51 protein-coding genes (2 of these 51 only partly in view) are annotated in these 56,797 nt (G+C 65.1%); 42 read left to right on the forward strand and 9 right to left on the reverse strand.

Annotated features, from left to right (window positions below; all coding sequences use genetic code 11):
- From nuoN to BRSPCE3_RS08245, 8 genes are all read left to right on the forward strand, one after another.
- On the forward strand, window positions 1–683 hold the 3' portion of the coding sequence (nuoN, locus tag BRSPCE3_RS08210) for an NADH-quinone oxidoreductase subunit NuoN (RefSeq protein ID WP_244065290.1). 754 nt of this gene lie to the left of the window's left edge; 683 of the gene's 1,437 nt are visible here — the last part of the coding sequence; its start codon lies beyond the left edge, outside the window; the stop codon is at window positions 681–683.
- A 59-nt stretch (window positions 684–742) separates the two neighbouring features.
- Window positions 743–1,549: a biotin--[acetyl-CoA-carboxylase] ligase gene (locus BRSPCE3_RS08215; RefSeq protein ID WP_244065291.1), complete on the forward strand. Its 807-nt coding sequence runs from the start codon at window positions 743–745 to the stop codon at window positions 1,547–1,549.
- Window positions 1,549–3,219: a ribonuclease J gene (locus BRSPCE3_RS08220; protein WP_244065292.1), complete on the forward strand. Its 1,671-nt coding sequence runs from the start codon at window positions 1,549–1,551 to the stop codon at window positions 3,217–3,219. The genes BRSPCE3_RS08215 and BRSPCE3_RS08220 overlap by 1 nt, the downstream gene beginning before the upstream one ends.
- A gap of 41 nt (window positions 3,220–3,260) precedes the next feature.
- On the forward strand, window positions 3,261–3,665 hold the full coding sequence (mce, locus tag BRSPCE3_RS08225; protein WP_092114633.1) for a methylmalonyl-CoA epimerase: 405 nt from the start codon (window positions 3,261–3,263) through the stop codon (window positions 3,663–3,665).
- Between the two features lie 6 nt (window positions 3,666–3,671).
- On the forward strand, window positions 3,672–3,947 hold the full coding sequence (locus BRSPCE3_RS08230; protein WP_244065293.1) for a DUF1467 family protein: 276 nt from the start codon (window positions 3,672–3,674) through the stop codon (window positions 3,945–3,947).
- Between the two features lie 135 nt (window positions 3,948–4,082).
- Window positions 4,083–5,387 carry an S-methyl-5-thioribose kinase gene (mtnK, locus tag BRSPCE3_RS08235; protein WP_244065294.1) on the forward strand — a complete coding sequence of 435 codons (1,305 nt, stop codon included), beginning with the start codon at window positions 4,083–4,085 and terminating at the stop codon, window positions 5,385–5,387.
- Between the two features lie 418 nt (window positions 5,388–5,805).
- Window positions 5,806–6,195, forward strand: a complete 390-nt coding sequence (locus BRSPCE3_RS08240; RefSeq protein ID WP_244065849.1) for a hypothetical protein — start codon at window positions 5,806–5,808, stop codon at window positions 6,193–6,195.
- 371 nt (window positions 6,196–6,566) lie between these two features.
- Entirely contained in the window at window positions 6,567–8,828 is a 2,262-nt protein-coding gene (locus BRSPCE3_RS08245; RefSeq protein ID WP_244065295.1) for an autotransporter domain-containing protein, read from the forward strand.
- A gap of 710 nt (window positions 8,829–9,538) precedes the next feature.
- On the opposite strand, the gene BRSPCE3_RS08250 is transcribed toward BRSPCE3_RS08245, so the two are convergent.
- The 4 genes from BRSPCE3_RS08250 to BRSPCE3_RS08265 form a co-directional block, all read right to left on the reverse strand.
- Window positions 9,539–10,573, reverse strand: coding sequence for an ABC transporter permease (locus BRSPCE3_RS08250; protein ID WP_244065296.1), 1,035 nt, complete (start codon window positions 10,571–10,573; stop codon window positions 9,539–9,541).
- A gap of 12 nt (window positions 10,574–10,585) precedes the next feature.
- A complete protein-coding gene (locus BRSPCE3_RS08255) occupies window positions 10,586–12,088 on the reverse strand; it encodes a sugar ABC transporter ATP-binding protein (RefSeq protein WP_244065297.1) in 1,503 nt (500 codons plus the stop codon).
- Between the two features lie 9 nt (window positions 12,089–12,097).
- The gene (locus BRSPCE3_RS08260; protein ID WP_244065298.1) at window positions 12,098–13,135 is read right to left on the reverse strand and encodes a sugar ABC transporter substrate-binding protein; all 1,038 of its coding nucleotides are present in this window, start codon (window positions 13,133–13,135) and stop codon (window positions 12,098–12,100) included.
- 88 nt (window positions 13,136–13,223) lie between these two features.
- Window positions 13,224–13,649: a globin gene (locus tag BRSPCE3_RS08265; protein ID WP_244065299.1), complete on the reverse strand. Its 426-nt coding sequence runs from the start codon at window positions 13,647–13,649 to the stop codon at window positions 13,224–13,226.
- A 446-nt stretch (window positions 13,650–14,095) separates the two neighbouring features.
- On the opposite strand from BRSPCE3_RS08265, the gene BRSPCE3_RS08270 reads away from it, so the two are divergent.
- The 10 genes from BRSPCE3_RS08270 (at window position 14,096) to BRSPCE3_RS08315 (ending at window position 24,932) form a co-directional block, all read left to right on the forward strand.
- Window positions 14,096–14,476 (forward strand): DUF2946 domain-containing protein, encoded by a 381-nt coding sequence (locus tag BRSPCE3_RS08270; protein WP_244065300.1) that lies wholly within the window; start codon window positions 14,096–14,098, stop codon window positions 14,474–14,476.
- A gap of 84 nt (window positions 14,477–14,560) precedes the next feature.
- Window positions 14,561–16,969 (forward strand): TonB-dependent receptor, encoded by a 2,409-nt coding sequence (locus tag BRSPCE3_RS08275; protein WP_244065301.1) that lies wholly within the window; start codon window positions 14,561–14,563, stop codon window positions 16,967–16,969.
- 11 nt (window positions 16,970–16,980) lie between these two features.
- Window positions 16,981–18,204: a sialidase family protein gene (locus BRSPCE3_RS08280; RefSeq protein WP_244065302.1), complete on the forward strand. Its 1,224-nt coding sequence runs from the start codon at window positions 16,981–16,983 to the stop codon at window positions 18,202–18,204.
- Entirely contained in the window at window positions 18,201–18,698 is a 498-nt protein-coding gene (locus BRSPCE3_RS08285) for a TlpA disulfide reductase family protein (protein WP_244065824.1), read from the forward strand. The genes BRSPCE3_RS08280 and BRSPCE3_RS08285 overlap by 4 nt, the downstream gene beginning before the upstream one ends.
- A gap of 33 nt (window positions 18,699–18,731) precedes the next feature.
- Window positions 18,732–19,259 carry a copper chaperone PCu(A)C gene (locus BRSPCE3_RS08290; RefSeq protein ID WP_244065303.1) on the forward strand — a complete coding sequence of 176 codons (528 nt, stop codon included), beginning with the start codon at window positions 18,732–18,734 and terminating at the stop codon, window positions 19,257–19,259.
- 7 nt (window positions 19,260–19,266) lie between these two features.
- Window positions 19,267–19,794, forward strand: a complete 528-nt coding sequence (locus BRSPCE3_RS08295; RefSeq protein ID WP_244065305.1) for a YcnI family protein — start codon at window positions 19,267–19,269, stop codon at window positions 19,792–19,794.
- Window positions 19,795–19,797: 3 nt separating this feature from the next.
- Entirely contained in the window at window positions 19,798–21,387 is a 1,590-nt protein-coding gene (locus tag BRSPCE3_RS08300; RefSeq protein WP_244065306.1) for a copper resistance CopC/CopD family protein, read from the forward strand.
- Between the two features lie 164 nt (window positions 21,388–21,551).
- Window positions 21,552–22,871 (forward strand): proline--tRNA ligase, encoded by a 1,320-nt coding sequence (gene proS, locus BRSPCE3_RS08305; RefSeq protein ID WP_244065307.1) that lies wholly within the window; start codon window positions 21,552–21,554, stop codon window positions 22,869–22,871.
- 72 nt (window positions 22,872–22,943) lie between these two features.
- Window positions 22,944–24,224, forward strand: a complete 1,281-nt coding sequence (locus BRSPCE3_RS08310) for a lipoprotein-releasing ABC transporter permease subunit (protein ID WP_244065308.1) — start codon at window positions 22,944–22,946, stop codon at window positions 24,222–24,224.
- Window positions 24,225–24,233: 9 nt separating this feature from the next.
- Window positions 24,234–24,932 (forward strand): ABC transporter ATP-binding protein, encoded by a 699-nt coding sequence (locus BRSPCE3_RS08315; protein ID WP_244065309.1) that lies wholly within the window; start codon window positions 24,234–24,236, stop codon window positions 24,930–24,932.
- A gap of 108 nt (window positions 24,933–25,040) precedes the next feature.
- Here BRSPCE3_RS08315 and BRSPCE3_RS08320 read toward each other — a convergent pair whose 3' ends face one another.
- Both BRSPCE3_RS08320 and BRSPCE3_RS08325 read right to left on the reverse strand, forming a co-directional pair.
- Complete coding sequence (locus tag BRSPCE3_RS08320) at window positions 25,041–25,334, reverse strand: DUF3551 domain-containing protein (protein ID WP_244065310.1); 294 nt, start codon at window positions 25,332–25,334, stop codon at window positions 25,041–25,043.
- A gap of 120 nt (window positions 25,335–25,454) precedes the next feature.
- Complete coding sequence (locus BRSPCE3_RS08325; RefSeq protein ID WP_244065311.1) at window positions 25,455–25,748, reverse strand: DUF3551 domain-containing protein; 294 nt, start codon at window positions 25,746–25,748, stop codon at window positions 25,455–25,457.
- A 294-nt stretch (window positions 25,749–26,042) separates the two neighbouring features.
- Here BRSPCE3_RS08325 and BRSPCE3_RS08330 point away from each other — a divergent pair, with 294 nt between their 5' ends.
- From BRSPCE3_RS08330 to fabZ, 16 genes are all read left to right on the forward strand, one after another.
- A complete protein-coding gene (locus tag BRSPCE3_RS08330) occupies window positions 26,043–26,780 on the forward strand; it encodes an outer membrane protein (protein WP_244065312.1) in 738 nt (245 codons plus the stop codon).
- A 142-nt stretch (window positions 26,781–26,922) separates the two neighbouring features.
- A complete protein-coding gene (locus BRSPCE3_RS08335; protein WP_244065825.1) occupies window positions 26,923–27,168 on the forward strand; it encodes a GDCCVxC domain-containing (seleno)protein in 246 nt (81 codons plus the stop codon).
- Complete coding sequence (locus tag BRSPCE3_RS08340) at window positions 27,161–27,385, forward strand: hypothetical protein (protein ID WP_244065313.1); 225 nt, start codon at window positions 27,161–27,163, stop codon at window positions 27,383–27,385. The genes BRSPCE3_RS08335 and BRSPCE3_RS08340 overlap by 8 nt, the downstream gene beginning before the upstream one ends.
- Before the next feature lie 470 nt (window positions 27,386–27,855).
- Window positions 27,856–31,383 carry a DNA polymerase III subunit alpha gene (gene dnaE / locus BRSPCE3_RS08345; RefSeq protein ID WP_244065314.1) on the forward strand — a complete coding sequence of 1,176 codons (3,528 nt, stop codon included), beginning with the start codon at window positions 27,856–27,858 and terminating at the stop codon, window positions 31,381–31,383.
- Window positions 31,384–31,492: 109 nt separating this feature from the next.
- Complete coding sequence (locus BRSPCE3_RS08350) at window positions 31,493–32,020, forward strand: DUF2846 domain-containing protein (protein WP_244065315.1); 528 nt, start codon at window positions 31,493–31,495, stop codon at window positions 32,018–32,020.
- A 242-nt stretch (window positions 32,021–32,262) separates the two neighbouring features.
- Window positions 32,263–33,255 carry a 30S ribosomal protein S2 gene (locus BRSPCE3_RS08355; RefSeq protein WP_244065316.1) on the forward strand — a complete coding sequence of 331 codons (993 nt, stop codon included), beginning with the start codon at window positions 32,263–32,265 and terminating at the stop codon, window positions 33,253–33,255.
- A 127-nt stretch (window positions 33,256–33,382) separates the two neighbouring features.
- A complete protein-coding gene (gene tsf, locus BRSPCE3_RS08360) occupies window positions 33,383–34,306 on the forward strand; it encodes a translation elongation factor Ts (RefSeq protein WP_244065317.1) in 924 nt (307 codons plus the stop codon).
- Between the two features lie 71 nt (window positions 34,307–34,377).
- Window positions 34,378–35,094: a UMP kinase gene (pyrH, locus tag BRSPCE3_RS08365; protein ID WP_244065318.1), complete on the forward strand. Its 717-nt coding sequence runs from the start codon at window positions 34,378–34,380 to the stop codon at window positions 35,092–35,094.
- Window positions 35,095–35,168: 74 nt separating this feature from the next.
- Window positions 35,169–35,732 (forward strand): ribosome recycling factor, encoded by a 564-nt coding sequence (gene frr, locus BRSPCE3_RS08370; RefSeq protein WP_166295940.1) that lies wholly within the window; start codon window positions 35,169–35,171, stop codon window positions 35,730–35,732.
- Between the two features lie 20 nt (window positions 35,733–35,752).
- Window positions 35,753–36,511: an isoprenyl transferase gene (locus tag BRSPCE3_RS08375; RefSeq protein ID WP_244065319.1), complete on the forward strand. Its 759-nt coding sequence runs from the start codon at window positions 35,753–35,755 to the stop codon at window positions 36,509–36,511.
- Window positions 36,508–37,380, forward strand: coding sequence for a phosphatidate cytidylyltransferase (locus tag BRSPCE3_RS08380; protein WP_375709873.1), 873 nt, complete (start codon window positions 36,508–36,510; stop codon window positions 37,378–37,380). Before BRSPCE3_RS08375 ends, BRSPCE3_RS08380 begins: the two co-directional genes overlap by 4 nt.
- 4 nt (window positions 37,381–37,384) lie before the next feature.
- A complete protein-coding gene (gene dxr, locus BRSPCE3_RS08385; RefSeq protein WP_244065320.1) occupies window positions 37,385–38,611 on the forward strand; it encodes a 1-deoxy-D-xylulose-5-phosphate reductoisomerase in 1,227 nt (408 codons plus the stop codon).
- A 45-nt stretch (window positions 38,612–38,656) separates the two neighbouring features.
- Entirely contained in the window at window positions 38,657–39,808 is a 1,152-nt protein-coding gene (gene rseP / locus BRSPCE3_RS08390; RefSeq protein ID WP_244065321.1) for an RIP metalloprotease RseP, read from the forward strand.
- A gap of 175 nt (window positions 39,809–39,983) precedes the next feature.
- Window positions 39,984–42,518 carry an outer membrane protein assembly factor BamA gene (bamA, locus tag BRSPCE3_RS08395; protein ID WP_244065322.1) on the forward strand — a complete coding sequence of 845 codons (2,535 nt, stop codon included), beginning with the start codon at window positions 39,984–39,986 and terminating at the stop codon, window positions 42,516–42,518.
- A 32-nt stretch (window positions 42,519–42,550) separates the two neighbouring features.
- Window positions 42,551–43,612: a UDP-3-O-(3-hydroxymyristoyl)glucosamine N-acyltransferase gene (lpxD, locus tag BRSPCE3_RS08400; protein ID WP_244065323.1), complete on the forward strand. Its 1,062-nt coding sequence runs from the start codon at window positions 42,551–42,553 to the stop codon at window positions 43,610–43,612.
- Window positions 43,612–44,070, forward strand: a complete 459-nt coding sequence (gene fabZ, locus BRSPCE3_RS08405) for a 3-hydroxyacyl-ACP dehydratase FabZ (RefSeq protein ID WP_244065324.1) — start codon at window positions 43,612–43,614, stop codon at window positions 44,068–44,070. The genes lpxD and fabZ overlap by 1 nt, the downstream gene beginning before the upstream one ends.
- 22 nt (window positions 44,071–44,092) lie before the next feature.
- Here the strand turns inward: fabZ and BRSPCE3_RS08410 are convergent, their stop codons facing one another.
- Entirely contained in the window at window positions 44,093–44,416 is a 324-nt protein-coding gene (locus tag BRSPCE3_RS08410; protein ID WP_244065325.1) for a KTSC domain-containing protein, read from the reverse strand.
- A gap of 146 nt (window positions 44,417–44,562) precedes the next feature.
- Here BRSPCE3_RS08410 and lpxA point away from each other — a divergent pair, with 146 nt between their 5' ends.
- From lpxA to BRSPCE3_RS08435, 5 genes are all read left to right on the forward strand, one after another.
- Window positions 44,563–45,357 carry an acyl-ACP--UDP-N-acetylglucosamine O-acyltransferase gene (gene lpxA, locus BRSPCE3_RS08415; RefSeq protein ID WP_244065326.1) on the forward strand — a complete coding sequence of 265 codons (795 nt, stop codon included), beginning with the start codon at window positions 44,563–44,565 and terminating at the stop codon, window positions 45,355–45,357.
- A 19-nt stretch (window positions 45,358–45,376) separates the two neighbouring features.
- Window positions 45,377–46,234, forward strand: coding sequence for an LpxI family protein (locus BRSPCE3_RS08420; RefSeq protein WP_244065327.1), 858 nt, complete (start codon window positions 45,377–45,379; stop codon window positions 46,232–46,234).
- Window positions 46,234–47,412, forward strand: a complete 1,179-nt coding sequence (lpxB, locus tag BRSPCE3_RS08425) for a lipid-A-disaccharide synthase (protein ID WP_375709874.1) — start codon at window positions 46,234–46,236, stop codon at window positions 47,410–47,412. Before BRSPCE3_RS08420 ends, lpxB begins: the two co-directional genes overlap by 1 nt.
- A gap of 110 nt (window positions 47,413–47,522) precedes the next feature.
- On the forward strand, window positions 47,523–48,182 hold the full coding sequence (locus BRSPCE3_RS08430; protein ID WP_244065328.1) for an SRPBCC family protein: 660 nt from the start codon (window positions 47,523–47,525) through the stop codon (window positions 48,180–48,182).
- A 5-nt stretch (window positions 48,183–48,187) separates the two neighbouring features.
- On the forward strand, window positions 48,188–48,523 hold the full coding sequence (locus BRSPCE3_RS08435; RefSeq protein WP_244065329.1) for a helix-turn-helix transcriptional regulator: 336 nt from the start codon (window positions 48,188–48,190) through the stop codon (window positions 48,521–48,523).
- Between the two features lie 33 nt (window positions 48,524–48,556).
- Here the strand turns inward: BRSPCE3_RS08435 and gltA are convergent, their stop codons facing one another.
- Window positions 48,557–49,858, reverse strand: a complete 1,302-nt coding sequence (gene gltA / locus BRSPCE3_RS08440) for a citrate synthase (RefSeq protein ID WP_244065331.1) — start codon at window positions 49,856–49,858, stop codon at window positions 48,557–48,559.
- 160 nt (window positions 49,859–50,018) lie between these two features.
- Window positions 50,019–51,440: a glutamate--tRNA ligase gene (gene gltX / locus BRSPCE3_RS08445; protein ID WP_244065332.1), complete on the reverse strand. Its 1,422-nt coding sequence runs from the start codon at window positions 51,438–51,440 to the stop codon at window positions 50,019–50,021.
- Window positions 51,441–51,632: 192 nt separating this feature from the next.
- Between gltX and BRSPCE3_RS08450 the strand changes: the two genes are divergently transcribed.
- The 3 genes from BRSPCE3_RS08450 to BRSPCE3_RS08460 form a co-directional block, all read left to right on the forward strand.
- Entirely contained in the window at window positions 51,633–53,951 is a 2,319-nt protein-coding gene (locus tag BRSPCE3_RS08450) for a glutamine--tRNA ligase/YqeY domain fusion protein (RefSeq protein WP_283843093.1), read from the forward strand.
- A gap of 82 nt (window positions 53,952–54,033) precedes the next feature.
- Complete coding sequence (locus BRSPCE3_RS08455) at window positions 54,034–54,420, forward strand: nuclear transport factor 2 family protein (RefSeq protein ID WP_244065333.1); 387 nt, start codon at window positions 54,034–54,036, stop codon at window positions 54,418–54,420.
- Window positions 54,421–54,547: 127 nt separating this feature from the next.
- Window positions 54,548–56,797: the 5' portion of a ComEC/Rec2 family competence protein gene (locus tag BRSPCE3_RS08460; RefSeq protein ID WP_244065334.1), read on the forward strand. 36 nt of this gene lie beyond the right edge of the window; the window shows 2,250 of its 2,286 coding nt (coding positions 1–2,250); its start codon is at window positions 54,548–54,550; its stop codon lies off the right edge, out of view.

Raw genomic sequence — 56,797 nt, forward strand, 5'->3', positions numbered from 1 at the left:
TCGCGGTGTTCACCCGCGCGACGCTGACCGCATTCCCCGGCATCGTCACCCAGTGGCAGCAGATCCTGGTGTTCGTGGCGATCGCCTCGATGGCGCTGGGCTCGTTCGCCGCGATCGGCCAGACCAACATCAAGCGCTTGATGGCCTATTCCTCGATCGGCCATATGGGCTTTGCCCTGGTCGGGCTCGCTGCCGGCACCGTCGAGGGCGCGCAGGGCGTGCTGATCTACATCGCGATCTATGTCGCGATGACGCTCGGCTCGTTCTCGATCATCCTCGCCATGAAGCGCAACGGCGTCGCGCTGGAGCAGATCAGCGATTTCGCCGGGCTGTCCCGCACCAACCCGCTGATCGCCTTCGTGTTCGCGATGCTGCTGTTCTCGCTGGCCGGCGTACCGCCGCTCGCCGGCTTCTTCGGCAAATGGTACGTGTTCGTCGCCGCGATCAAGGCCAATTTGTTCACGCTCGCCGTGATCGGCGTGCTGACCAGCGTGGTGGGCGCGTTCTACTATCTGTCGATCGTCAAGGTGATGTATTTCGACCAGCCGCTCGGCAAGCTCGACCCGGTCCGCGTCGAGCTGCGCACCGTGCTGGCGGTCGCCGGCATCTTCAACATCTTCTTCTTCGCCTATCCGGGCCCGCTCGTCAGCGTGGCCACGGCGGCGGCGAAGTCGTTGTTCTAGCGCATGGTTCCGAAAACACGACGCTGGCTTTCGGAACCAATCATGCGCATAAGTTCGACATGACCTTCACGCTCGGACCCCGGGCCATCGCGGCGGGCTATCGGCTCGCCGCCTTCGATCAGATCGGCTCGACCAATGCCGAGGCGATGCTGCGCGCCCGCGATCGCGAGCAGGGACCGATGTGGTTCGTGACCACTGAGCAGACCGCAGGGCGCGGCCGGCGCCAGCGGGTCTGGATCGCGCCGCGCGGCAACCTCGCCAGCAGCATTCTCGAGTTGATGGACGTTCCGCCGGCGGTTGCCGCGACGCTGGGCTTTGTCGCCGGGCTGTCCGAGGCCGCCGCCCTGGAGAAGGTCAGCGTCGAGGCGGCCCTTCGCCTCGGTTCCGACCGGCCCAGATACGCGCTGAAGTGGCCAAACGACGTACTTGCCGGCGGGGCGAAGCTGGTGGGTATCAATATGGAGGCCGAGGCCATCGGCAACCGCCTCGCGGTCGTTGTCGGTATCGGTACCAATGTCGTGGCGTCGCCCGAGGGCACGCCGACGCCTGCGGTGTCGCTCGCCGAGCTCGGGGTCCAGATCAGCGCGGAAGAGCTGTTCACGGCGCTATCCGATGCCTGGGTCGAGTTCCGCGGCATCTGGGACAATGGCCGCGGCTTTGCCGAGATCCGGCGGCGCTGGCTCGAGCACGCGGCCGGGCTCGGCGGCGAGGTCGCGATCAATACGGGCACGGCCACCATCGAGGGCATCTTCGAAACCATCGACGAGACCGGTTGTCTGATCGTCGCGACGGCCGAGGGCAGGCGCGTTCCGGTCGCCGCCGGCGAGGTCTATTTCGGCAACGCAGCCTCGAAGAGGGCGAACTGATGGCGCGACCCGACGAACTCACCTTTGCCCCGCTCGGCGGCGTCGGCGAGATCGGCATGAACCTGTCGATCTATGGCCTCGGCAACCGCCATCAGCGCTCGTTCCTCGCGGTCGATCTCGGCGTCTCCTTCGGCGACGAGGAGCATCTGCCGGGCATCGACCTGATCATGCCGGATGTCCGCTTCCTCGAGAAGGAGCGCAACAATCTGATGGGCCTCGTGCTGACCCACGCTCACGAGGACCATTTCGGCGCCATCATCGACCTCTGGCCGAAGCTCGGCTGTAAGATCTACGCGACGCAGTTCTCTGCGGCGCTGTTCGAGGCCAAATGCGCCGCCGAGCGCAATCCGCCGAAGATCCCGGTCACGGTGATCCCGTCGGGCGGGCGGGTCGACATCGGCCCGTTCAATGTCGAATTCATTCCGGTCGCGCATTCGATCCCGGAATCGCACGCGCTGGCGATCAAGACCGACGTCGGCACGGTGCTGCACACCGGCGACTGGAAGATCGATCCGACCCCGATCATCGGCCAGCCGACCGACGAGCGGCGGCTGCGCGAGCTCGGCGACGAAGGCGTGCTGGCGCTGGTCGGCGATTCCACCAACGCGGTGCGCGACGGCCGTTCGCCCTCGGAGACCGAGGTCGCCGCCACCATCAAGAAGCTGGTCAAGGCGGCCAAGGGCCGGGTTGCGGTCACCACCTTCGCCTCCAACGTCGCCCGCGTCCGTGCGGTGGCGGATGCCGCCAATGCCGCCGATCGCGAGGTGGTCGTGGTCGGCCGCGCCATGGAGCGGGTGGTGCAGGTTGCGCGCGAATGCGGCTATCTCGACGGCTCGCACAAGTTCCGCAGCACCGACTATTACGGTCATTTCCCGCCCGACAAGGTGCTCGCGCTGTGCACCGGCAGCCAGGGCGAGCCCCGCGCCGCGCTGGCGCGGATCGCAAACAACGATCATCCGCAGGTCACCCTGAACAAGGGCGACACCGTGATCTTCTCCTCCCGCACCATTCCCGGCAACGAGAAGGCGGTCGGCGGCATCATCAACGGGCTGGTGACCCAGGGTGTCGAGATCATCACCGACCGTGAGCATCTGGTGCACGTCTCCGGCCATCCGCGCCGCGACGAGCTGCGCGACATGATCTCCTGGGTGCGGCCGCAGCTCCTGATCCCCGTGCACGGCGAAGCGCTGCATCTGGCCGAGCATGCCAAGCTGGCGCGCGCCGCCGGCGTCCCCAAGGTCTTGACCTGCCGCAATGGCGATCTGGTCAAGCTCGGGCCCGGCGATCCCGGCATCATCGGTGAAGTGCCGGCGGGCCGGCTTTACAAGGACGGAACCATCCTGGAGGATTCCAAGTCGCGCGCGGTGGTCGAGCGGCGGCGGATGGGCTTTGCCGGCTGCGCCTTCGTCGCCATTGCCATGACCGCGCAGGGCGAGATGGTCGACGATCCCGAGGTTGATCTGGTCGGCATGCCGGAGAACAATGCGGCGGGCGAACTGCTCGACGACATCGTGTTCGATGTGGTGGTATCGACGATCGAGGGCCTGCCGAAGCCGCGGCGGCGCGATCCGGATGCGCTCGGGGAATCGGTGCGCCGCGCGGTGCGGGCCGCGCTGAACGAGCAATGGGGCAAGAAGCCGATCTGCGTCGTGCACGTTCTGACGGTTTGACGCGCGCCTCTAGGGCGTGCGCAACGACAAGGGAGAGAGACATGCTGGGCCGGCTCAATCACGTCGCCATTGCGGTCAAGGACGCCAGGCAGGCCGCGAAGATCTATGGCACCGCCTTCAATGCCGAGATTTCTGATGCGGTGCCGCTGCCGGAGCATGGCGTCATCACCGTGTTCGTGACGCTGCCGAACACCAAGATCGAGTTCATCGAGCCGCTCGGCGAGGCCTCGCCGATCGCGAAATTCGTCGAGCGCAATGCCGACGGCGGCATCCACCATGTCTGCTACGACGTACCCGACATCATCGCGGCTCGCGACCGCATGATCGCGGAGGGCGCCCGGGTGCTCGGCGACGGCCAGCCGAAGATCGGCGCGCATGGCAAGCCGGTGCTGTTCTTTCACCCGAAAGACTTTTCCGGCGCGCTGGTCGAGATCGAACAGGCCTGAGGCCACATGGCGTACCAGATATCAACCTCGCTTGCGATCTACTTCGTGCTTTGGTGGCTGGTGCTGTTCCTGACACTGCCGTTCGGCATCCGCAGCCAGCACGAGGACGGCGTCGGCGCACCCGGCACCGATCCCGGCGCCCCGATCATGGCGCGAATGGGCCGCAAGCTGCTGTGGACCACGCTGATCTCGGCCGTGATCTTCGCGATCGGCATGTGGGCCTATTATGCCGGCTATCTCTCGATCGAGCGGCTGTCCAAGCTGATGGGGATGCCGTTCTAGAGAGCATGATCCGGAAAAGTGCGAAGCGGTTTTCCGATAAGATCATGCTCAAACAATACGGATGAAGCGGCCAGGAATTGGTGCCGATGGAGTGAGGATCAACCTCACCCTGGCGATGCGGAGGAGGCGACAAGGATGAACCTGCAGGCCCAACCGGGCTCCGGGCAGAGCCAATATCGAATCCTGCGGGAAGCGGACCTGCGCGACTATCTCGCGAGCCTTCCAGCCATCGTCACGCAACTCGGCGGCCGGCCGGCCGAATGGTCGATCAGCGAGGTCGGCGACGGCAATCTCAACCTCGTCTTCATCGTCAAGGGGCCGAGCGGCGGTATCGCGGTCAAGCAGGCGCTGCCCTATGTGCGGCTGGTCGGCGAGAGCTGGCCGCTGCCGCTGTCTCGGGCGCACTATGAACATCTGGCGCTGGTGCATCAGGCGCGGCTGGCGCCGAAACTCGTACCGGCGGTGCTGCATCACGACGAGCCGCTCGCGCTCACCGCGATGGAGCTGCTCGAGCCGCACATCATCATGCGCAAGGGCCTGATCGGCGCCACGCGCTATCCGCGCTTTGTCGAGGATGTCTCGACTTTCCTGGCGCAGACGCTGTTCTTCACGTCCGATCTGGCGCGGTCGGCTGCGGACAAGAAGCAGGGCATCGCCGATTTCGCCGGCAACCACGCGCTGTGCAAGATCACCGAAGACCTGATTTTCACCGATCCCTATCGCATCGCCGAGCAGAACCGCTGGACCGCGCCCTGGCTCGACGCGACGGCGGCGGCGTTCCGCGACGACCTCGACCTGCATGTCGCGATCTCCAGGCTGAAGCTGAAATTCATGGCGAGCCCGGAGGCACTGCTGCACGGCGACCTGCACACCGGCTCGATCATGGTCACGGAGAGCGAGACGAAGGTGATCGATCCCGAATTCGCCTTCTATGGCCCGATGGGCTTCGACATCGGTGCCGTCATCGGCAATCTTTTGATGGCCTATCTGGCCTCCGCCGGCCACGAGCGCACGCCGGGTGATCGCGCCTCGTTCGAGGCCTGGCTGCTCGAGACCATTGAGGGCGTCTGGAGCGAGTTTTCCCGCAAGTTCGTCGCGCTGTGGCGCAGCGAGGCTGAGGGCGACGGCTATCCGGTGTCGCTGTTCGCGGGCGAGGCGGGCGCGGCGCGGCTGGAGGCGGAGCGGCAGGCCTACATGGCGCGGCTGTTCCAGGACACCGTCGGCTTCGCCGCGGCCAAGACCATCCGGCGCATCCTTGGTCTCGCGCACAACATCGACTTCGAGTGGATCGCGGACGAGAAGCAGCGCGCGATCTGCGAGGCGCGGGCCCTCAAGCTCGCCCGTAACATGATGCTGGAGGCGGGATCGTTCACGACGATCGGCGCGGTCACCTACGCCGCGCGCGAGCTGCGCCACTGGCAGCCTGGTTTTTCCCGATAGGATCGGTCGGCCAAGTGTACCCGATCGCCGGACTCTCGTCGGACTGCGAATGAATTTTTTCTGACGTCCTGCCGGCTCGACGCTCTGATCGGGTGGTGTGTCCGGGCCACACTCATCGGACGAAGGGCATCCAATAGCAGTTGTTATCTTGCCCAGTCTCGCGCGGAAGCGGTAGTGATTCAGGCAAGTAGTGACGCATGTCCCTTGCGTACTGTTGCGATGGGCGGCGTCTCGCAAGTTCCTCGGTGATGCGCCTGAGCTGCTCGCAGAGCTCGGCGATACCGCAGGCGAAATGAAATGTGCGGTGCGCGAATGCGGCGATCCTCTGGGCGCAGCCTGACGTCGATGTCGGCCGGTGCCGCATCACTTGCCCTGGTCTCTCAGCTCTGTTGGTCGCCGTTCACGCCGGCGTTTGCCGATGGCGGCAGGGGAGGCAATTCCCATCCTGTATTTCCTGTCGGTATTGGCGGCGCGGGTGGAGCGGACGGTTTGGCCGGAACCGATGGCACCAGTCCGGCTGCCGGCAGCGCTGGCGGTGGTGGAGGTGGCGGAGGCGGCGGCGCTGGAAACGCTCCCGGCGGAGCAGGCGGGCTCGGCGCTAGCGGCCTTCAGGGCGCGACGGGCGGCAATGGCGGCGCGGGCGGTGCCGGAGGTACCAACACGCAATCCGTTTCGCAGACCGACAATTCTGCACCGATCACCGGAGGCACAGGCGGGATTGGAAACAGCGGGGCTCCCGGCATCGGTCAAGGTGCGGACGCCGGTGGCGGCGGCGGCGGTGGCTCGGGCGGGAACGCGCTCGTCGTGACTGGAACGGCGGCAAGCTCGAATGGCTCGACCCTGACGGGTGGAACCGGTGGAGGAGGCGGGAGCGGCGGCACCCCCGCCCCGGCGTCGGGCGGCAGCGGCGGCAATGGCGGTGACGGCGGGGCCGGCCTGAAGCTCGCCGGCCCGGGCGTTGTCTTCACCAATACCGGCACAATCCAGGGCGGGCTGGGCGGCATCGGCGGAAACGGAGGCGCCGGATCCCAAGGTGGTTTTGGTGGCAACGGCGGGGCCGGGGGAGTGGGCGTCCTCGCTGCCGCGCAAGCCGTGCTGGTCAACAGTGGGACTATCCAGGGCGGCAACGGCGCGATCCCGGGAGTCGGGGGCGGCGGCAATTCCGCTGGGAGAGCCGGTGTGGCAGGGGCAGGTGGCGCCGGCATTGCCGGTGCAGGTCTCACGGTCATCAACAGCGGCACCATTGCCGGCGGCGTGTCGGGAACAGGGGGCGTCCGCGCCAACGCCATCACCTTCACCGGCGGAAGCAACACGCTGCAGCTTCAGGTCGGATCCAACATTGTCGGCAATGTCGTCGGCACCGGGAGCGATGCGTTTCAGCTCGGCGGCAGCGGCAACGGCACGTTCGGCCTCGGCGCGTTGGGCGGCGGTCAGCAGTATCAGGGTTTTGCAAGTTTCGGCGTGGTCGGCGGCGTCTGGACGGTGACGGGCACCAACGCCGCGCCGATGTCGTTCAGCGTCGCTGGCGGCACCATGGCCGTTACCGGCACGCTCAACGCGTCGAGCCTCGCGGTGAACGCCGGCGGCACGCTCGATCTCGGCGGCACGACGCAAACGTCGGCGACCGTCAAGCTCGGCGGCGGCACCATCCAGAACGGCGCGCTCAACGGCGCCATCACCTCGACCGGCGGCACCATCAACGGCCTCGGCGGGACTGCGAGCCTCGACGCGACCGCCGGCACGACCTTCGTCCTTGGCACCAACACCTTCACCGGCGGCACCACGGTGACCAATGCGACGCTGACGGTGAACGGCTCGCTCAGCGATCCCATCATCGGGGCCGGCGGCCTGCTCAACGGCACCGGCTCGGTCGGCGCCACGACGATCCAGAGCGGCGGCACCTTCGCGCCAGGCTCCGGCACGCCGGGGACGTCGATGACGGTGAACGGCAATCTCGCGTTCCAGTCCGGCGCGCTCTATGTCGTCGCGCTCAATCCTGCGAGCGCATCCTCGGCCAATGTGAGCGGGACCGCGACGCTCGGCGGCGCCGCCGTCAATGCGGTGTTCGCCAACGGCAGCTATATCTCGAAACAATATACCATCCTGAGCGCCGGCAGCGTCAGCGGTACCTTCGGCGCGTTCAGCAACACCAACCTGCCGGCAAATTTCAGCGACACGCTGAGCTACGACGCCAGTCATGCCTATCTCAATCTGACGCTGAACTTTGTGCCGCCACCGCCAGGCCCCAACTTCGGCGGTGGCCTGTCCATCAACCAGCAAGGCGTCGCGAACACACTGGTCAATTACTTCAACGCTACAGGCGGCATTCCGATGGTCTACGGCACGCTGACGTCATCGGGTCTGACGCAGGCCTCGGGCGAACTGGCGACCGGCTCGCAGCAGACCACGTTCGATGCCATGAATTTGTTCATGGGCCTGCTGACCGATCCGTTCATGAATCGGAACGGTGGCGCTGATACGGCACCGGGCGCATCGGGCTATGCGGACGAGGGCGGTGCCAGCGCCTATGCCGCCACCCGCAAGACCAATGCCTTTGCGATGTTCACCAAGGCACCGGCGGTGCCTTTCGTGCCGCGCTGGAGCGTGTGGGCGGCGGGCTATGGCGGTTCGCAATCGACCAGCGGCAACGCCGTGACCGGATCGAACGACACCACCAGCAGCGTGTACGGCACCGCGGTCGGAGCCGACTATCTGTTCTCGCCGAACACCATCGCGGGCTTCGCGCTGGCCGGAGGCGGCACCAACTTCTCCGTCGCGGGCAGCGGCAGCGGCCGGTCGGATTTGTTCCAGGCCGGCGCCTATTTCCGCCACACCGAAGGTGCGGCCTATGTCACCGCTGCGTTGGCCTATGGCTGGCAGGACGTCACCACCAACCGCACCGTCACGGTCGCCGGTCTCGACCAGCTGCGCGCCGAGTTCAATGCCAACACCTATTCGGGCCGCCTCGAAGGCGGCTATCGCATCATTGCGCCATGGACCGGCGGCATCGGCATCACGCCCTATGCCGCGGGCCAGTTCACGACGTTCGATCTGCCCGGTTATGCCGAGCAGGCCGTCGTCGGCTCCAGCGCGTTTGCGCTCACCTATGCCGCAAAGAGCGTCACGGATGTCAGAAGCGAACTCGGTATCCGCACCGACAAGTCCTTCCTCGTCCAGGACGGTCTGCTGACGCTGCGCACGCGCTTCGCCTGGGCGCATGACTACGATCCCGACCGGTCGATCGGAGCGACCTTCCAGGCGCTGCCCGGTACGAGCTTCGTCGTCAACGGTGCGGCGCAGGCAAGCGACTCCGCGCTGACCACAGCATCCGTGGAGATGAAGTGGCGCAACGGCTGGTCGGCGGCTGCGACCTTCGAAGGCGAGTTCTCCGACGTCACCTCGAGCTACGCAGGCAAGGGCGTGGTACGCTATCAGTGGTGAGTTCGGAGTTGCGCGACCGGTCCACCGCAACAACGCGCCAAACTGCCACGATCGAGGCTATTCGCATTTTCCGAAATAACGCTTGACGCGCACCCCAACTCAGATGTTCAATGCGTCCATCTCACCCGATCGAGGGACGCTTCGCGGTCGTCACGAACGTGGGTCGAGATGCGGTGGACGCCGAGTGCGCAACTGACGAGTGCGCATGACGCGGACGGCGAAGTCGTGTGGTCCTGACGCCCTGGTGGCAGGTGTCTTTTCCGATTGCGCAGGTCGCGCGTTGCGAAGACGGTGACAAGCAAGCCCAGTCTCGCCGGGGAGAGCACGAAGTAAGCCGTAGCCCATCGCGCAGGGAAAGCCGGATTGCTCCGGTTACACCTGTGGTCCTACCCCCGTGCTTTCTACCCTATTGCACGGGGCCCATGGGTGCGATCGGCACCCGGCTTTCCCTGCGCCCTCTGTGAGAGGAGCGGCGGAACGACAAGCAAAGCTCGGGCAAAACATGTCGCGAGAATGCCGAAGTATGACCCACTAGCCGTGCAACATTCTCGGTGTCGTCCCGGCGAAGACCGGGACCCATAACCACAAATGCCGATTGTTGTGCGACGTTGGAACAACGAGTCCCTTCTGCAACGCAAGCCGCGGAGTATGGGTCCCTGCTTTCGCAGGGACAACGAATGGAGAGAGCCGTGGACTCACCTCCATCGTTCTCACTCCGCCGTCTGCTCCCGCAGCCGCTGCGCGTAGACGTTGATGATCAGCGCGGCGAGCAGGATCAGGCCGCGGATCAGGATCTTCAGGAAGCTGTCGATATTGACGTGGTCGAGGCCGTTGTTGAGCACGCCGAGCACGAACAGGCCGACGATGGTGTTGCCGATGCCGCCGCGGCCGCCGAACAGGCTGGTACCGCCGACCACCACGGCCGCGATCGAGTCGAGCAGGTAGGTGTCGAACTCGTTCTGCTGCGCGCTGCCGAAATGGGCGACGCCGAGCATGCCGCCGATGCCGGAGCAGACCGCCGAGATCACCATCACGCTGCCGAGGATCAGCTTGACGTTCAGCCCGGCGAATTCCGCGGCCTCGCGGTTGCCGCCGACCATGTAGACGTAGCGGCCGAACCGCGTGTAGGTCAGCACCAGATGGCCGCCGAGCAGCATCACCGCCGCGACGATCACGATCCAGGGGACGCCGCCGATCGAACCCGACCCGAGCGTCGTGATCAGGTCCGGCACCTTGTAGGCGATCTGGCCGCGCACCAGCAGCGCGGAGACGCCGGCCGCGATCTGCATCATGGCGAGCGTCATGATGAAGGAGGGGATGCCGATCATGGTCAGCCCCAGCGCATTGACGAGGCCGAGCAGGGCGCACAGCGCCAGCGCCAGCAGGATCGCGACGATGCCCGGCATCGGGACGTTGGCGATGTTGACGTAGGATTCCTGCAGCGTGAAATACGCCACCGCGATGCCGGTGACGTTGGCGATGCTGGCGATCGACAGGTCGATCTCGGCACACAGGATCACGAAGGTGAGGCCGACCGCGATGATGCCGGTGACCGAAACCTGGGTCAGGATGTTGCCGACATTGTCGATGGTCGCAAACGACGGGCTCGCGATCGCGAAAAAGGCGCTGAGGAAGATCAGCGTCAGGAACGGCGCAATGTTGCGCATCTGCGAACGCAGGAACGGCGCCAGCCCGCGCGGCCGCTGGTGATCCGCAGGCCTCGTCGCACTGTCACTGCTTGCCATCATGTCTCTCCATCAAGCCGCCTCGAGCAGCCTATCCTTGCTGACCGCTTCGCCGGCGAATTCGCGCACCACCGCACCGCGCTTCAGCACCAGGATCCGGTCGGCCAGCGACAGCACCGTTTCCGGCTCGGTCGACAGCACGATGATCGCCAGTCCCTTGGCGCGAAGATCGCGCACGATGTTGATCACGTCGTTCTTGGCCCCGACGTCCATGCCGCGGGTCGGCTCGCACAGCACCAAAAGGCGCGGCGGGTAGGTCAGCCATTTTGCCAGCGCCACCTTCTGCTGGTTGCCGCCGGAGAGCATGCCGAGATCGAGCCCGACCACCGGCGGCCTGATCTGCAACTGCTCGACCTGGCGCTGGGCGATGGCGCGTTCGCGCATCGGCTTGAGCAGCAGCGACGAGATCCGCTCGAGGATGCTGATCGAGATGTTCTTGTAGACCGGTTCCTGGTGGAACAGCATGGCGCGGCGGCTCTCCGGCACCAGCGCGACGCCGGCCCGCCGCGCCGCCGCGGTGCTGCGGAAGGTCTTCGCGGCGCCATCGACCGCAAGCGTGCCGCCATCGGGCCTGAGCTTGCCGAACAGGATGCGCGACAGCTCCAACTGGCCGCAGCCCATGAAGCCGTAGATGCCGAGCACCTCGCCGGAGCGGGCCTCGAACGAGACGTCCTGCAGGGTGCGGCCGAGCGAAAGCTGGTCGACCTTCAGGACGGCCGAGCCGCCACCGGGTTGCGGCAGCATCAGGTCGTCGGTGTAGCTGTGTTCCAGCGCCTCGCCGCCGCGGCCGATCATGGCCTCGATCAGGGCGCCCTTGCTGGTGTCGGCGGACGCCGTCTCGGCGATCTTTCGCCCGTTGCGGAACACGGTCACCACGTCGGAGACCCGCAGGATATCCTCGATGAAATGCGAGATGAAGACGATGCTGGTGCCCTCGTCGCGCAGCTTGTGCAGCGTCGCGAACAGGCGTTCGACCTCGGGCGGGGAGAGCGCGGAGGTCGGCTCGTCGAGGATGATGATGCGCGCGCCCGAGAACAGCACGCGGGCGATCTCGATCAGCTGCTGCAGGCCGATCGGCAGGTCGCCAAGCCGCGTCATCGGATCGACGTCGATGCCGAACCGAGACAGCTGCTCGCCGGCCTCGCGGGCCATCCGCCGCCATTGCACGAAGCCGAGGCGGTTGGTCGGCTGGTTGCCGAGGAAGACGTTCTCGGCGACGGTGAGGTCAGGCGCGACGCTGAGCTCCTGATGCACCATGCCGATGCCGGCGGCGTGGGCGTCGCGGGTGGAGCGGAAGCGGGTCTCCTTGCCGTCGAGCATGAAACGGCCGGAGAACTCCGGGTGCACGCCGGCGATGATCTTCATCAGCGTGCTTTTTCCGGCGCCGTTCTCGCCGACGAGACCATGGATCTCGCCGGCGTGCAGCGCAAAGTCGACCCCACGAAGGGCTTCGACACCGCCGAAGGCCTTCGTGATCTGGTTCAACTCGAGGATCGGGGAGCGTCCCTGCGACATGCGGACCGCTCAGATCAGGAAGTGATCCTCCATCCATTGCATGCCGGCGGCGTTGGCCTTGGTCACGACGGGACCATCGGTCACGACGTTCTTCGGAATGCCCTGGCCGCTCTTCTCGCCGCCGACCACGGCCGCGACACCTGCGACGATCGCGCCGCCGTGGATGCGGCAGGATGGATTGCGCACAGTCGCGAACATGCGGCCTTCGCTGACCGCCTGGATCGCCGGCGGCATGGCATCGACGCCGCCGATCAGGATGTTGGTACGGTTGTGCGCCTTCATGATGTTGTAGGCGGCGAGCGCCATGTCGTCATTGTGGAAGAACGCGGCGTCGATCTGCGGATATTTCGTCAGATAGGTTTCCCAGAGCCGGGCGGTCTTAGAGACGTCCCAGTCGGCGGGCTGGGTATCCAGCACCTCGATGTTCGGGAACTGCTTGACGACCGAGTTGAAGCCCTTGGCACGGCCCTGCGCGCCGGTGTGGCCGAGCGCGCCCTGGGTCATGATGACCTTGCCCTTGCCGCCGATCGCATTGCACAGCGCCTGGGTCACCGAGGCGCCCATGAACTCGTTGTCGGGCGCCAGGAACGAGTGGACGTTGATCTGATCGAGCGGCGCGATCAGCGTATCCATGTCGATCACCGGCGTGCCGGCGTCGATCATCTTCTGCACCGGCTGGGTCAGCGTGCCGATCCCGAACGCCTGGATCGCGACGAAGTCCCATTTCTGCGAGGCCATGTTGTCGATCGCGGCGCGCTGCTTGACGGCATCGAGCTGGCCGTCGAACCAGGTCACCTCGACGTTGAACAATTTGCCCCAGAACTCGGCGGCCTTCTTGCCCTGCGCGCACCACGTCGCCTGCAGTCCGGCATTGGAGAATGCGGCCTTCAGCGGCTTTTCCGAACGTCCCATTTCGGCTGCGAACGCGGAGGTCGTCACGCCCATTCCGCCGAACAGGCCGGCCGCAGCTCCACCTGCCGCCGCCATTTGCAGAAGGTTGCGCCGCGTCGTCGACGCCTGGTCCATCCCCTTGTCGCTCTCTGGCATTGTTTGCTCCCTCTTCGTTTTTCTGACCGTCGGCGTCAGTTGCACGCGCCGCGGATAAAGCGAGTGTGTCACAATCGGAACGGTGACGCTACGGCCTCTCGTCCACGAGATGTTTCCGCTGCAGCACGATGGCCTCGATGTCGCGGAGCAGCTTGTGCCACGCAGCATCGATCTCCGCGGACCATTGCTCGCCGAGAACGTCGCGCAGGCAGTCCGCGATCACGGCGAAGAATGCCACGAACAGTTCGCGCGGCGTGCCGTAGGCGTCATGCGAGAACACTTCCGATTCGATCAGGCGAAAATGTCCGCGGCGCTCGCCGGCGAAATCGAGGATGGCCTCGATGGTCAGCTGCAACATCGCGCCTTTCACCGGCTCGCTGCCTTCGCTGCGAAACATCGTCTGTGCTTCGGGGTGTTCGCGAAACAGCCGCTGATACACGCGCGGCGTCAGATCATCGCAAGCCGCTGCTGCGAGTTCGAAACTACGTTCGATTGGATTCGATGATGAGGTCATTGCGCGATGCGATCATCACACAAAAAAAGAGCAGGGCTCCAAGCCCTGCTCCAAAAATTGTGTCGACCCTATTTGCCCCAAAAATTCGATTTGATCTTGATTGATGGGGTGACGCTGCTTGTGCGCGTCGGGCTCCTCCCGAGACTTGGACCACCAGGACACACCTCGCGGCTGGCCTGAGCCCGAATTGGTAGACTATCTTTCCAGGCTTGTCATCATTTTCGGCAACGATTGTTCAATTTTCGAGCAATTTGCGAAATGATTGGGATGGCGCCACTGCCGGTTGCGAAAGTGAGCTGAAAACACGTGACGGGGTAAAGGGATACGATGGCTGTTGCAGTGGTCGTGGCGCAAGTGTCACGCCCCGCTATTTCCGTCAGCTGGAAGAAACCGGGCGTGTGTGCGATCTCGACTTCCGAGGCCCGTGGTGGTTAGGTCCGTTCCGGATGGGTTTTGCGATGCGCCGGCGGCTGAAGAATTTTCTGCCTATAGTCCTGGTTGCCCTGCTGGTGCAGATTTTTGCGCCGATCGGGGCCTGCTGGGCGGCGAGCCTTGCCACGTCCGATCCGCTCGCGGCCGCCACCATCTGTCATGGCGGCGATGTTGGCGCCGGGCAGGGCGACCAGACCGGCCACGACGCCCATGACGGATGTTGCTCCGCATGCAGCGTGCTGCAGACCGGTGCGCCCGTTGATAACCCGCAAGTTGCGGCTGCGGCCGCCGAACGGGTGCCGAGCCGGATCGCCTGGCTCGATTTCGCCTCCGAGCTCGATCGTTCGCGGGCCGGCCTCTCCGCGCAGGCCCGGGCGCCGCCGCTGTTTTCCTGACGACCTCCTCACTGCCGGTGCGTCCCGCGCCGGTGAGAGTGCCCTAGAGCAAGCCGGCCGGAGAGCCGGTGTCAGGATTCATCCATGGTTCGTCATCACCCGCTGGAGGCGGCAAGCGTGCTCACGCTGAGCGTGGCGCTTTGCGCACTGGCTTCCGCTGCGAAAGCGCAGGCTCCCAGCACCCAACTGCCCTCCGTCACCGTCGAGGCTCCCCGGGCGGTGGCGCGCCCCAAGCCGGCGAGTGCGAAGCCGCGCGTTCGGTCGGCATCCGTCCGGCGTCCCCCGAAGCTGGCGACGGCCCCATCCGTGGCCACGGCCGCCGCGGGCGGCGCGAAGCCGGGCGAGACGCTCGCCGCGACCCGCGACGGCCTGAACCGGGCCCCCACCGGGCAGACCCAGACGACAATCGACCGCAGCCAGTTCGACAACCGGCCGTCGTTCTCGGTCGCCGATGTGCTGCGGGACAGTCCTGGCATCTCGATCAAGCAGGGCAACGGCCCGCGCGATTTCGGCATCTCGATCCGCGGGTCGAATGCCCGGAACGGCTTTGGCATCCGCAACCTCGTCATCTTCGACGACGGCTTCCCGGTGACCCAGCCGGACGGCCTGTCGCGCAGCGATCTGATTGATCCGCATGCCTATGGTGCGATCGACGTGGTCCGGGGGCCGTCGTCGGCGCTCTACGGCAATTACGCCACCGGCGGTGCGCTGAACTTCCGGACCCGGCCGGGTGGCACGATCGACGGCGTCGAGTATGGCGTCGACGGCGGCAGCTTCGGCTATCTCAACAACTATCTGGCCGCAGGCAAGAAGGTCGGCAATTTCGAGGGCTCGCTGTTCGCAAGCGACGCGCGCGGCGACGGCTATATCGGGAACAGCTGGTTCAACACCCAGACCGTCAATTTCCTCGGCACCCTGCAGGTCACGCCGGACGACCGTTTCACGGTGAAGCTGATCAACAACGACCTCGCCGCGCGCTTGCCGATCCGCTCGTCGCTCAATCAGTTCAACCAGAACCCGTTCCAGCAGGGTTGCGCGACCGGCGCGACGGCCGCGCCGGGATGCGGAACCGTGACCCTGTTCAATAACGGCTTCAATTCCGCGGCGGGAACCGACAAGGAGACCGCGGTCCAGGCAGGCCTCGGGCGCGACGACCGCCGCACCATCGTCGGCGGCCGCTGGGAGCACGATTTCGACAACCAGACCACCTGGCGCAACCAGTTCGTGTTCGACGACCGCAATATCAGCCAGCCGACGGGATCGACGAGTGCCATCGGCGACTTCCCGTCCTACAACTACATGAGCGACGTCGTCAGGCGCGGCGAACTGTTCGGGATGGAGTCGACGGCCTATTTTGGCGGCTTCTACAACACGCTCACCGCTTCGAGCGATACGCGCAACGTAGTGCCGGGCGGAAATGCGACACTTGGAAGCCTGTCCAGCAACCTGTTCAGCACGACGACGAATTACGGTCTTCGTGCGCGCGAGGAACTGAAGCTCACGCCTGCGCTGACGGCCGTTGCGGGGATCGGCTGGGAAACCACCAATCTTACCGGTCGAAACACCGCCTATAGCTACGTCGGAGCGGGCGGCACCACGACCACGGCGATCACGACCGCGGATCGGCAATTCCAGAACACTGCGCCCGAGCTTGCGCTGCTGTACCGGTTGAACAGCGAGTGGCAACTTCGCGGGCGCGTGGCAACCGGATACGGCACACCGCAGGTCAGCAATCTCTTCGTTCTGCCGAGTGGAGCTTCGGGCAACAACACCCAGCTGCAGACTCAGAAGAACCTCGGTTACGACCTCGGCGCCGACTGGACACCCAACAACGCGCTCAAGGTCAGCGTCACCGGGTTCTACGAGTTCTTCAAGGACGAACTGGTCTCCCAGGCGACGCCGCTTGCGGGCATTTCCTACACATTCAATGCGCCGCGATCGGAACATCGTGGCGTCGAACTGGCCGCCGACTGGAAATTCCTGCCGGGCTGGCGGTTCTCGGCCGCCTATACCTATCTCGACGAGGTCTACACCGAATACGTCGAGAACATCACGAACGGCGCGGTCTTCAGCTTCAATCGCGCCGGCAACAAGATCCCCGGCATTTCGCCGAACGAACTCACGGCGCGGTTGGGCTACGACCAGTTGTCTGGCCCGCTGCAGGGCCTCGGCGGGTTCGTCGAGGTCCAATGGAAGGATGGCTTCTACATGGACAACGCCAACCTCCTGAGGGCGCCCGGCTACGAACTCGTCAACCTCAACCTGCACTACAAGACCGATCTCATCTCCGATTCATTCAAGTCGCTGAATCTGTACGTCGAGGTCAGGAACGTCTTCGACCGGACCTACGTCGCTTCAGCGAACAACATCACGAATTCGGTGACCGCGGCGGGCATTCAAAATCCCGCGAGCGTACTGGCGAACTCGACCAACTCGATCTATGCCGGATCACCGCGTGCGTTCGTCGCGGGCATGAAGATTGCGTTCAAATGAGGAGCGCATCGATGACATATCGCAGACCTGCGGCTCTCACGGTACTGGCAACGCTGGTTGCGGTCTTGCCGAACCTTGCCATCGCGCAGATGAGCCATCAGCACGCCTCCGAAGCGGCGTGCGAAGAAACCGTCCTGCGCTGCGCGACCAAGGTCACGCCGGCCTTCGCTGCGGACGGGACGCTGTGGCTGGCGTGGATGGCCGGAGGTCAGATATCCGTCGCGAACTCGAGGGACCAGGGCAAGAGCTTTTCCGCGCCAATGCAGGTCACCCGAGAGCGGCTCAATCTGGATTGGGGGCCGGACGCACGGCCGAAACTTGCGATCGACCAGAAAGGCGAGGTCGCGCTGGCGTTCTCGATCTTCCGCGATCAGGCCTTCAACGGGCAGGTGCTGACCACGCGCTCGACCGATGGCGGGCGCAGCTTTGATCCGCCGAGGCCGATCACCGCAAACAACGAGAGCCAGCGCTTCGAGGCGATCGGCTTCGATCCCACGGGCGCCGTGTTCGCGGTCTGGCTCGACAAGCGCAACCGCGTGCCGGCGCAGCAGCGCGGCGAGAAGTATGACGGTGCCGGATTGTTCTTCGCTGCATCGAAGGACGGTGGCGCGACCTATTCCGATGCGCAGCTTGCAGCCGACAACACCTGTGAGTGCTGCCGTCTCGCGCTGGCGTTCGACGGTTCAGGGCATCCTGTCGTGGTGTTCCGGAACATTTTCGAAGGTGGCGTGCGCGACCATGCGATCGTGACATTCACCGATCTGGCCACAGCCGGCGAGGTGCATCGGGTGAGCCGCGACGACTGGCAGATCGCGGCATGTCCGCACCATGGTCCGAGCCTGACCATTTCGTCCGCAGGAACCTACCACGTGACGTGGTACACCAACGGCAAGGCTCGCAAGGGATTGTTCTACGCGCGGTCGCGCGACGGCGGCAAAACCTTCTCCGATCCGCTTCCTGTCGGTCAGCTGAACCGCAGCCCGTCGCGGCCGCAGATCATCGCGGGACCCCAAGGACTTGTGATGGCCTGGAAGGAGTTCGACGGGCGGAAGACATCGATCAATCTGATGACATCGCACGACGATGGAGCGACCTGGTCGAAGCCCACAGTTGTCGTCGACACCGCCGACAGCTCCGACCATCCGCTGCTCGTCTCGGACGGTCGGCAGACCTACCTGTCGTGGATGACCAAGGTCGACGGCTACCATTTTCAAGCGATCGAGGGCGAACCATGACACGTCATTTGCTCGCTGCGCTCATCTTGCTCGCGACGTTGCCGTGCGCACGCGCGGCGGGAGAGAGCGCGCCAAAACCGTTCGAGCGCGGCAGCTGGCAAAGGCTGCTGCATGAACATGCCGGTCATCCGACCCTGGTGCATTTCTGGGGCGTGACGTGCGGACCCTGCAAGGTCGAGCTGCCGCAGCTCGGCCGGTTCATGAAGGATCACCCGGGTATCGACGTCGTCACGATCAGCGCGGATCTGGTTCCCAATCTTCCGGACGCGACGAAATCGATGCTGAATCAGGCCGGGCTTGGATCGGCCGAGAACTGGATCTTCGACGATGGCTTCGCGGAGCGATTGAGGTTTGAGATCGATCCGGCCTGGCAAGGCGATATCCCGCGAACCATGCTGATTGGCCGCGACGGAACGATCACGACGATCGAAGGATCGGCTGAAATGACCGACCTGAACAAATGGTCCGACGCTCAGGCAGCAACAACCCGATAACGCCTCAACTTCAACCTGAAAGGAATTCGTCCAATGAAGATGCTCTCTCGCATCCTCGCCCTCGCAGCTCTGACGGCTGCATTCGCGTCGGCGTCCGCGCGCGCCGAGGACATCAAGGCCGGCGACCTCGTGATCACGCAGGCATGGACGCGCGCGACGCCGAACGGTGCCAAGATCGGCGGCGGCTATATGACGATCGAGAACAAGGGGACGACGGCTGACCGGCTGGTGTCAGGCACTGCCGAGGTCGCCGGCAAGGTCGAGGTCCACGAGATGTCGATGGACAATGGCGTGATGAAGATGCGTGCGCTCGACAATGGGCTGACGATCGAGCCGGGCAAGACCGTGAAGCTTGCGCCCGGCGGCTATCACCTGATGATGTTCGACCTGAAGAACCCGCTGAAGCAGGGCGACAAGGTGCCGGTCACGCTCGAATTCGAGAAGGCCGGCAAGGTCCCGGTCTCGTTGGACGTGCAGGCTGTCGGTGCGCAAGCTCCGGGCGGCGGCGATCATTCCGGCCATGGTGACCACTCCGGTCACATGGACATGAAGAAGATGTGAGGCGGACATGCGGCCACACACGTTCCTCATTGGCGCGGCGGCGCTGCTCGCAGCGTCGCCGGCGATTGCGCATGTCACGCTTGAAGGAAAGCAGGCTCCGGTCGGCTCGTACTACAAGGCGGTGTTCGCCGTGCCGCATGGCTGCGCGGGATCGGCGACGATCAAGATCCGCGTGCAGATTCCGGAAGGCGTGATCGGGGTGAAGCCGATGCCGAAGCCCGGCTGGACCCTCGATACCGTCACCGGCAAATATGCCGCGGCATACGACTATCACGGTGCCAAGCTCTCCGAGGGCGTCAAGGAAGTCGCCTGGAGCGGCGGCAAGCTCATCGACCAGAACTACGACGAGTTCGTGATACAGACGTTTCTCACCGATACGCTGAAGCCGAACACCACGTTGTATTTCCCCGTCGTGCAGGAATGCGAGCAGGGCGTCAGCCGCTGGATCGACATCCCGGCCGACGGGCAGGGCGGCGGGCACGACCATGGCAGCAAGACACCAGCGCCCGGCGTCAAGCTGTTGCCGAAGCCGTAGGCCATGCGGCGGGTCGCAAGTGTACTGGCAAGTCTTGGGCTCGCAAGTCTTGCTGCGCTCTTCGTGGCGCTGTGCCTTGCGACCTCAGCCCACGCGCATGCTGTCCTGATCGGTGCCGAGCCGGCGGACGGCAGCGTGGTGGCGGAGGCGCCCAGGACGCTGGTGCTCCGCTTCAACGAAGCGGTGGCGCCGACTGCGGTCAGCCTGCTCGACGCTGCCGGCAAGCCGCGTGACGTCAAGATCCGCGCCGTCGACGAATCGGTCGTGGTGACGTTGCCGGCGGGGCTGCCGCTGGGCACGCAGGTGGTGAGCTATCGCGTGGTATCGCAGGACGGTCATCCGGTCGCCGGCTCGCTGCTGTTCTCGATCGGCGTCGTCACCGGCTCTGCAGCGCCATCGAGCGACGGCGTGCTCCATGCGTTGATCTGGCTGGCGCGCCTTGCGCTCTATCTGGGGCTGTTTGCCGGCGTCGGCGGCGTGTTCTTTGCCGCCTGGATCGGGCAGGGCCCGGCGGGCGAACGGCTGATCATGTGGTCGCTCAAGATCGGCCTCGCCGGTGCGATTGCCTCGCTTGGCCTGCAGGGCGTCGAGCTGTTGAACCTGCCGCTCTCGGGTATCCTGACCTGGGCGGCATGGGCCAGTGCGGCCGGCACCAGCCTGTTTCCGGCGCTATTGCTCGCGATCGCCGCGATGCTGATTGCAGCGATCGCCTGGCGCAGTCCGTCGTTTGGCGCGGCGTTTACCCGCACCGCGGTCGCGATGATCTGTGTCGGGCTGTCGTTCGCGGTCAGCGGCCATGCCGCCACCGCCTCGCCACAATGGCTGACGCGGACTGCGCTGTTCATCCACGGCGTTGGCCTCGCGTTCTGGATGGGCGCGCTGGCGCCGCTGGCGGTGCTTGCCTGGCAACGCAAGGACTCGCTGCTCCGGGTGCTGAGGCGCTTCTCGATGCTCGCGGTGCCGGTCGTCGCATTGATCGCCGTGTCGGGCCTGGCGCTCGCGATCGTCCAGCTCGAGAGCTTTCACGCGCTGATCGACACCGGATACGGCAATATTCTGCTGGCGAAACTTGTGCTGGTGGCGCTGTTGCTCACATTCGCTGCGTTGAACCGGCTGGTGTTCACGCCGGCCATCGCGCGCGAATTCCACCGGACGCGCCCGCTGCAGCGCTCGATCGCGGTCGAATTCGTGCTGATGATCGCGATCCTTGGCCTCGTCGCGCTGTGGCGGTTTACGCCGCCGCCGCGCGTGCTGGCGATGTCAGACGACGTTCCGCTCGCGGTCCACATCCACACTGATGCCGCGATGTTCCAGGTGCTGATCGCGCCGGGCAAGGTCGGGCAGAACGATTTCGTGCTGCAGCTGATGAACGGCGATGCCAGCCCGTTCGCGGCCAAGGAGGCGACGCTGACGCTGAGCCTGCCGGATCGTGGCATCGAGCCGCTGGAACGCAGCGCCGCGCTGGGTCCCGACGGCTATTGGCACGTGAACAAGGTGCCGTTGCCGGTCCCGGGCCGCTGGCACATGCAGATCGACGCCCTGGTGACCGATTTCAAGAAAGTGACGCTGGAAGACGATTTCGAGGTCAGGTAAAGCCGCGGTCAGCGCACCGGACGCGTCGGCGGGACGCAATTCGTTCAAATGGCCGAAAATCGCCTGATTTGAAGGGCTTTTGTCATTTGGCGGCCTTGTGTTTTCACGGCCGATCCGGTTTCACTGCAGCTCTTCCCACGCTTTCCTGATTCCCGAGTAACGCCATGCGATTGTCGCGGTTTTTCCTGCCCATCCTGAAAGAAAACCCGAAAGAGGCGGAGATCGTCTCGCATCGGCTGATGCTGCGCGCGGGCATGATGCGGCAGGAGGCGGCCGGCATCTATGCCTGGCTGCCGCTCGGCTACCGGGTGCTGAAGAAGATCGAGCAGATCGTTCGTGAGGAACAGGACCGCGCCGGCGCGCTCGAACTCTTGATGCCGACGCTGCAGCTTGCCGATCTCTGGCGCGAAAGCGGCCGCTACGACGCCTATGGTCCGGAGATGCTGCGCATCCTCGATCGTCACAAGCGCGAGCTTCTGTACGGACCGACCAACGAGGAAATGATCACGGAGATCTTCCGCTCCTACATCAAGTCCTACAAGAACCTGCCGCTCAACCTCTACCACATCCAGTGGAAGTTCCGTGACGAGCAGCGCCCGCGGTTCGGCGTGATGCGCGGCCGCGAATTCCTGATGAAGGATGCCTATTCGTTCGACCTCGACGAGGCCGGCGCGCGGCGTTCCTACAACAAGATGTTCGTGGCCTATCTGCGCACCTTCGCGCGGATGGGCCTGAAGGCGATCCCGATGCGAGCCGAGACCGGCCCGATCGGCGGCGACCTCAGCCACGAATTCATCGTGCTCGCTGACACCGGCGAGTCCGGCGTCTTCATTAATCGCGATGTGCTGGACCTTCCAGTGCCGGGCGAGGACGTCGACTATGACGGCGATCTGACACCGATCATCAAGCAGTGGACCTCGGTCTATGCTGCGACCGAGGATGTCCATGAGGCCGCGCGCTTCGAACAGGAAGTACCCGAGGCGAAGCGGTTGAACACCCGCGGCATCGAGGTCGGCCAGATCTTCTATTTCGGCACCAAATATTCCGACACCATGAAGGCGATGGTGGCCGGTCCCGATGGCGTCGACGTGCCGATCCATGGCGGCTCCTACGGCGTCGGCGTGTCGCGTCTGGTCGGCGCGATCATCGAGGCCTGTCACGATGACGCCGGCATCATATGGCCCGAGGCGGTCGCGCCGTTCCGCGCTGCGATCCTCAACCTCAAGCAGGGCGATGCCGCGGTCGATGGCGCCTGCGAGCAGCTCTATCGCGATCTCTCGGCGAAGGGCGTCGACGTGCTCTACGACGACACCGATCAGCGCGCCGGCGCCAAGTTCGCCGCGGCCGATCTGATCGGTATCCCCTGGCAGATTCTGGTCGGACCGAAGGGGCTGGCCGACGGCAAGGTCGAGGTGAAGCGCCGCAGCGACGGTTCACGCGACAACATGAGCCCCGCCGACGTGGTCGCGAAGCTCGCGGGTTAAAGTTTCTTCACGCCGCGCTTATCGACGGGGTAATCCGGCCACATTTGGTCCGAATCATGGGATTATCGACAGATGGATGAGACCATGAACGAGCCAGTCCGTACCCGGCCTTTTGCGCCATTCGAATGGCTGCTGTCCGGACGCTATTTGCGCGCGCGCCGCAAGGAAGGGTTCATCTCGGTCATTGCCGGCTTTTCGTTCCTAGGCATCATGCTCGGCGTTGCGACGCTGATCGTGGTGATGGCCGTCATGAACGGCTTCCGCAAGGAACTGCTCGACAAGATCCTCGGCCTCAACGGCCACCTGCTGGTACAGCCGCTGGAATCGCCGTTGACCGACTGGAAGGATGTCGCCGATCGCATCAGCCAGGTGCAGGGCATCCGGCTCGCCGCGCCGGTCGTGGACGGACAGGGGCTCGGATCGTCGCCGTTCAACGCGGCCGGCGTCTTCATCCGCGGTATCCGCGCCGACGATCTCAACAACCTCACCTCGATCGCCAAGAACATCAAGCAGGGCACGCTCGAGGGGTTTGACGAGGGGCAGGGCGTTGCGATCGGCCGCCGCCTCGCCGATCAGCTCTCGCTGCATGCCGGCGACATGATCACGCTGGTCTCGCCGAAGGGCGCGGTGACACCGATGGGCACCACGCCGCGCATCAAGCCCTACAAGATCACCGCCGTGTTCGAGATCGGCATGTCGGAATACGATTCGACCTTCGTATTCATGCCGCTGGCCGAGGCGCAGGCCTATTTCAACCGCAACAACGACGTGTCCTCGATCGAGGTGTTCACCACCAATCCGGACAAGATCGACACCTACCGCAAGCTGGTGACGGAGGCCGCCGGCAGGCCGGTCTTCCTGGTCGATTGGCGGCAGCGCAACTCGACCTTCTTCAACGCGCTGCAGGTCGAGCGCAACGTGATGTTCCTGATCCTGACCATGATCGTGCTGGTTGCGGCGCTCAACATCGTCTCCGGGCTGATCATGCTGGTGAAGGACAAGGGCCAGGACATCGCGATCCTGCGCACCATGGGGGCCTCGCAAGGCTCGATCATGCGGATCTTCCTGATCACCGGCGCCTCGATCGGCGTGGTCGGAACGCTGACCGGATTCGCGGTCGGCATGCTGATTTGCCTGAATATCGAATCGATCAGGCAGTTCCTGTCCTGGCTCACCAACACCGAGCTGTTCTCGCCGGAGCTGTATTTTCTCTCCAAGCTGCCGGCCGAGGTCGATTTCGGCGAGACGCTCGCGGTCGTGATCATGGCGCTGACACTGTCTTTCCTGGCGACGCTCTACCCGTCGTGGCGCGCCGCGCGCCTCGATCCGGTCGATGCGCTCCGGTACGAGTAAGGAGCCCACATGGCGGAGGGGGCGGAAGACGTACCGGTCGTCTATCTTCATGACATCAAGCGGGAATACCGGCAGGGCGAAGCGACGCTGACGGTCCTGAACGGCGCCAAGCTGGCGCTGTGGCCGGGCCAGTCGGTGGCGCTGGTGGCGCCGTCAGGATCCGGCAAGTCGACGCTGCTGCACATCGCGGGACTGCTGGAAAGTCCCGATGACGGCGAGGTCTATGTCGCGGGGACGCCGACCTCGCAGATGTCCGATGTCGATCGCACGCAGATTCGCCGTTCCGATATCGGCTTCGTCTATCAGTCGCACCGGCTGCTGCCGGAGTTCTCGGCGCTCGAGAACGTCATGCTGCCGCAGATGATTCGCGGCCTCAAACGCTCCGAGACCGTGAAGCGGGCGACCGAAATCCTGTCCTATCTCGGCCTCGGCGACCGGATCACGCATCGCCCGGCGGAGCTCTCGGGCGGCGAGCAGCAACGCGTGGCGATCGCGCGCGCGGTTGCCAACGCGCCGCGGGTGCTGTTTGCGGACGAGCCGACCGGGAACCTGGATCCTGCTACCGCCAATCACGTCTTCAACGCGCTGATGCAGCTCGTCAAGGCGACCCGGGTCGCGATGCTGATCGCAACCCACAACATGGACCTCGCTGCGCGGATGGATCGCCGGGTGTCGCTCTCGGACGGACAGATCGTCGAGCTCGAATAGCGCTTCGAGCGAAGCGGGTCACGGCTCGCATGAAGAGCGCGCGCTAACAGACAGAATCTGAAGCCTTTTTCCACGCTGCTTCAAGTGGCTCGGAAGGTGCTCGATGCCTCAATAGGCCGGGCGAGGCCGTCGGCCGGGCTGCCTCGGCCGACGGTCGACCGGCGGTCCGGCGTAATAGGGGTTGTTGCTGCAGATCGCGGCGAGGCCCGCTGCCGAGGCGCGGCACTGCTCCAGCGACGTGTAGCCGCAGTCGGTATCCTCGCCACCCCAGCGGTAGTTGGTCTTGCAGACCGGTGAGGTCGAATCGTACTTCTGGGCATTCGCTGGCGTGCTCGCGACGGCAGCCAGGGCCAAGAATGGCGGAAACAGTGCCGGCAACAGTGCCAGAATCAGGTTGCGCATCGGAAGCTCCAATCGATCTGGCGCCGGCAACATTCGCACGCCGAACGTCCGCGCGAATAGGCGCCCAGCTGCGGGCGTGATCAACTCACATTCCCGCGCCGGCGATGCCGGGGCGGGGCGTCAGTGAATGAACAGGTCGAAGAAGCTGTCACCGCGTTCCCGCGCGGGCGTGTGCAGATACGAGCGCGGGTCGTTGTCGCCGGCATAATAAGGGTTGGCGACGCAGGTCTGCCCGATGCCGGAGGCCGTGGCGAGGCACGCCTGATAGGACGGGTAGGAGCAGTTGCTCAGGCCGGGATAGCGGTCGCCCTGAATGCAGAACGGGTAGCGCACGCCGACGGCATGGGCGGGCGCGGTAGCCAGCGTTGCGAACGCGACCACAGACGCCGCGGCAGCAAGAATCATCGTCCGCATGTGCATTCCTTTTTGCTGCGAAGATTCGATCTCGGCGCCGATCCAAATCGGACAAGCCGGTTCCGGTCAACACGATCTTGCGCGCAGCTGCGCACGCAGTTTTGAATTGTGAAAATTCTGCGGCAGCTATGTGGCAAAAGTTCCAAGAAGTGCCTGTAATACAGTATTAACTTCAAATTTGAGCGAAGTCGTTTGGGCCTTCCTGTTGCAGCGAAGTTACAGCAATTCCGTCGAGGGCTGCTATGACGGTGTCTCGCGGCCTTGGGGGCCTGTAGAAAAAGTTGGAACGGGAAAATGAAAAAGATTTTGCTTGTCACCGCCAGCATGATCGCGCTCAGCGCGACGGCTGCTTCCGCGGCTGACCTCGCGGCTCGCCCTTACACGAAGGCTCCGCCGCCGATCGTCGCCACTGTCTATGATTGGACCGGCTTCTACATCGGTATCAACGGTGGTTGGGCCCAGAGCCACGACAACCGTTCGGTCGATGGTCTCGGCCAGGCCGGCAGCTACGATGCCAACGGCGGCACCGTCGGTGGTCAGATCGGCTACCGCTGGCAGACCGGCGGCTGGGTGTTCGGTCTCGAAGCTCAGGGCAACTGGGCTGACCTGACCGGCAGCAGCGCGAACAACTTCGTCGCGGGCGGCGTTGTCCGTTCGAAGACCGACGCGTTCGGCCTGTTCACCGGCCAGATCGGCTACGCCTGGAACAACGTCCTGCTGTACGCCAAGGGCGGTGCTGCGGTCACCGATCGCAACTACCAGTTCCTGGCACCCGGCGGCGTGCTGGCGTCCCAGACCGGCTACGACACCCGTTGGAGCCCGACGGTCGGCGTTGGCCTCGAATTCGCCTTCGCCCAGGGCTGGTCGCTCGGCGTCGAGTACAACCACATCTTCGAAGACACCCATGGTGCGACCTTCATCACCACCCCGGGTGGTGTCGCAGTCGCCGGCTTCCACACCGGTGGCGACACCGACATGGTCCTCGGCCGTCTGAACTACAAGTTCGGTGGTCCGATCATCGCGAAGTACTGATCGCTCGCATAATCCAAGCGACGACGAAAACCCCGGGCCTTGGCCCGGGGTTTTTTGTTGGCTTGGGACGAATTGGCCGTGGATGCGGTTTCGCCGCCCGGCAGGGGTTTCCGACGAACGGCCGACGCCGCATATTCGGGGCATGACGGAACGCCAGCTGACCTCCGAGCTAACCTGCCCGCGCTGCGGCCACGTCTCTGTCGAGACGATGCCGACCGACGCCTGCCAGTTCTTCTATGATTGCAAGGGATGCGGCACCCGGCTGAAGCCGAAGCCGGGCGATTGCTGCGTTTATTGCTCTTACGGAACGGTCAGGTGCCCGCCAATGCAGGCCGGCGATTGCTGCGGGTCAACCGCGCCAGCAAATCGGACTCCTGTGAATGAATAGATCAATCAAGGGCCGTTTGATCGCCTTGGCCGTGGTTGAGTTGGTGATAGGCGGCATGTGGCTGTCCGGTACTGTCAACCCGGCGGTTTTCGCTGTGCTGACGCTTGGCGTGCCCGCACTGGCTCTGACGGTCGCCATGCCAATCGTGTATTTGATCAGGTCCAATCGCTCCAATCGTTCTGCAACTCAAAACGAGCCGCCTTCAAATCCCAACTAGGTTAAGCGCTCCCGCCGGGGCGAACGCTTTCAAATTATCGAGTCGCTGCCAGCTCCCGCCACGATTAACCACGCGAATTCTTTCGGGGTCAGTTTTCAAAACTGACCCACTACCGTTGCTTGACTCTTAGAACAAAAAAGGAACAATGTTCTGCATACGTTCCAGTTCAGGGAGAGCGGCCATGTTGAAGATTTTCGTGCAGGAAGCTGCAGCGCTGGCATCGATCACGCTGTTCGTCGGGATGATCGCGGTGTGGGCCCAGCTGATCACCCAGTTCTGAAAATGCACCCGCGGCCAGGGGCATAGCTGCGCCCTTGGGGAAAAGCGGGACGACCTGCCGCCGCGCCGCCTTCGGCGTGGACTTGGCCGGGCCGAGGCCCCACGATGGGGGATGCGAGTCGGTCTGATGCTTTCGAGTTCCGGCTTTGGACTCGCGTCATCCCTGACTTCAAGAGATCCCGTAAGCAGCCATGCCGAATGCCGGATTCGTTCATCTTCACGTCCATTCCGCCTATTCGCTGCTGAAGGGCTCGATCAAGATCGCCAAGCTCGGCGAACTTGCGAAGGCCGACCGCCAGCCGGCGCTGGCGCTCACCGATACCGACAACATGTTCGGGGCGCTGGAATTCTCCGACAAGATGGCCGGCTACGGCATCCAGCCGATCGTCGGCTGCGAGGTTGCGGTGGATTTCGGCGACGTCGACCCGAACACGCGGAGCATCCTGGCGACGACGGGACCGACACGGATCGTGCTGCTGGCGGCGCGCGAGCGCGGCTACCAGAACCTGATGCGGCTCAATTCGCGGGCGTTTCTGGAGACGCCGGTCAACCAGACCCCGCATATCAAGTTCGACTGGCTCATCGATAACGCTGAAGGCCTGATCGCGCTGACCGGCGGTCCCGACGGGCCGATCGCGCTGGCGCTGCGCGCCGAGCAGGCGGCGCTGGCGGCGACCCGTTGCGAGCGCCTGGCGAGCCTGTTCGGCGATCGCCTCTACATCGAATTGCAGCGCCATGGCATCGACAAGGAGCGCCGCACCGAGGGCGGCCTGATCGATCTCGCCTATGCGAAGGGCCTGCCGCTGGTTGCGACCAACGAGCCGTATTTCGCCAGCAGCGACGACTACGAATCGCATGATGCGCTGCTGTGCATCGCCGGCGGCCATCTGATCGCCGAGACCAACCGCGAGCAATTGACTCCCGATCACCGCTTCAAGAGCCGTGCGGAAATGGCGGTGCTGTTCGCCGATATTCCGGAGGCGCTGGCCTCGACGGTGGAGATCGCCGAGCGCTGCTCGTTCCGCCCGAAGACACGCAAGCCGATCCTGCCGTTCTTCACGGTCGGCGGCGCCGCCAGCGCCGACGCGGCCGCCGACGAGGCCGCCGAGCTGAAGCGTCAGGCCGAGGAGGGGCTTGCCAATCGCCTGCGGGTGCACGGTCTGTCGCCGGGCATGACCGAGGAGGACTACAGCAAGCGCCTGGCCTTCGAGCTCGACGTAATCATGCGGATGAAATACGCGGGCTACTTCCTGATCGTCTCGGACTTCATCAAATGGGCCAAGGCGCAGGGCATTCCGGTCGGACCGGGCCGCGGCTCCGGTGCCGGCTCGCTGGTCGCCTGGGTGCTCACCATCACCGACCTCGATCCGATGCGCTTCGCCTTGCTGTTCGAGCGCTTCCTCAATCCCGAACGCGTCTCGATGCCGGACTTCGACATCGACTTCTGCCAGGACCGCCGCGGCGAGGTGATCCAGTATGTGCAGGAGCGCTACGGCCGCGACCAGGTGGCGCAGATCATCACCTTCGGTACGCTGCAGGCGCGCGGCGTGCTGCGCGACGTCGGGCGCGTGCTGCAGATGCCGTACGGGCAGGTCGACAAGCTGACCAAGCTGGTGCCGCAAAATCCCGCGGCGCCCGTGACGCTGGCGCAGGCGATCGAGGGCGAGCCGAAGCTGCAGGCATTCCGCGACGAGGATCCGGTGGTGGCGCGTGCGTTCGACATCGCACAGCGCCTCGAGGGTTTGACGCGCCACGCCTCGACGCATGCCGCGGGTATCGTGATCGGCGACCGGCCGCTGAGCGAGCTGGTGCCGATGTACCGCGATCCGAAATCCGACATGCCGGTGACCCAGTTCAACATGAAATGGGTCGAGCCGGCAGGCCTCGTCAAGTTCGACTTCCTCGGCCTCAAGACGCTGACGGTGCTCGACGTCGCGGTGAAGCTGCTCAAGCAGCGCGACGTCCACGTCGACCTCGCGACGCTGCCGATCGACGACGCGCCGAGCTACCAGATGCTGGCGCGGGGCGATGTCGTCGGCGTGTTCCAGGTGGAAAGCCAGGGCATGCGGCGCGCGCTGATCGACATGCGGCCCGACCGCTTCGAGGACATCATCGCGCTGGTGGCGCTGTATCGCCCGGGCCCGATGGCGAACATCCCGACCTATTGCGCGCGCAAGCATGGCGACGAGGAGTCGGAATATCTGCATCCGATCCTGGAGCCGATCCTGAAGGAGACGTTCGGCGTCATCATCTATCAGGAACAGGTGATGCAGATCGCGCAGCAGATGGCGGGCTACTCGCTCGGCCAGGCCGACCTGCTGCGCCGCGCGATGGGCAAGAAGATCCGCGCCGAGATGGACAAGCAGCGCGACGTCTTCGTCGCCGGCGCGATGAAGAACGGGGTGTCGAAGGGCCAGGCCGAGACGATCTTCGAGCTGCTCGCCAAGTTCGCCGACTACGGCTTCAACAAGAGCCACGCGGCGGCCTATGCGCTGGTGTCGTATCACACCGCCTACATGAAGGCGCATTACCCGGTCGAGTTCCTCGCGGCGTCGATGACGCTCGAACTCAACAACACCGACAAGCTCTCCGAATTTCGCTCCGAGGCGCAGCGGCTCGGCATCAAGGTCGAGGCGCCCAACATCAATCGCTCCGGGCCGACCTTCGAGGTCAGCGGCAACACGATCTACTACGCGCTCGCCGCGCTGAAAGGCGTCGGCATCCAGGCGGTGGAGCAGATCATCGAGGAGCGCAACAAGAAGGGGGCCTTCACCTCGCTCGCCGATTTTGCCGCAAGGGTGAGCCCGCGCGCCGTCAACAAGCGGATCATCGAGAGCCTCGCCGCGGCCGGCGCCTTCGACACGCTGGACCCGAACAGGGCCCGTGTCTTCGCCGGCGCCGATGCGATCCTCGCGGCGTGCCAGCGCAGCCACGAGGCCGCGACCTCGGGCCAGAACGACATGTTCGGCAGCGCTCCGGATGCGCCCAGCATCGTGCTGCCGCAGGTCGAGCCATGGCTGCCTGCGGACCGGCTGCGCCGCGAGTATGATGCGATCGGCTTCTTCCTGTCGGGCCATCCGCTCGACGACTACGCGACCGCGCTGAAGCGGCTGCGGGTGCAGTCCTGGGCGGAGTTCTCGCGCGCGGTGAAGACCGGCGCGACGGCCGGCAAGGTCGCGGCGACCGTGGTGTCGCGCATGGAGCGGCGCACCAAGACCGGCAACAAGATGGGCATCATGGGCCTGTCGGACCCGACCGGCCATTTCGAGGCGGTCTTGTTCTCCGAGGGCCTCGCGCAATACCGCGACGTGCTCGAGCCCGGCGCGGCCGTGCTGCTGCAGCTTGGCGCCGAGCTGCAGGGCGAGGACGTGCGGGCGAGGGTGCTGCACGCCGAGCCGCTGGATCACGCCGCGGCCAAGACGCAAAAAGGCCTGCGCATCTTCGTGCGCGACACCAAGCCGCTGGATTCGATCGCCCGCCGTCTCAACATGCCGGACGCTGCGCCCGCGCCGGGCGGCGCCGCAAGGATGCCGGCGGCCAAGCCTGCGCCGGCAGCTGCGCCGCCGGCAGGTGCAGCCGATGGTGACGTCTCGCTGGTGATGATGCTCGACCTCGAAACCGAGGTGGAGATGAAGCTGCCCGGCCGCTACAAGGTCTCGCCGCAGATCGCCGGTGCGATCAAGGCGGTCGCGGGTGTGGTCGACGTCCAGACGCTGTAGACGACGATCGCGCCGACGCTGCGGAAAGCGCATGCGTATGGCTTAAGTGCTATTGCAACCAAACCGTGCCGCTTACTATGATCACGCCCGCTGGGAATTCCGGGGCGGGATGTTTGGACGTTATGCGGCCTTGCTGGCCGGTGTGTTGATGCTGTCGGGCTGCGTGAGCGATGGTGTCGGCACCGACTATGCGGCGATCTCACAGAAGTTCGGGCCGCCGAAACCGGGACATTCCCGTGTCGTCGTGCTGCAGGAAAAGCGCAAGGGTCTGAGCATGGCGATCTGTGCCTGCGACGTGAAGCTCGATGGCGACCCGATCGGCAAGATCATCGTCGGAAGCTACGCGTTCGGCGATCGCCCCGCCGGCCGGCATCAGCTGATCGCAAGCGAGGTGATGTTTCCCGGAGAGACCACCTACAATTTCACGACCGAGCCGGGGCGCACCTATTTCTTTCTGGTGAAATCAAGCGAACGGCATGATGCCGTCGCGGGCGTAACGTTGGTGGGAGGTTTGGTCGGTGCAGTGGTTGCCTCGGCCGCGACTTCGACCGCCGGCAATCCCGGGCCGGGGGATTTCGTTGCACTGGACGAGGCGACCGCGCGAACGACGCTGGCGGACCTGCAATTGGCGCAATAGGGGACGTGGGCGCTCTGGCCGGCCAGATTAGGCAATTTGGGCCAAAATGGGCCAGTTCCGGGGTGCAAAGGGCTGGTCCGGCCGGTGTAACTGGCCGTATTTCCTTGCTTCTGGCGCAAATCGCGCTATATACCGCGCCATCTCACACGGAAACATGGCTCAAAAGGCCGTCCGGTGGCAGCCGGGCCATAAGGCTCGTTTGCTCACACGTTTCCGGAGGAACCAACCGGAGAATTATCACTATGTCGCTACCCGATTTTTCTATGCGTCAGTTGCTTGAGGCTGGCGTTCACTTTGGCCACCAGGCCCACCGCTGGAACCCGAAGATGCAGGATTACATCTTCGGCGCCCGCAACAACATCCACATCATCGACCTCGCGCAGACCGTGCCGATGCTGCACCGTGCCCTGCAGGCGGTCAGCGATACCGTCGCCAAGGGCGGCCGTATCCTGTTCGTCGGCACCAAGCGCTCGGCGCAGGACGGCGTTGCCGATGCGGCCAAGCGTTCGGCGCAGTACTTCGTCAATTCGCGCTGGCTCGGCGGCACGCTGACCAACTGGAAGACGATCTCAGCCTCGATCAAGCGCCTGCGTCATCTCGACGACGTGCTATCGTCGGGCGAAGCCAGCTCCTACACCAAGAAGGAGCGGCTGACGCTGCAGCGCGAGCGCGACAAGCTCGATCGCTCGCTCGGCGGCATCAAGGACATGGGCGGTCTTCCCGACATGATCTTCGTGATCGACACCAACAAGGAAGACATCGCGATCCAGGAAGCCCAGCGGCTCAACATCCCGGTCGCCGCGATCGTCGACACCAATTCGGACCCGAAGGGCATCACCTATGTGGTGCCGGGCAATGACGACGCCGGCCGCGCGATCTCGCTGTATTGCGACCTCGTGGCGCGCGCCGCCATCGACGGCATTTCGCGTGCTCAGGGCGATTCCGGAATCGATATCGGTGCGTCGGCTGCGCCGGTGCAGGAAGACCTCCCGGCGGCTGCGCCGTCCGGCTTCCAGGGCCTCGCTGGTCCGCGCGGCACCGCCGACAACCTCAAGAAGCTCACCGGCGTGTCCGGTGCGATCGAGAAGAAGCTCAACGACCTCGGCATCTTCCACTACTGGCAGCTCGCCGAGCTTGACCACAACACCGCGCACAAGATCGGCGAAGAAGTCGGTCTGCCGAGCCGCGCCGATGCCTGGGTCGCCCAGGCCAAGACGCTCGCCGAAGCGGAATAAAGGTTACGCGGCGTGGCCGGGCCTCGCCCGGCCGCCGCTTCTATTCCACGAACAACGATTTCCCTGCTGCAGACGGCGGCGCCATCGGGCGCCGCGGTTTCTGTACAGGCAAGAAGGACATTGAACGATGGCAACGATCTCAGCAGCGATGGTCAAGGATCTCCGCGAGTCGACCGGCGCGGGCATGATGGATTGCAAGGCGGCGCTGACCGAAAACAACGGCGATATGCAGGCCGCGCAGGATTGGCTGCGCAAGAAGGGCCTGTCGAAGGCCGCCAAGAAATCCGGTCGTGTCGCGGCCGAGGGCCTGATCGGCGCGCTGACCTCCGGCACCAAGGGCGTGCTGGTCGAGGTCAATTCGGAGACCGATTTCGTCGCGCGCAACGAGCAGTTCCAGGGCCTGGTCAAGATGATCGCCCAGGTCGCGCTGCACAACAATGCCGACGTCGAGGCGATGAAGGCCGTCAAGATCGGTGATGCCACCGTTGAGGCCGCGATCAATGACGCGATCGCCACCATCGGCGAGAACATGACGCTGCGCCGCGCCGCCTCGCTGGAGGTCGGCAAGGGCGTGGTTGGCAGCTACGTCCATAACGCCGTGGTCGAGGGCGCCGGCAAGATCGGCGTCATCGTGGCGCTGGAGTCCACCGGCAAGACCGACGAGCTCGCCGTGCTCGCCCGTCAGCTCGCGATGCACGTCGCGGCGGCAAAGCCGCTGGCGCTCGACCCGGCCGGGCTCGATCCGGAGACCGTCAAGCGCGAGAAGGATGTGCTGGCCGACAAGTACCGCCAGCAGGGCAAGCCGGAGAACGTCATCGAGAAGATCGTCGATTCCGGCCTCAAGACCTACTACAAGGAGGTCTGCCTGCTCGATCAGGCCTTCATCCACGACAGCGGCAAGTCGGTCGCCCAGGCGGTGAAGGAAGCTGAGGGTAAGGTCGGCGGGCCGATCAAAATCGCTGGCTTTGTGAACTATGCTCTCGGTGAGGGAATCGAGAAGCAGGAAAGCGACTTCGCCGCCGAGGTCGCGGCCGCCAGCGGCAAGAAGTAACCGCTGACACCGAGGCATCCGGCGCCTGGCGCCGGAGGCCTGCCTGCGCGGGATGAGAAAGCGATCGCATCATGGCTGAGCCGATCTATCGTCGCGTGGTGATCAAGCTGTCCGGCGAATATCTGGCCGGCTCCCACGGCTTCGGTATCGATCAGCCGACGGTCGACCGCGTCGCCGACGACCTGATCGCGGCCCGAAAGCTCGGCATCGAGGTCGCCGTCGTGATCGGCGGCGGCAACATCGTCCGCGGCGTCGAGGTCTCCTCTCGCGGCGTGTCCCGGCCGACCGGCGACACCATGGGCATGCTGGCAACCATGATGAACTGCCTCGCGCTCGAGGCGGCGATCGAGCGCAAGGGCAACCCGGCGCGGACCTTGTCGGCGTTCGTGATGCCGGAGATTTCCGAGCTGTTCACCCGTACTGCGGCGCACAAATATCTCGCCGAGGGACGCATCGTCCTGCTCGGCGGTGGAACCGGCAACCCGTTCTTCACCACCGATACCACCGCCGTGCTGCGCGCAGCCGAAATCGGCGCGCAGGCGGTGCTGAAAGCCACCAATGTCGACGGCGTCTACAGCGCCGATCCGAAGAAGGACCCCAAAGCCAAGCGCTTCGACCGCCTGACCCATTCGCAGGCGATCGAGGGCGGCTACAAGGTCATGGACGCGACCGCTTTCGCGCTTGCCCGCGAGACGTCGCTGCCTATCATCGTGTTCTCGATCGCGGAGCCCGGTTCGATCGGTGCGATTCTGCGCGGGTCCGGACACGGCACGGTCGTCGCCGGCTGATTGCCGCGCCTCCGGATCCAGACTTTGGACCCGAGGGCGTCGACAGCCGGTTTCTAGTGAAAGGGAGAAGCGTCATGGCCGCAGCTGGTTTTGACATCAACGACGTGAAGCGCCGCATGCAGGGCGCCACGCAATCGCTCAAGCACGAGCTCGGCGGCCTTCGTACCGGCCGCGCCGCGGCCTCCATGCTGGAGCCGGTCCAGGTCGAGGCTTACGGCTCGCATATGCCGCTCAACCAGGTTGCGACCATCAGCGTGCCCGAGCCGCGGCTGCTCTCGGTGCAGGTCTGGGACAAGACGATGGTGAAGGCGGTCGAAAAGGCGATCGTCGATTCCAACCTCGGCCTGTCGCCGGCGACCGAAGGTCAGGTGCTGCGCCTGCGGATTCCCGAACTCAACGAGGAGCGCCGCAAGGAGCTCGTCAAGGTCGCGCATAAATACGCGGAAGCGGCCAAGGTCGCCGTGCGCCACGTGCGCCGCGACGGCCTCGACGTGATCAAGAAGCTCGAGAAGAATCACGAGATCTCCGAGGACGATCAGGAGCGGTTGTCGAACGAGGTGCAGAAGGCGACCGACGGCATGATCGCCGAAGTCGACCAGCTGCTCGCCGCCAAGGAAAAGGAAATCCTGACGGTCTGAAGGCCTACGGGAACGAGCCGATGTCGAATGCCGCCGCCCCAGCAACTGACGGACCGGATCGCTCCGGCGGCCCGTTGCATGTGGCCGTTATCATGGACGGCAACGGGCGCTGGGCCGCTTCGCGCGGCCTGCCGCGCGTCGAGGGCCATCGCCGCGGCGTCGAGGCGCTGCGCCGCGTGGTCCGTGCGGCCCATGAGCTCGGCATCGTCTATCTCACGATCTTCTCGTTCAGCTCCGAGAACTGGTCGCGGCCGGCGAGCGAGATCGGTGATCTGTTCGGCCTGCTGCGCCGCTTCATCCGCAACGATCTGGCGACGCTGCATCGGGACGGGGTGCGGGTGCGCGTGATCGGCGAGCGTGACGGGCTCGATGCCGACATCTGCGCGTTGCTCAACGAGGCCGAGGAGCTGACGCGGAATAACGTCAAGCTCAACCTCGTGGTCGCCTTCAACTACGGTTCGCGCGCGGAGATCGCAGCAGCCGCGCGGCGTCTTGCGCGTGAGGTCGCCGAAGGCAAGCGCGACGCCAATTCGATCGATGCCGACACGCTCGGGCAATATCTCGATGCGCCCGATATTCCGGATCCGGATCTGATCATCCGCACCAGCGGTGAGCAGCGGCTGTCGAACTTCCTGATGTGGCAGGCCGCCTATAGCGAACTCGTGTTCGTGCCGATCCACTGGCCGGATTTCGACAAGGCGGCGCTCGAAGGCGCGATCGCGGAATACGGCAAGCGCGAGCGCCGGTTCGGCGGCCTTGCCGCGAAAACCGGCTCGTGACCGAGGGCGAAGCCGCGTCGGCGGCAGCAAGCGAACAGGCGCCGGCGGCGACGAGCGAGCAGGGGTCGCGCAACCTCGTGATGCGGGTGGTGGCCGCGCTGGTGCTGGCGCCGACCGCGATCGCACTGGCTTACCTGGGTGGCGTCGCGTGGTCGCTGCTGGTGACGGTGGTGGCGATCGGATTGTACGTGGAATGGCTCGTTGTCACCGGGCTCGGGCGGGACCTGCGCGTCACGGTGCCTGGTGCTCTCGCGCTGCTGCTTGGCGGGCTTTGCCTGATGGCCGGCCGCATCGATGCGGCCCTGGACGTGCTCTTGGTCGGTGTGGTTGCCGTGGCACTGACGTCGGGCGCGCGGCGCGGCTGGGCCATCGCGGGATTGCTCTATGCGGCGGGGGCCGAGATCGCATCGGTATTGTTGCGCGCCGATACGGCGAAGGGCTTTGCCGCGCTGATGTTCGTGCTGCTGATCGTGTGGGTCACCGATATCGGCGGCTATTTCGCTGGGCGCGGCATCGGCGGGCCGAAGCTCTGGCCGCGCGTCAGCCCGAAGAAGACCTGGGCCGGCGCGGTCGGCGGCTTCGCGGCGAGCCTGCTTGTCGCGGCCGGCTTTGCCGCTCTCGAGCTCGGAACGACCGGGCCGCTGCTCGTACTCGGCGCCGTGTTGTCGGTGGTCTCGCAACTCGGCGATCTCTTCGAATCCGCGGTGAAGCGGCGGTTCGGGGTGAAGGACTCGAGCCACATCATTCCCGGCCATGGCGGCCTCCTGGACCGCCTGGACGGCTTTGTCGCGGCCGTCATTGTGGCGGCGATTTTCGGCTTTCTCCGTGGTGGCGCCGATGGCGTCGGACGCGGTCTTATGGTTTGGTGATGAGATGAGCGCAGTTCCGTTGCGTAACAACAAGGCCGTGGCGGCATCCGCCGTGCGGACCGTGACCGTCCTCGGTGCCACCGGCTCGATCGGCGACAGCACGATGGACCTGCTGCGTGGCGCGCGCGACCGTTACCGGGTCGAGGCGCTGACCGCGAACAGCAATGTCGAGGGGCTCGCCAAGCTTGCCCGCGAGTTCGGCGCGCGGTTCGCCGCCATTGCCGATCCGGCAAAGCTTGCCGAATTGAAGGACGCGCTGGCCGGAACCCGGATCGAATGCGGGGCCGGGGAGAGCGCGATCATCGAAGCGGCCGCGCGGCCGGCCGATTGGGTGATGGCGGCGGTCAGCGGCGCCGCCGGACTGAAGCCGGCGCTCGCCGCGGTCGATCGTGGCGCCACCGTCGCTCTCGCCAACAAGGAATGTTTGGTCTGTGCCGGCGATATCTTCATGGAACGCGCCAAGAAGGCCGGCGCCTGCATTCTGCCGGCGGACTCCGAGCACAATGCGCTGTTCCAGGCGCTGGCGTCGGGCAACCGCGAGGAACTGACACGGGTGATCATCACCGCGTCCGGCGGGCCGTTCCGCACCTGGGCTCCCGCTGATATCGAAAAGGCGACGCTGGAGCAGGCGCTGAAGCATCCCAACTGGAGCATGGGGCAGAAGATCACGATCGATTCCGCCTCGATGATGAACAAGGGCCTCGAGGTGATCGAGGCGTCCTATCTGTTCGCGTTGTCGCCCGACGAGATCGACGTGCTGGTGCACCCGCAGTCGATCATCCACGGCATGGTCGAGTTCTCCGACCGCTCGGTGGTGGCGCAGCTCGGCACGCCCGACATGCGGATCCCGATCGCACACTGCCTCGGCTGGCCCGACCGCGTCGTCGGACCGTCCGCCAAGCTCGATCTCGCCAAGATCGGACAGCTCACCTTCGAGGCGCCGGATTTCGAGCGCTTCCCAGGGCTGCGGCTGGCCTATGACGCGCTGCGGATGGGGCACGGTGCGACGACGGTCTACAACGCCGCGAACGAGATCGCGGTCGCCGCGTTTATCGCCGGCAAGATCAAGTTCGGTGCGATCGCCCGGCTGGTCGAAGCGACGATGAACGATTGGATCAGGTCCGGGAATCAGCCACCACTGCGCTCGGCGGATGACGCGATTTCCGTTGACCATATCGCGAGAAATAAAGCTGCCGCCCTATTGCCTCAAATTGCCTTAAAGGCAACCTAGAGGGTTGGGGACGGAGCCTCATGGCTCTTGTCGAGGGAAAATCGAATGCCCGAGTATTTTCTTCATAGTATCAATGCGTTGAGCCATGGGCTCCTCGGTTATATCGTCCCCTTTCTGTTCGTTCTGACCATCGTCGTTTTCTTTCACGAGCTCGGCCATTTCCTGGTCGCGCGCTGGGCTGGCGTGAAGGTGCTGACGTTCTCGCTGGGCTTCGGGCCGGAGCTTGCCGGGTTCAACGACCGGCATGGCACCCGCTGGAAGATCTCGGCGATCCCGCTCGGCGGCTACGTGAAGTTCTTCGGTGACGAGAGCGAGGCCTCGACACCATCGACGGAGACGCTCGACGCGATGACGGCGGAAGAGCGCGAAGGCAGCTTCCATCACAAGTCGGTCGGAAGGCGCACCGCCATCGTTGCGGCCGGCCCGATCGCGAATTTCATCCTCGGCGCCCTGATCTTCGCAGGCATGGCGCTCTATTACGGCAAGCCGAGCACGATCGCCCGGGTTGACGGCCTGGTGGCCGAAAGCGTCGCCGCGAATGCCGGCTTCAAGGTCGGCGACGTCGTCGTGGATATCGACGGCAGCGCGATCCAGAGCTTTGCCGACATGCAGCGGATCGTAGCTTCGAACGCCGGTTCAGAGCTTGGCTTCAAGGTGAAGCGGGATGGCGCGATCGTTTCGCTGAAGGCGGCGCCGGCGCTGAAGGAGGTCAAGGATCCCTTCGGCAATGCCCACCGAATCGGCGTGCTCGGAATCGAGCACAAGGCTCAGGTCGGCGAAGCGTCCAGCGCGCCGGTCGGCGTCTTTGAGTCGCTGAAGATCGGTGTCGAGCAGGTCTGGTACATCATTGCCAGCACGTTCAAGTTCCTGGGGTCGCTGTTCGTTGGAACCGGCAATCCGGGAGAGGTGAGCGGGGTCATCGGAATCGCGAAGCTGTCGGGGCAGGCCGCCAGCGCCGGGTTCCAGTTTGTCATCAATCTTTGCGCCATCCTGTCGGTCTCGATCGGCCTGTTGAACCTGTTCCCGATTCCGCTGCTGGATGGCGGACACCTGCTGTTTTACAGCGCGGAAGCGCTCCGTGGCCGCCCGCTGTCGGAGCGGACGCAGGAGGTGGGTTTCCGAATCGGCCTGGGTTTGGTTCTGATGCTGATGGTGTTTGCGACCTATAACGACATCCTCAGGATCGCCGGGTCCTGAAACAGGCTTTTTTGTGGCGTTGCCGAAGGGCAACGTCTTGGTATGAAAATGGAAATGTTCAGCTGTAGTAAGTTTGCCCCCTAGGCAAATTTGGTTACAAGCTGAGCGGCAGTTGGGAATCTGTCGGGTCGTTGGGGAACGATCTGGCATCGTTAAAGATAAGGGCGCGTCGCGCATGATGTTTGGAATGCGAGTGAGGGGGGGGCTGTTCGCCGCCTTGGTCATGTTCGCCGTGCCGGTGGCTGCCACCTTGGCGGCCGTAACTGCGCCTGCGTATGCGCAGAGCGTTGATTCGATCACGGTGGAGGGGAACCGCCGCGTCGAGCTCGAAACCATCCGTTCCTACTTCCATCCCGGACCGGGCGGTCGGCTGGGTCAGGCCCAGATCGACGACGGTCTGAAGGCGCTGATCGAGACCGGCCTGTTTCAGGACGTCCATATCGATCAACGGGGCGGGCGCCTCGTCGTCGTGGTGGTCGAGAACCCGGTGATCGGCCGCGTTGCCTTCGAGGGCAACAAGAAGATCAAGGACGAGCAGCTCACCGCCGAAGTCCAGTCCAAGCCGCGCGGCACCTTCTCGCGCCCGATGGTCCAGTCGGACGCGCTGCGCATCGCCGAAATCTACCGCCGCTCCGGCCGCTACGACGTGCGGGTCAATCCGCAGATCATCGAGCAGCCGAACAACCGCGTCGACCTGATCTTCGAAGTCAATGAGGGCGTGAAGACCGGCGTGCGCTCGATCGAATTCATGGGCAACAACGCCTATTCGGCCTCCCGCCTGCGCGACGTCATCAAGACCCGCGAATCGAACCTGCTGAGCTTCCTCGGCGGCAACGACGTCTACGATCCGGACCGGGTCGAGGCCGACCGTGACCTGCTGCGCCGCTTCTACCTCAAGAACGGCTATGCCGACGTCCAGGTCGTGGCCGCGCTGACCGAATACGATCCCGACAAGAAGGGCTTCCTGGTCACCTTCAAGATCGAAGAGGGACAGCAGTATCGCGTCGCATCCGTCAACTTCACCTCGTCGATCAATACGCTCGATCCGAACGCGCTGCGCTCGTACTCGCGCGTCAATGTCGGCTCGCTCTACAACGCCGAGGCGCTGGAGAAGTCCGTCGAAGAGATGCAGATCGAAGCGTCGCGTCGCGGCTACGCCTTTGCGGTGGTCCGGCCGCGCGGCGATCGCAATTTCGACAATCACACGGTGTCGATCACCTTCGCGATCGACGAAGGTCCGCGCACCTATATCGAGCGCATCAACATCCGCGGCAACAGCCGCACGCGCGACTACGTGATCCGCCGCGAGTTCGATATCTCGGAAGGCGACGCCTACAACCGCGCGCTGGTCGACCGTGCCGAGCGCCGGCTGAAGAACCTCGACTTCTTCAAGACCGTCAAGATCACCACCGAGCCGGGCTCCTCGAGCGATCGCGTCGTCCTGATCGTCGATCTCGAAGAGAAGTCGACCGGCGACTTCTCGGTGTCGGGCGGCTACTCGACCACCGACGGCGCGCTGGCTGAAGTCTCGGTCTCCGAGCGCAACCTGCTCGGCCGCGGCCTGTTCGCCAAGGCATCGGTGACCTACGGCCAGTATGCCCGCGGCTACTCGCTGTCGTTCGTCGAGCCCTATCTGCTCGACTACCGCGTCGCGCTCGGCCTCGACCTCTATCAGCGCCAGCAGCTGTCCAACAGCTACATCGCCTACGGCACCAAGACGCTGGGCTTCAGCCCGCGGCTCGGCTTCAGCCTGCGGGAAGATCTGTCGCTGCAGCTGCGCTACTCGATCTATCAGCAGGAAATCACCCTGCCGTCGACGCTGAACAACTGTAACAACATACCGACCCTGCCGGATGGCACGCCGAATCCGGCGTTCAATCCGAGCCCTGCCTATGCCGGCCTCAACGGCATCGACCTGACGTCGACCAACGGCCTCGGCTGCTTCTACGACGGCGAAGCCTCGCTGCCGGTCCGCAGGGAACTGGCGGGCGGCAAGACCCTGACCTCGGCGCTGGGCTACACGCTCAACTACAACACGCTCGACAACAACAAGAACCCGACCGACGGTCTGATCGTCGACTTCAAGCAGGACTTCGCCGGTGTTGGTGGCGACGTCAGCTACATCAAGACCGCGATCGATGCGAAGTACTACACCCCGCTGGTCTCCGACATCGTCGGCGTGATCCACGCGCAGGGCGGCATCCTGAACAAGCTCGGGAGCCAGGATCTGCGCATGCTCGATCATTTCCAGATGGGTCCGAACCTGGTTCGCGGCTTCGCGCCGAACGGAATCGGTCCGCGTGACATCAATCCGTACGGCACCCAGGACGCCATCGGCGGCACCAAGTATTGGGGCGTGTCGGCGGAACTGCAGATGCCGTTCTGGTTCCTGCCGAAGGAAGTCGGGCTCAAGGGCGCGGTCTATGCCGACGCCGGCGGCCTGTATGACTACCAGGGACCGACCTCGTGGGCGGCGACCGGCGAAGTCAATCAGCCCGGCTGTGTCAAGCCGACGAACAACCCGCCGACTCCGGGCACCTGCCTTGGCCTGTCCTTTGACGATAGCAAGGTTGTCCGTACCTCGGTCGGTGTCGGCCTGATCTGGCAGTCACCGTTCGGCCCGCTGCGCTTCGACTACGCAGTGCCGCTGACCAAGGGTGCGTATGACCGCACGCAAGAATTCCGGTTTGGCGGCGGTACGACGTTCTAAGGCCGCTGCTCGACCGGACTGCGACGGATGGAATGGCGCAGCCGATCTTCTACAAGAGTCCCCCTTCGTCAACGCTGGCTGAGATAGCCGCGCTGACGAAGGCGCAACTGGTCGACCCCGAAAGGGGTGCGCTTGAGATCAGGGGGCTGGCATCGCTCGACGAGGCCGGTCCAATGCATCTCGCCTTTTTCGACAATCTCAAATATGCCGACCAGCTCGCCGCGACCAAGGCCGGGGCCTGCCTGGTCAGCTCACGCTTCGAGGCACAGGTGCCGAAGGGCACGGCCGTGCTGCGGGCCGCGAAGCCGTTCTTCGCCTTCGTCGATCTCGCCCGCGAATGGCATGCCGATGCGTTGCGGCCGCAATCCTGGTTCGACACCGAGGGCATCGCGCCGTCGGCGATCATCGATCCCACCGCGCGTCTCGAGGACGGCGTGATCGTCGATCCGCTGGTCGTGATCGGCCCGCGGGTCGAGATCGGCGCGGGCACCATCATCGGCGCCGGCGCGGTGATCGGCGCCGACGTCAAGATCGGCCGCGACTGCAATGTCGGCGCCAAGACCACCATCCAGTTCGCGCTGATCGGCAACAACGTGCTGATCCACCCCGGCTGCAATATCGGCCAGGACGGCTACGGCTTCATCTTCTTCGGCCCGAAGGGCCATGTGAAGGTGCCGCAGACCGGCCGGGTGGTGATCCAGAACAATGTCGAGGTCGGTGCCGCCTCGACCATCGACCGCGGTTCCCTGCGCGATACCGTGATCGGCGAGGGCACCAAAATCGACAACCAGGTCCAGATCGGCCACAATGTGATCATCGGCCGGCACTGCCTGCTGGCGGCCCAGATCGGGCTCGCCGGCAGCCTGACCATCGGCGACAATGTCGCGCTCGGCGCCAAGGTGGGCATCAACAACCACCTCAAGATCGGCGACGGCGCCCAGGTGACGGCGATGAGCGCGGTCAAGGACGACATCCCGGCCAACGGTCGCTGGGGCGGGCATTTCGCCAAGCCGACCAAGCAGTGGTTCAGGGAAATTCTCGCGGTGGAGCGCCTGGTGCGCGACAACGAAGTCAAAGGCAAGGAACAGGAGTGATGGAGGAGGCACCGGTCAAATTCGAGCTCGTGGATATCAACGATATCCTGAAGACGCTCCCGCATCGCTTTCCGATGTTGCTGATCGACCGGGTGATCAAGATCCGCTCCGATTACAGCGGGATCGGCATCAAGAACGTCACCTTCAACGAGCCGCCGTTCCAGGGGCATTTCCCGGAACGTCCGGTTTATCCCGGCGTCATGATGATCGAGGCGATGGCGCAGACCGCCGGCGTGATCGGCATCAAGTCGGTCGAAGGCACCGCGAAGCCGCGCGCGGTGTACTTCCTCACCATCGACAAGTGCAAGTTCAGGAAGCCGGTGATGCCCGGCGACACCATCGAGTACCACATGCGCTCGCTCGGCCGCCGCAAGACGATGTGGTGGTTTCACGGCGATGCCAAGGTCAACGGCCAGGTCGTCGCCGAGGCCGATGTCGGCGCGATGCTGACGGACTAGGCTATTTTGCGCGGCGCCAACGTCACGCCGCGCGACAAGCGTAGCGGTCGTCCGCGCCCGCAATCCGCAACACGCGATTGAGGAAGACGCCCATCGATGGTGCGATCATCAGCGCGTCGTAGGTCTCGGCCGGCACGCCGCAATAGCGCTGGTAGCTGCCTCTGACCGCGACCAGCAGCGTGCGCTCGCCTGTGCTGTAGCAGACCCGCTGCACGATCGTGCTGCGATTGATGTCGCGGCATTCGAAGGTCGAGAGATCGACGGTCGTGCTGTTGCCGAGATCGACCGTCTCCGCGCCGATCGGCGCAGAGAACAGGCTGAGGATCAGCGCGGCGGCCCGGACCATGGACGTTTGCGACCTTCTCTTGCAACAGGCGGTCATGATACGTCACTGGACAGGGCAGGCAAAGTCGCGCTAACGACCGCCCAAATCGACAGCTTTGCGCCTTGATATAAGCTTGGCGCCATTAACGAATTCCGGATCGAAACGACATGAGCATGATCGACCCCACTGCGCGGATTGCCGATGGCGCTGTGATCGGGGCCGGCACCGAGATCGGTCCGTACTGCATCATCGGCCCCAATGTCGTGCTCGGCGAGAACTGCAAGCTGATCGCGCATGTCACGATCAGCGGGCATACCAGGATTGGTGCCGGCTGCGTCATCTCGCCGTTCGCGGCGCTCGGCGGGCCACCGCAGGATCTCAGCTATCGCGGCGAGCCGACCCGTCTCGAAGTCGGCGAAGCCTGCACGATCCGCGAGGGCGTGACGATGAACATCGGCACGGTCAAGGGCGGCGGGCTCACCCGCGTCGGCGATCGCGGCTTCTTCATGAACAACAGCCATGTCGGCCATGACTGCATGGTCGGCAATGGCGTGATCTTCGCGACGTCGGCAACGCTGGGCGGCCACTGCGAGATCGGCGACTTCGTCTATATCGGCGGCCTGTCGGCGGTGCACCAGTTCACCCGCGTCGGCTCGCAGGTGATGATCGGCGGCGTCTGCGGCGTGCGCGGCGACATCATCCCGTTCGGGCTCGCCAACGGCCAGTACGCGGTGCTCGAAGGACTCAACATCATCGGCATGCGACGGCGCCAGTTCACCAAGGCGCGGCTGGCCGTGGTGCGCGCGTTCTATCAGAAGCTGTTCCACGGCCCCGGCATCTTCGCCGAGCGGCTGGCTTCGGTGCAGCCGCTCGCGAGCGAGGATCCGGCGATTGCGGAGATCCTCACCTTCATCGAGGGCGGCAAGCTCCGGCCGCTCTGCCTTCCCGCCGATACCAACTGAGCAGGGGATGGCCGCCAGCATGACGTCAGCGGCTCCCTCGCTTTCCTCGCCGGTCGGCGTGATCGCCGGCGGCGGCGCCATGCCGTTTGCGGTCGCGGAATCGCTTGCCGCACGCGGCATCACGCCGGTGCTGTTCGCGCTGCGCGGCGCCTGCGATCCCGCGCGCCTGCAGCGCTTTCGTCACCGCTGGATCTCGGTCGGACAGCTCGGGCGGGCGACGCGGCTGTTTCGCGACGAAGGCTGCCGCGACCTGATCTTCATCGGCACCCTGGTGCGTCCGGCGCTGTCGGAGATCCGGCTCGACTGGGGTACGCTGCGCCTGCTCGGCCATGTGGTGCGCGCGTTTCGCGGCGGCGACGATCATCTGCTGTCGAGCGTCGGCCGCATCCTCGAACAGCAGGGATTCCGCATGGTCGGGATCAAGGATGTCGCACCCGATCTGCTGATGCCTGAGGGCGCAGTGACGCGCACGGCGCCGGACAGCGCAGCGCTCGCCGATATCGCGCGCGGACGCGGCGTGCTCGACGCGCTCGGGCCGTTCGATATCGGACAGGCGGCGGTGGTGATCGACGGCCACGTCGTTGCGGTCGAGGATATCGAGGGCACCGACGGTTTGCTCGCGCGCGTCGCCCGGCTGCGCGCCGAGGGCCGGATTCGCGCCAAGGCCGGCCGCGGCGTGCTGGTGAAGGCGCCGAAGAGCAGACAGGACCTGCGCTTCGATCTGCCGACCATCGGGCCGCGGACGGTCGAGGGCGCGGCAGCGGCAGGCATCGCCGGGATCGCCGTCATCGCCGGCAACACGCTGGCCGCCGAGCCGCAGGCGTTGATCGAGGCCGCGGACGCCAAGGGGCTGTTCGTCATCGGGCTGGCCGGCTGATGCAGGCGCACGGTCAAAGCACGCCGCGCAAGATCGTCCTGATCGCGACCGAGGAATCCGGCGACCGTCTCGGCGCGGCGCTGATGAGGGTGCTGCGCCAGCGCCTCGGCGATGCCGTGCAATTTTCCGGCGTCGGCGGCCGGCAGATGACCGGCGAGGGCATCGTGCCGCTGTTTCCGATCGAGGAGCTCTCGATCATGGGCTTCGCCGCCGTCGTCAAGCAATTGCCGAAGATCCTGCGATTGATCCGCCGTACCGCCGATGCCGTGCTCGCCGACGCGCCTGATATGCTCGTCATCATCGACAGCCCCGACTTCACGCATCGCGTCGCCCGCCGCGTCCGCGCGCGCAATCCCAATATTCCGATCGTCGACTACGTGTCGCCGTCGGTCTGGGCCTGGCGGCCGGGCAGGGCGCGCGCGATGCGGAACTATGTCGACCATGTGCTCGCGCTGCTGCCGTTCGAGCCGGAGGAATATCGCAAGCTCGAGGGACCGCCGTGCAGCTATGTCGGCCATCCCCTGACCGAGCAGCTCTCCTCGCTGCGGCCGAACGACGAGGAGCAGAAGCGGCGCGATGCGCAGCCGCCGGTGCTGCTGGTCTTGCCGGGAAGCCGGCGCAGCGAGATCCGGCATCATCTGGCGCTGTTCGGCGCGGCGCTCGGCCGGCTCAACGCGCAGACGCCGTTCGAGCTCGTGCTGCCGACCATGCCGCATCTCGAGGCGATGGTGCGCGAAGGCGTGGCGTCGTGGCCCGTCGCACCGCGGCTCGCGATCGGCGAAGTCGAGAAGCGCGCCGCGTTCCGCGTGGCCCGCGCTGCGCTGGCAAAGTCGGGCACGGTGACGCTGGAGCTCGCGCTGTCGGGGATTCCGATGGTGACGGCCTATCGCGTCGGCGCCGCCGAAGCGTTCATCCTGCGCCGCGCGATCCGGGTGTCGTCGGTGATCCTCGCCAATCTCGTGATCGGAAGCGATATCATTCCCGAGTTCCTGCAGGAGAACTGTACGCCGGACAAGCTCGCGCCGGCGCTGGCCGAGATAATCGCGGACACGCCCGAGCGTCTACGGCAGCTCGTCGCGTTCGCGACGATGGACGGGAAGATGTCGACCGGCGACCAGCCGCCGAGCGTCCGCGCTGCCGATATCGTGCTCGCGGAAATGGATCGCCGTTCAACCTAGCCGATCATGACCTCGTCAGCGGCGACACCCCATCGCAACGGTTCCGCTTGCCCGGAAGCGTTAGACTACGCTAATATTAGCAATAGCTAATATTGAAGCGGAGCGTCGTCATGAGGATCGATCCAGTTGCCTATGTCGGAGCCGTGGTTCGCGAGGTCGCGGTCCGGGAACGCGACGGCAGACCGGCGCGGGCGGTGATCGCGACCCGCAGCTACGACACCGACATCGACGATCTCTGGGACGCGCTGACCAGTCCGGAGCGCATTCCGCGCTGGTTCCTGCCGATCTCCGGCGACCTGACGCTGGGCGGCCGATACCAGTTTCAGGGCCAGGCGGGCGGCGAAATCACGACCTGTGAGCCGCCGCGCCGGCTTGCCGTGACCTGGGAGTCGATGGGCACGGTCAGCTGGGTCACCGTGACGCTGGCCGAGAATGGCTCTGACGCCACGCGCCTGGAACTGGAACATCTCTCGCTGATCGAGGGCGAGTTCTGGGATCGCTACGGACCCGGCGCGGTCGGCGTCGGCTGGGACCTCGCGCTGCTCGGGCTCGCGCTCTATCTGGCCATGGCGCCCGGCGAGGCCTTCGACCGCGCCGCCGCGGCTGCGTGGCCGGCCACCGGCGACGGCAAGGACTTCATCCGCCGGGCCAGCGAGGGCTGGTGCAAGGCCTCGATCGCGGCGGGCACCGAGGAGGCCGCGGCGCGGAGGTCGGCGGCAAATACCACGGCAGCCTATTGCGGCGAGCCGGAGCCGGGCAGCGGAGGCTAGCGACCTTGCACGCCTTCGACATCCTCGGCGATCCCGTGCGCCGCCGCATCCTGGAGCTGCTGGCGACCGGCGAGCACAGCTCGGGCGACGTCGTCACCGTCGTGCAGCGGGAATTCGGCATCACCCAGTCGGCCGTCTCGCAGCAGCTGCGGATCTTGCGGGATGCCGGCTTCGCATCGGTGCGCGCCGACGGCACCCGCCGCATCTATGCCGTGGAGCCGGCGCGGCTGCGCGAGGTCGACGACTGGCTCGACCGCTTCAGGGCGTTCTGGCTGCCGCGGCTGGACGCGCTCGCGACCGAAGTCGCCCGCGGCAAACGAAAACGGCGCCATCAGACCTGATGGCGCCGTTCCTGATTGCGCGAGAAGCGCAGCTTACTTGCGCTTGTCGATCGCCATGTAGTCGCGGCGCGCGACGCCGGTGTAGAGCTGGCGCGGACGGCCGATCTTCTGCTGCGGATCCTCGATCATCTCGCTCCACTGGCTGATCCAGCCGACGGTGCGGGCGACCGCGAACAGCACGGTGAACATCGAGGTCGGGAAGCCCATCGCCTTCAGCGTGATGCCCGAATAGAAGTCGACGTTCGGGTACAGCTTGCGATCGATGAAGTAGGGGTCGCTGAGCGCGATCTTCTCGAGCTCCAGCGCGACCTTGAGCATCGGATCGTCGCCGTGGCCGGTCTCCTTCAGCACCGCGTGACACATCTTCTGCATGATCTTGGCGCGCGGATCGTAGTTCTTGTAGACGCGGTGACCGAAGCCCATCAGGCGGACTTCGCTGTTCTTGTCCTTCACCCTGGCAATGAAGTCGGGGATCTTGTCGACCGTGCCGATGTCAGCGAGCATCGCCAGTGCGGCCTCGTTGGCGCCACCATGCGCCGGGCCCCACAGGCAGGCGATGCCGGCCGCGATGCAGGCGAACGGGTTGGCGCCCGATGAACCGGCGATACGCACCGTCGAGGTCGAGGCATTCTGCTCGTGGTCGGCGTGCAGGATGAAGATCTTGTCGAGCGCGTCGGCGAGCACCGGATTGATCTTGTAGTCCTCGCAAGGCACCGCGAAGCACATGTTGAGGAAGTTCTCGGCGAACGAGAGCGAGTTCTTCGGGTAAACGAAGGGCTGGCCGACCGTGTACTTGTAGGCCATCGCCGCCAAGGTCGGGATCTTCGCAATCATGCGGATCGAAGCGATCTCCCGCTGCTTCGCATCGTTGATGTCGGTGGAGTCGTGATAGAACGCGGCAAGCGCGCCGACGGCCGCGACCATGATCGCCATCGGATGGGCGTCGCGGCGGAAGCCCTGGAAGAAGCGGGCCATCTGCTCATGCACCATGGTGTGGTGCGTGACCATGTAGTCGAACTCCTTCTTCTGCGCCGCGGACGGAAGCTCGCCGCGGAGAAGGAGGTAGCAGGTCTCGAGGAAGTCGCCGTGCTCGGCGAGCTGCTCGATCGGATAGCCGCGGTATTCGAGAACGCCGGCATCGCCGTCGATATAGGTGATCTTCGACTGGCAGCTGCCGGTCGAGGTGAAGCCGGGGTCGTAGGTGAACACCCCGGCCTGGCCGTAGAGCTTGGCGATGTCGATGACATCAGGCCCAACCGTGCCGCTCAGGATCGGGAAATCGTAGTTCTTGTTGCCGATGGTGAGTGTGGCTGTCTTGCTGGATTTTGCGTCCATCGTGATATCCCCGATGAAATCGTTGCGAAAACCGACCTTGCCTAGTCGCTAATTTGCGGCCCATGGCGGGGCGGAACGGCTTGTGGAGAAAGCGTCGGGGATTGGGTAGCTCATTGCCATGTGCGCTGCAAGATGGACCCTGGAGGGGGTCCATGCAGGATCACACCGCCTGATCGGCGAGACGGGCCAGGCACTCCTGGCGTCCCAATACGGCCAGCACGTCGAATATGCCCGGCGACGTTGTACGTCCGGTCAGCGCCACCCGCAGCGGCTGGGCGACGGCGCCGAGTTTCAGATTGTTCTGTTCGGCGAAATTCCGCATGGCGGTCTCGGTGGTCTCCGCCGTCCAGTCGTTGACGGCTTCCAGCGCGGTGCGCAGCCGGCCGATCAACGCACGCGTCTCCGGCGTGAGCAGCGCCACAGCTTTCGGATCGAGCTCGAGCGGCCGATCGGCGAAGATGAAGTAGGCGCCCGAGATCAGCTCGAGCAGCGTCTTGGCGCGTTCTTTCAGGCTCGGCATCGCCCGCAGCAATTGCGCGCGGGTGGTGTCGTTGAGCTTGGCTTTCAGCGCGGCGCCGTCGGGAACATAATCCAGCACACTCTCGAACTGGGTCACGAGGGATTGATCGTCGCTCTGCCGGATGTAGTGACCGTTGAGGTTCTCCAGCTTGGCGAAATCGAACCGCGCCGCCGAGCGGCCGATGCCCGAGAGATCGAACGCGTCGATCATCTCCTGGGTCGAGAAGATCTCCTGGTCGCCATGGCTCCAGCCGAGCCGGACCAGGTAATTGCGCAAGGCCGCCGGCAGATAGCCCAGCGCGCGGTAGGCATCGACGCCGAGCGCGCCGTGGCGCTTCGACAGTTTCGAGCCGTCGGGACCGTGGATCAGCGGGATGTGGGACATGCTCGGCAGCTCCCACTCCAACGCGTCGTAGATCTGCTTCTGACGCGCGGCGTTGATCAAATGGTCGTCGCCGCGGATGATGTGCGTGACGCCCATATCGTGATCGTCGACCACCACCGCGAGCATGTAGGTCGGGGTGCCGTCGCCGCGCAGCAGGACGAGGTCGTCGAGGTTCTCGTTCTGCCAGACCACGCGGCCCTGGACCTGGTCCTCGATCACGGTCTCGCCGGTCTGCGGCGCCTTGAGGCGGATGGTCGGCTTGACGTTGCCAGGCGCGGTGGCCGGATCGCGGTCGCGCCACATGCCGTCATAGAGGCGGGTGCGGCCCTCGGCGCGCGCCTTCTCGCGCATCGCAGTGAGCTCCTCAGGCGTGGCGTAGCAATAATACGCGCGCCCGGCGGCGAGCAGGCCCTCGGCGACCTCGCGATGGCGGGCGGCGCGGCTGAACTGGTAGATGACGTCGCCGTCCCAATCGAGCTCGAGCCATTTCAGGCCATCCAGGATGGCGTCGATCGCCTCCTTGGTCGAGCGTTCGCGGTCGGTGTCCTCGATCCGGAGCAGCATCTTGCCGCCGAGCTTCCTGGCATAGAGCCAGTTGAACAGCGCGGTGCGGGCGCCTCCGATATGGAGGAAGCCGGTCGGAGAGGGGGCGAAACGGGTAACGACGGAATTGGTCATGATCGCGTGCGACGTATGCTGGAATGGGCGCTGGTGTATATCAGGAACCGAACATAACTAAAGCCCCGGCTGACCTTTTGCCGGCCAAACCAGGCTCGAAGCAAGGCTTTGAAACCCGGCTCTGAAACCGGGCTTGGCCGGACGGCGCGAATTTGGCAGAAGGTTGAGCTTGATCCTCCAGGGAACCCTTTGATGACGACTGACACGACGGCAGAGGCAGGGCGCGACTTCATCCGCGACATCGTCCAGGCCGATCTCTCCGCCCACAGGCACAACCGGATCGTGACCCGCTTCCCGCCGGAGCCGAACGGCTACCTGCATATCGGGCACGCCAAGTCGATCGCCCTGAACTTCGGCATCGCGCAGGAGTTCGGCGGCCAGTGCAATCTGCGCTTCGACGACACCAATCCGACCAAGGAGGAGCAGGAGTACATCGACTCCATCCAGGCCGACGTCCATTGGCTCGGCTACGACTGGGGCAAGAACCTCTTCTATGCGTCGGACTATTTCGAGCGCCTGTACGATTGGGCCGAGGGCCTGATCAAGGCCGGCTATGCCTATGTCGACGATCAGTCGCAGGAAGAGATCCGCACCTCCCGCGGCACGCTGACCGAGCCCGGAAAGAACTCGCCGTTCCGCGACCGCTCGGTCGAGGAGAATCTCGACCTGTTCCGCCGCATGAAGGCCGGCGAGTTTCCGAACGGCGCGCGGGTGCTGCGCGCCAGGATCGACATGGCGGCCGGCAACATCAACCTGCGCGACCCCGTGCTGTACCGCATCCTGCACGCCCACCATCCGCGCACCGGCGACAAATGGTCGATCTACCCGAGCTACGACTACGCCCACGGCCAGTCGGACGCGATCGAGGGCATCACCCATTCGATCTGCACGCTGGAGTTCGAGGATCACCGCCCGCTCTATGAGTGGCTGCTCGACAAGCTGCCGGTGCCCTCGAAACCGCGTCAGTACGAAATGGCACGGCTCAATCTGACCTACACGCTGCTGTCCAAGCGCGTGCTGACCCAGCTGGTCCGTGACGGCCACGTCTCGGGCTGGGACGATCCGCGGATGCCGACCGTTGCTGGCCTCAAGCGCCGCGGCGTGCCGCCGGCCGCGGTGCGCGAATTCATCAAGCGCATCGGCGTCGCCAAGGCCAACAGCGTCGTCGATGTCGGCATGCTCGAATTCTGCATCCGCGAGGAGCTGAACCGCACGTCGCTGCGCCGCATGGCGGTGCTGCGGCCGCTCAAGGTGGTGATCGAGAATTATCCGGAAGGCCAGGTCGAGGAGATCGAGGCGATCAACCATCCCGACAATCCGGAAGCCGGCACGCGGAAGATCGCGTTCGGCCGCGAGCTCTATATCGAGCGCGACGACTTCATGGAGAACCCGCCGAAGAAGTTCTTCCGCCTCTCGCCCGGCAATGAGGTGCGGCTGCGCTATGCCTACTTCATCAAGTGCACCGGCGTGGTGAAGAACGAGGCCGGCGAAATCGTCGAGCTGCGCGCGACCTACGACCCCTTGACCAAGGGCGGCAATGCGCCCGACGGCCGCAAGGTGAAGGCCACGATGCACTGGCTGCCGGCGGCGCAGTCGAAGCCGGCGGAGATCCGCATCTACAATCAGCTGTTCGCCAACCCGAGCCCGAACGCGGCGAGCTTTGCCGACGACCTCAACCCGCAGTCGCTGGAAGTGCTGACCGATGCGCGGGTCGAACCTGCGATCGCAGAGAGCAATTCGCCCGACGTGATGCAGTTCGAGCGGCAGGGCTACTTCGTGCGCGACGCGGATTCGACGCCGGACAAGCTCGTGTTCAACCGCACCATCGGCCTGCGCGACACCTTCGCCAAGGAAGTCGGCGGCAAGGGGACATTGCGTCAGGCGACTGTTAGCTCCACGGGAGGTGAGCCAATCTCCCGTGATCCAGCGCGCGTCGTGGACGCGATTCGCGCTGCGGAAGAGCGATTAAGAATTGCTCGCATGGGTCTCAAAGATATGGACGAGCCAGAGCGCGCGCGAGCGGGCTTATACAACGCGGTCGTATTCGGTCGGATGGTTACATTCGCCCTGCAAAATATGAGGAACCATGTCGCTGGGTTTGATGATTGGTACGCGCGGATTTCGGCAGAGTTGAAGGCCGACGAACTTATGGTCTACATGAGTAACCTTCGCACCGAGATCGAAAAGACCGCAAAACAGCATGCAGGTGGCTACGTCAAGATTGGATCTCTTGACCTTTCTAAGGTCGCGACCTTGCCGAATAGGCCGCCAACCGCGAGGGCGTTCTTTATGGGAGATGAGACCGGCGGATCGGGCTGGGAAGTGGTACTCGCCGATGGCAAGGTGGAGAAGTTTTACGTGGACCTGCCGGATTCTTGGGATGTCAGGTCCGGATTGGTACTTCCGAGCGCCCCATCACAATTCCAAAGAACGGATGCCCGGGTGCTCGTCGAGAGATATCTGGACAAGGTGGCCGAAATCGTAGAGCGCGCAAAAACGCAATTCGACTAGGGAGCCGTGCGCAGTTGGCTGCGCATGGCGATAAAGTCTTTTGGATTGCCGTTCCGCACGGCGGAACCCCGGGAGGCGATCGATGCCTGATGAAGCCGACGATATCGCCTCCGCCATCATCGGGCGATGGTCCGCGGGTTTCAGCAAGCTCGACGCCGATGCGCTTGCCGCGCTCTATTCGCGGCACGCGTTCTTCTTCGGCTCGAACCCGACGCTGTATCGCGGCCGCGACGGCGTGAAGGCCTATTTTGATGGCCTGCCGCGCTGGCGCGCGCAGCGGGTTCAGTTCAGCGACGTCAGGACCGAACGGGTGAACGCCGATCTCGTCAACATGGCTGCGATCGCGTCCTTCTTCCTCGACGACGATGCGCCCTCGCTTACCGTCAAGATCACCTGGGTGATCGCGCGCGAGGACGGCGACTGGAAGATCGCCTGCCATCACGTTTCGTCACAGACGCCGCTGATCTAGCCGCGCGCCTCAGCGTCCGGCTTATCCTCGCAGCTCACAGCCTTCGGTTGCGTGTTTCGGTTCCGTTCCGCTAGTCGGGTGACTGCGGCATCCGCTAGCCTGCGGCCCGGCAGGGATCGCAAGCGGAATGGCGGAGCAGGGCACGACGCCGGGCGGCAGACGCGGCTACGCGGGGACGTGGCCGCCGCGTGGGGCTGCGCCGGCCGGCGGCTACGTCCCGACGCGTGCCAGTATCTGGCGACCTCTTGTCGAGACACTCCGGCAATGGGCGCGCGCCGAGGCGGGGGCCGGGCGGCTGTTGCCGTGGGTGCCGGTGGCGTTCGGCACTGGGATTGCGTTCTACTTTGCGGCCGAGCGCGAGCCGGTGCTGTCGGTCGCGGCGGCGGTCGCAATTTTGCTGTGCCTGCTGGCGCTGCTGCTGCGGCGGCGCAGTGTATTTCCCGCCATCGTGATGCTGGCCGCGGTTGCCGCGGGCTTTGCGACGGCGACGTGGAAGACGGCGCGGATCGCCCATGGCGTGCTGGCGCGGCCGATCTATTCCGTGGCGCTGACCGGCTTCGTCGAGACGCGCGACATCAGGGAGAAGACCGATCGCTTCGTGCTGCGCGTCGTGTCGATGGAGAGCCAGCGCGAGGTGCCGAAGCTCGAGCGCGTCAGGCTCTCGGTGAAGAAGGGCACCGCGCCCGACGTCGGCAGCTTCGTCGAATTGAAGGCGCGGCTGATGCCGCCGCTCGGGCCGCAGCGTCCGGGCTCCTATGATTTCGGCCGCGACCTGTATTTCCAGGGCATCGGCGCCTCCGGCTTCGTGATGGGCGCGGTCAGGACAAAGGAGCCGCCGGCGACCGGCGGCCTGGCGCTGCGCTATGCCGCCTTCATGCAGGGCCTGCGCGACGCCATCGACGCGCGCATCCGCACCACGCTCGATGGCGATCAGCGCGCGATCGCAACGGCGTTGCTCACCGGGCGGCGCGATGCGATCACGACGCCGGTCAACGATGCGATGTTCATCTCCGGGCTCGGCCATGTGCTGTCGATCTCCGGCTACCACATGGCCGTGGTCGCCGGCGTCGTGTTCTTCACGATCCGCGCGCTGCTGGCGCTGTTTCCGGCGCTGACGGCCGGACACCCGATCAAGAAATGGGCGGCGGCGGCCGCGCTGGTCGCGGCGGCGTTCTACCTGCTGCTGTCGGGAGCCGAGGTCGCGACCCAGCGGTCGTTCTTCATGACTGCCGTGGTGCTGATCGCCGTGATCGTCGATCGCCGCGCGATCACCTTCCGCACGCTGGCGGTGGCGGCGCTGATCGTGCTTGCGATCGCGCCTGAGGCGCTGGTGCATCCGAGCTTCCAGATGTCGTTTGCCGCGACGCTCGGGCTGGTCGCGCTGGTGCAGATCGGGCTGCCGAACCTCTTGGCGTCGCCCGACCATTCGGCGACCGCGCGGATCGCGCTGTGGGGCGGGCGTGAGCTCACGATGCTAATGCTGGCCTCGCTGGTCGCGGGGCTCGCAACCACGCCCTACGCCGCGTTCCACTTCCACCGCGTGACGCCCTATGGGCTGCTCGCGAACCTCGCGGCGATGCCGGTGGTGTCGGCGGTCGTGATGCCGGCCGGCCTGCTCGGGCTCGTCGCCATGCCGTTCGGCTTCGACGGCGTGTTCTGGGCGATCATGGGGTTCGGCATCGACTGGATGATCCTGGTGACGCAATGGGTCGCGGCGCTACCCGGCGCGGTCGGCCGGATGGCGGCATTCGGGATCGGGCCGCTGATCGTAGCCAGCGCCGGCCTCGTCCTGCTCGGGCTGCTACGCACGCCGCTGCGCTGGTCGGGTGCGGCGCTGCTGGTGGTGGCCTCGGTGTGGGCAATGCGGGTGCCGCAGCCGGACATGCTGGTCTCCGCCGATGGCCGCAACGTCGCGGTGCGCGGCGGCGACGGGCGGCTGCATCTGATGCACAGCGCCAAGGACGCGTTCCTTGTCAAAGAGTGGCTGGCGGCCGACGCCGATGCGCGGACCGCGACCGATGCGTCGCTCGGCGAGGGTGTCTCCTGCGATGCCGGCGGCTGCGTGACCCAGGGGCCCGGCGGGGCCTTCGTCGCGCTGGCGAGCCGGCCCGACGCGCTGGCGGATGATTGCGAGCGCGCGGCGCTGATCGTGACGGCCCGGTCGGCGCCGCAGGGCTGCGGGGCCTCGGTGATCGATGCCGAGCGGCTGCGGCGCCACGGTGCGCTGGTGCTGCGGCGGGTCAGGGACGGCTACGCCGTCGAGGCGGTCAAGCCGGGCGGGATCGACCGGCCTTGGTCGCCGGCGGTTCCCGGCGACGGCGAGGGCGAGACCATGCTGCGCGCGCCCGCCACAGCGCCGCGGCCAGCCGCCGACGCG

The sequence above is a fragment of the Bradyrhizobium sp. Ce-3 genome, from assembly GCF_022835695.1.
Lineage (GTDB): Bacteria > Pseudomonadota > Alphaproteobacteria > Rhizobiales > Xanthobacteraceae > Bradyrhizobium.

Excerpts from the sequence above, each read along its gene's own strand:
- BRSPCE3_RS08215 (WP_244065291.1), top strand. The coding sequence starts at position 743 with ATGACCTTCACGCTCGGACCCCGGGCCATCGCGGCGGGCTATCGGCTC.
- BRSPCE3_RS08220 (WP_244065292.1), top strand. The coding sequence starts at position 1,549 with ATGGCGCGACCCGACGAACTCACCTTTGCCCCGCTCGGCGGCGTCGGC.
- mce (WP_092114633.1), top strand. The coding sequence starts at position 3,261 with ATGCTGGGCCGGCTCAATCACGTCGCCATTGCGGTCAAGGACGCCAGG.
- BRSPCE3_RS08230 (WP_244065293.1), top strand. The coding sequence starts at position 3,672 with ATGGCGTACCAGATATCAACCTCGCTTGCGATCTACTTCGTGCTTTGG.
- mtnK (WP_244065294.1), top strand. The coding sequence starts at position 4,083 with ATGAACCTGCAGGCCCAACCGGGCTCCGGGCAGAGCCAATATCGAATC.
- BRSPCE3_RS08240 (WP_244065849.1), top strand. The coding sequence starts at position 5,806 with ATGGCGGCAGGGGAGGCAATTCCCATCCTGTATTTCCTGTCGGTATTG.
- BRSPCE3_RS08250 (WP_244065296.1), bottom strand. The coding sequence starts at position 10,573 with ATGGCAAGCAGTGACAGTGCGACGAGGCCTGCGGATCACCAGCGGCCG.
- BRSPCE3_RS08255 (WP_244065297.1), bottom strand. The coding sequence starts at position 12,088 with ATGTCGCAGGGACGCTCCCCGATCCTCGAGTTGAACCAGATCACGAAG.
- BRSPCE3_RS08260 (WP_244065298.1), bottom strand. The coding sequence starts at position 13,135 with ATGCCAGAGAGCGACAAGGGGATGGACCAGGCGTCGACGACGCGGCGC.
- BRSPCE3_RS08265 (WP_244065299.1), bottom strand. The coding sequence starts at position 13,649 with ATGACCTCATCATCGAATCCAATCGAACGTAGTTTCGAACTCGCAGCA.
- BRSPCE3_RS08270 (WP_244065300.1), top strand. The coding sequence starts at position 14,096 with ATGGGTTTTGCGATGCGCCGGCGGCTGAAGAATTTTCTGCCTATAGTC.
- BRSPCE3_RS08275 (WP_244065301.1), top strand. The coding sequence starts at position 14,561 with ATGGTTCGTCATCACCCGCTGGAGGCGGCAAGCGTGCTCACGCTGAGC.
- BRSPCE3_RS08280 (WP_244065302.1), top strand. The coding sequence starts at position 16,981 with ATGACATATCGCAGACCTGCGGCTCTCACGGTACTGGCAACGCTGGTT.
- BRSPCE3_RS08285 (WP_244065824.1), top strand. The coding sequence starts at position 18,201 with ATGACACGTCATTTGCTCGCTGCGCTCATCTTGCTCGCGACGTTGCCG.
- BRSPCE3_RS08290 (WP_244065303.1), top strand. The coding sequence starts at position 18,732 with ATGAAGATGCTCTCTCGCATCCTCGCCCTCGCAGCTCTGACGGCTGCA.
- BRSPCE3_RS08295 (WP_244065305.1), top strand. The coding sequence starts at position 19,267 with ATGCGGCCACACACGTTCCTCATTGGCGCGGCGGCGCTGCTCGCAGCG.
- BRSPCE3_RS08300 (WP_244065306.1), top strand. The coding sequence starts at position 19,798 with ATGCGGCGGGTCGCAAGTGTACTGGCAAGTCTTGGGCTCGCAAGTCTT.
- proS (WP_244065307.1), top strand. The coding sequence starts at position 21,552 with ATGCGATTGTCGCGGTTTTTCCTGCCCATCCTGAAAGAAAACCCGAAA.
- BRSPCE3_RS08310 (WP_244065308.1), top strand. The coding sequence starts at position 22,944 with ATGGATGAGACCATGAACGAGCCAGTCCGTACCCGGCCTTTTGCGCCA.
- BRSPCE3_RS08315 (WP_244065309.1), top strand. The coding sequence starts at position 24,234 with ATGGCGGAGGGGGCGGAAGACGTACCGGTCGTCTATCTTCATGACATC.
- BRSPCE3_RS08320 (WP_244065310.1), bottom strand. The coding sequence starts at position 25,334 with ATGCGCAACCTGATTCTGGCACTGTTGCCGGCACTGTTTCCGCCATTC.
- BRSPCE3_RS08325 (WP_244065311.1), bottom strand. The coding sequence starts at position 25,748 with ATGCGGACGATGATTCTTGCTGCCGCGGCGTCTGTGGTCGCGTTCGCA.
- BRSPCE3_RS08330 (WP_244065312.1), top strand. The coding sequence starts at position 26,043 with ATGAAAAAGATTTTGCTTGTCACCGCCAGCATGATCGCGCTCAGCGCG.
- BRSPCE3_RS08335 (WP_244065825.1), top strand. The coding sequence starts at position 26,923 with ATGACGGAACGCCAGCTGACCTCCGAGCTAACCTGCCCGCGCTGCGGC.
- BRSPCE3_RS08340 (WP_244065313.1), top strand. The coding sequence starts at position 27,161 with ATGAATAGATCAATCAAGGGCCGTTTGATCGCCTTGGCCGTGGTTGAG.
- dnaE (WP_244065314.1), top strand. The coding sequence starts at position 27,856 with ATGCCGAATGCCGGATTCGTTCATCTTCACGTCCATTCCGCCTATTCG.
- BRSPCE3_RS08350 (WP_244065315.1), top strand. The coding sequence starts at position 31,493 with ATGTTTGGACGTTATGCGGCCTTGCTGGCCGGTGTGTTGATGCTGTCG.
- BRSPCE3_RS08355 (WP_244065316.1), top strand. The coding sequence starts at position 32,263 with ATGTCGCTACCCGATTTTTCTATGCGTCAGTTGCTTGAGGCTGGCGTT.
- tsf (WP_244065317.1), top strand. The coding sequence starts at position 33,383 with ATGGCAACGATCTCAGCAGCGATGGTCAAGGATCTCCGCGAGTCGACC.
- pyrH (WP_244065318.1), top strand. The coding sequence starts at position 34,378 with ATGGCTGAGCCGATCTATCGTCGCGTGGTGATCAAGCTGTCCGGCGAA.
- frr (WP_166295940.1), top strand. The coding sequence starts at position 35,169 with ATGGCCGCAGCTGGTTTTGACATCAACGACGTGAAGCGCCGCATGCAG.
- BRSPCE3_RS08375 (WP_244065319.1), top strand. The coding sequence starts at position 35,753 with ATGTCGAATGCCGCCGCCCCAGCAACTGACGGACCGGATCGCTCCGGC.
- dxr (WP_244065320.1), top strand. The coding sequence starts at position 37,385 with ATGAGCGCAGTTCCGTTGCGTAACAACAAGGCCGTGGCGGCATCCGCC.
- rseP (WP_244065321.1), top strand. The coding sequence starts at position 38,657 with ATGCCCGAGTATTTTCTTCATAGTATCAATGCGTTGAGCCATGGGCTC.
- bamA (WP_244065322.1), top strand. The coding sequence starts at position 39,984 with ATGATGTTTGGAATGCGAGTGAGGGGGGGGCTGTTCGCCGCCTTGGTC.
- lpxD (WP_244065323.1), top strand. The coding sequence starts at position 42,551 with ATGGCGCAGCCGATCTTCTACAAGAGTCCCCCTTCGTCAACGCTGGCT.
- fabZ (WP_244065324.1), top strand. The coding sequence starts at position 43,612 with ATGGAGGAGGCACCGGTCAAATTCGAGCTCGTGGATATCAACGATATC.
- BRSPCE3_RS08410 (WP_244065325.1), bottom strand. The coding sequence starts at position 44,416 with ATGGTCCGGGCCGCCGCGCTGATCCTCAGCCTGTTCTCTGCGCCGATC.
- lpxA (WP_244065326.1), top strand. The coding sequence starts at position 44,563 with ATGAGCATGATCGACCCCACTGCGCGGATTGCCGATGGCGCTGTGATC.
- BRSPCE3_RS08420 (WP_244065327.1), top strand. The coding sequence starts at position 45,377 with ATGACGTCAGCGGCTCCCTCGCTTTCCTCGCCGGTCGGCGTGATCGCC.
- lpxB (WP_375709874.1), top strand. The coding sequence starts at position 46,234 with ATGCAGGCGCACGGTCAAAGCACGCCGCGCAAGATCGTCCTGATCGCG.
- BRSPCE3_RS08430 (WP_244065328.1), top strand. The coding sequence starts at position 47,523 with ATGAGGATCGATCCAGTTGCCTATGTCGGAGCCGTGGTTCGCGAGGTC.
- gltA (WP_244065331.1), bottom strand. The coding sequence starts at position 49,858 with ATGGACGCAAAATCCAGCAAGACAGCCACACTCACCATCGGCAACAAG.
- gltX (WP_244065332.1), bottom strand. The coding sequence starts at position 51,440 with ATGACCAATTCCGTCGTTACCCGTTTCGCCCCCTCTCCGACCGGCTTC.
- BRSPCE3_RS08450 (WP_283843093.1), top strand. The coding sequence starts at position 51,633 with ATGACGACTGACACGACGGCAGAGGCAGGGCGCGACTTCATCCGCGAC.
- BRSPCE3_RS08455 (WP_244065333.1), top strand. The coding sequence starts at position 54,034 with ATGCCTGATGAAGCCGACGATATCGCCTCCGCCATCATCGGGCGATGG.